Here is a 57671-nt window from a genome sequence, read left to right as displayed (position 1 = left end):
TGCAATTTACCATCCTTTTCCAGAATAACATCTGAAAATCCAGAAGCCAATAATGAATCTTTTTTGAACAAGTGACGAACCGAAGCAACGATATTCAAATTTGGAAATTGTCCTTTAGCCAATTTTACAAAGGCCTGTCCGACACCGCTTGCCCCCGCTCGGACCAAAACCTTATCACTTGCTTCAAGTTTAAGATTTTTCAAAGACCCAAAAGCCGTATAGTAGGTTTCGGGCACACTGGCAAAATCAGCCCATTCCAAGTCTGTATCAACAAGATAGAGAAACTTGTTGGGTACCAAGGCATATTCGGCATAACCACCATCATAGGCACGTCCAAGTTCTCCCATCATAGCGACCACACGTTGGCCTACTGAAAAGCAGTCAGGCTCACTTGTTTCCTCAATCACCCCCACCAATTCAATCCCTAAAATACGTGGGAAAGACACGCTAGGAGATAGCCCCTGACGCGTGAAAATCTCAGAATGGTTAATTCCAAATCCTTTAACCTTTACTAGACTCCAACCATCCTTAAGCTGGGGTTTATCGACATCTTTAATTTCTAAAACATCAACGCCACCTGGACGACTCACCACTACTGCTTTCATAGTCTCTCCTAAATTAGTCAAATATTTTTACCTTTTTAGTATAAACTATCTATTGTTAATAGTCAAATATTTTGACTAATTAAAACCAATAACTCATATTAGTGGTTTTCGAAGGTAAAAAATCCCCAAGTTACCCTTGGGGACTGACTTTAAGCAGCACTTTCTGTAAATTGACTGTTGTACAAATCGGCATAGAAACCTTTTTGTGTCATTAGTTCATCATGGTTACCTTGCTCAATGATATTACCATCTTTCATCACAAGGATTAAATCCGCATTGCGGATAGTTGACAGGCGATGAGCAATGACAAAGCTAGTACGCCCTTCCATCAACTTGTCCATAGCCTTTTGGATAAGTTCTTCGGTACGCGTATCTACAGATGATGTTGCTTCATCCAAGATAAGCAACGGAGCATCTTTCAAGAGAGCACGCGCAATGGTCAACAATTGCTTTTGACCGACCGATAAGGTGACAGAGTCATCCAGGTAGGTATCATAACCTTTCGGTAAGGTCTTAATGAAATGATGGACACCAACAGCTTTGGCTGCTGCCACAACCTGCTCATCTGTGATCTGCTTTTGATTATAAATCAAGTTCTCTTTGATGGTTCCTTCAAAGAGCCAAGTGTCCTGAAGTACCATTGAAAATTGATCATGCACTTCCTCACGTTTCATCAATCGTGTATCCACACCATCAATGGTAATGGTTCCTTTATCAATCTCATAAAACTTCATAAGCAAGTTAACAATGGTTGTTTTCCCAGCACCTGTTGGACCTACAACAGCTACTTTTTGACCTGGTTTGGCCACAGCAGAGAAATCATGGATAATGGTTTTATCTTTAGAATAACCAAAGAAGACATTGTCAAAAGCAACCTCACCCTTGACCTGTGTCAATTGCTGTGGTTTATGTGTTTCGTCTTCCATTTCATCTTCTTCAAGAAATTCAAAGACACGACTCATAGCAGCTGAAGCTGATTGTAGTTGGGTAAAGGCTTGCGCGATCTGAGATAATGGTTGTGAAAAGATACGAACGTAAGTCATAAAGGCAACAACATCACCCATGGTGATATCTCCGTCAATAACCTTGATGGCCCCAACCACACAAACCATAACATAACCAAAGTTCCCAACAAAAATCATCAAAGGCATCATAATTCCTGACAGGAATTGAGATTTCCACATAGATTGATAGAGGTTAGTATTAAGTTTTTTGAAGGCTTGACTGGTTTCTTCAGAGGCATTATAACTAGTAACTACATTGTGTCCAGAGTAAATTTCTTCTACATAGCCGTTAACCGCAGCAAGGTTATTTTGTTGACGTTTGAACAAAGGCTGTGAGGAACCCATGATGACTACAACCAGTACGAATCCCAAAAGAACAGATCCTATTGCGGTCAGAGCCATAGTGACATTTGAGTGAAACATCATGTAGATTGAGCCCAAAAGAAGCATGGTAGAGGTTACCAAAGTCCCCAAACTTTGGTTGAGGGATTGACCTAAGAGGTCAACGTCATTAGTCACTCGAGAAAGTGTGTCACCTTGGGAATGACTATCAAAATAGTTGAGTGGAACCTTGTTGATTTTAGTCTGAATAGCACGACGCAAACGTTGTGAAAAGCGCTGAATAATGGTTGCAACAGTAAAACTTTGTACATAGCCTACAATAGCAGCTATTGCATAAAGAATAGCTAAGTTCATGGCTACTTTTCCAACTTCTGTCAAATCTATTCCAGGAAAAGTGCCGTCAGAGGACATTTTTAAGCCATCAGTTATTAAGTTTGTAATTTCCTTTAGTTTATCTGGTCCAATAACTGTGATAATGGCAGAAATAATTGCCCCGATCACAGCAAGGATAAAAGGAAGTTGAAACCCTTTAATGTAAGGCTTCAATCGATTATAGAAAGATGTTTTTTCTTTATTTTCCATTTTCTAATTCCTCCTTAGAAAGTTGTGAGTAGGCAATTTCTTGGTAGACTGCATTGGAAGCAAGGAGTTCTTGGTGTGTTCCTTGTCCAACAACCTTACCCTCATCAAGAACTAAAATTTGATCAGCATCCATAATGGTTGAAATCCGCTGAGCAACGATCAATTTGGTCATGTCAGCTGTACGTTCTTTCAAGCGGGAACGTAAGATTCGGTCTGTTTTGTAATCAAGTGCTGAGAAGGAATCATCAAAGATGATAATTTCAGGTTTACGTGCTAAAGCACGGGCAATGGCCAAGCGCTGTTTCTGACCACCAGAGAAGTTTGAACCGCCTTGAGCAACTGGCGCTTTCAACTTACCTTCCTTCATCTCAATGAATGTTCTTCCTTGAGCTAAATCAAGAGCATCCCAGATTTTATCATCATCCAGTGGGGAATTGTTACTGATTCCCATGTCCATGTTAGAGGTAACATCGCCACTAAAGAGCACAGCTTTTTGCGGAATATAACCAACAATTTTATGAAGTGTATCGTGATCGTATTGGCGAACGTCCACACCATCAACCTTAATAGTACCTTCCGTCGCATCGTAGAAACGTGGTATGAGGTTAACCAAGGTTGATTTTCCAGAGCCTGTTGATCCGATGAACGCAATCGTTTGACCAGCTTTCGCTTTAAAGGAGACGTGTTCTAGGACTGCTTCTGAATTTTTGCTGTAGCGGAAGGAAACATTATCAAACTCAACAGAACCTTTTTCACTTGGTTGAGCCTGACTTTTATCGGGATAAGGTATTGACCCCTCAGTTTCCAAAACTTCGTTGACACGACCTGATGAAACAATGGCACGTGGCAAAATGAAGAAAACAGCAATCATCATCATAAAGCCCATGACAACTTGCATGGCGTACGATGAGTAAACAACCATATCTGAAAAAAGATTAACTTTATCCTTCATCGCTCCGGCAATCAAGGTTGGATCTTTGGGAATGGCAATATCTTCAATCAGGTGGGCTCCAATCCAATAAATGGCTAGAGTCAAACCACTAGAAATTGCTGTCATAACCGGGGACAACAAAGCCATGGAACGACCGATAAAGAGATTAAGATTAGTCACATCATCATTCGCTTTGGCAAATTTATCATCTTGGTAGGCTTCAGCATTATAAGCACGAACTACCCGGATACCTGATAAAGACTCACGAGTTACACTATTTAATTGGTCAGTCAATTTTTGAATGAGACGTTGCTTAGGCATAACTGCTATTAATAGGAAGAGAATCATTAAGAACATGACCGCAACAGCAACAATCAAGGCTAACAACCAGTCACCATTCTTATTGGCTATCTTAGTAATCGCCCAAATTGCCATAATCGGACCTTTTGTTACAACCTGAATCCCCATAGTAAAGACCAATTGAATTTGTGTAATATCGTTGGTCGTACGAGTCAATAAACTAGGAATTGAAAATTTCTTAATCTCAGCATCTGAGAAATTCAGAACGCTGTGGAAAATATCGTCACGCAGGCGAGTACTAAAACTTGCTGCTGTACGAGCTGCAAAAAAGCCAACAATAACCGAGGAAGCAAAACTGCCCAACGAGAGCAAAATCATGCGCATGCCCGGTGCATCAAAATTCCAAGCAAAGATATCCTTGGCTTTAGTTCCTTGTGTTGACAAAAGTTTGGTAATGTCAGACATATAATCTGGAATTTTTAAATCCAGAAAAACATTTAAGCAAACAAATGCAATGGCCAAGATAATCATGGTAACTTCTTTAGCATTCATTCGTTTTAAGATTTTTAACATGCACTACTCCTTGTAATATGTAAAAATAAGAAAGTCCTTGTCAGTCAATGGATTTTCGGTAAGCTCTCAGATTTGCCCGTAACTGCTCTGTGACTCGTAAAACAGTTTTAAGCTCCTCGACATCAATGTCTTTTAACAAGACAGACTGCATTTCATCATGAAAGACTTGCAGAGGTTTTATTTTTTGGCACCCCAATTCTGTCAAAACAATCTGCTTATAACGCTTATCTGTCCGAGATGGGATTGTCTTGACGAAACCATTTCGTGCCATGCGTTTAACAAGATTACTTGCGACAGACTTTGAAATGTGTAAATAATTTTCAATGTCTTTCACAAAAATTTCGGTATCTTTCTGTTTCGCTAGGAAAAATAAGACGCGACCTTGTGGTCCTGCAAGATGTTCAATACCATTTTTTTTAGCAAAAGTATCCGCTGCTTGTTCAAACTGAGTTAAGAGATTTTTAGCCTCCGCTATTGGATTTTCCACGACCTCACCTCCTGACAAATTGAGACTGTAGAAACCATTATAGTTCTCACGAGAACTATTGTCAAGAAAAAAGTTCTCAGGAGAACTAAAAAAACTGAACAATTCTGTCAGTTTTTTTAGTGAATCACTGGAGGCGTTAGCAAAGTGTCAATGACACTGATTTCTGGCGGTGCTAAGTGCTCCAAATCAGGCAGTTGTTTTTCAAGGTAAGTACGTAATTGATCAGCCTCTTTAGGACAGTGACGCAGACGAAAGCGACAATTCAAAATAGCTTTCTCCTGAATTGAAAAATACTCTGGTGCAAAATATAGCTGCTCTCCTTCACTTCCAAAAGTCGAAGAGTGAGCCGCTTTGATGTAGAATAAATTTTGGGAACTATATATCTATCTACACCAATCACAATATGTAGTGTTTCAGCAATATTAAAAAGGCGACTTCAACGTTTGGGTGTTCTTATTTATCTTTACACTTTTTGCTGAATACGCTGCATTTCTGCATAGCGACCGTTGAGTTGCATCAATTGGTCATGAGTTCCCCGCTCAACAATTTGACCAGCATCCAACACTAGAATTTGATCTGCATTTTGAATAGTCGATAGTCTGTGAGCAATAATAAAGGTTGTTCGCCCTTCTTTAACCACTTCCATGGCCTTTTGGATAATGTCCTCGGTTTCCGTGTCAATGTGAGAGGTCGCCTCATCCAAGATAAGAATTTTAGGATTAGCTATAAGCGTTCTAGCAAAGGCAATAAGCTGGCGCTCACCACTTGAAAAGGCAGCCCCCTTCTCAACAACAATCTCATCAATACCTCGTTCCAATTTAGCAAGCATTTCTCCTGCCCCGACCTTTTCCAGTGCTGCGATGATTTGCTCATCAGAAAATAGGTCACTATCCATTGTGACATTGGAAGCAATAGTTCCTGTAAATAAATAAGGATCTTGTAAAACAATACCCATCTGAGCACGCACACTCTCACGTGAAAACTCACGAATATTTTGTCCATCAATACTGATTGTACCTTCTTGTGGATCATAGAAACGATAGAGTAAGTTCATGATAGAAGACTTCCCAGAACCCGTATGACCGACTAGGGCAACCGTCTCCCCCTTATTAGCATGAATAGAAATATTCTTGAGTACCTGGTTTTGACCATCGTAGGCAAAACTAACATTGTCAAAGTCAACCACACCAGTAGTCACCTCAAGTTCATCCTGACTATCTGCTTCTGTCTCTTCATCAAGTAATTCCATAACACGACGACCTGTCGCCAGTGAGCGTTGAATATTTGGCAACTGACGCACTAACATTCCTAATAGATCAAAAAGGGTCGTCACATAGTTGATATAAATGAAAAGTCGACCTGCGGTAACACTCAAATTACCACCTAGAAACTGATAGCCAATAAAAGTCAAAACACCTGCAATCACCGTGTATTTAAGCAACTCAGTCAACGTCCACGATGCCGCAGAGTCCACCAGAACAATACGATTATCAGCATTTCTCATCTGACTGGCCACTTTGTCAAAATTTTCAAGAACGCTCCCCTCCTGATGGTAGAGCTGAATAATACTTGCACCATTCATGGTTTCATTGACCTGTGTATTGACTTCGCTTCTAGCATCGTAAAAATCCTTCATCGGTTTGTCCGTTGCTTTTTTATAAAGCACCTGCAGACCATAAAAAATAGGTACCAATAAGAGCAAAGCCATTCCCACCTTGATGTCCAAAGTCATTAAAATTCCATAAATAAAGATAACTTGCACCAAAGTAATGAAAATCTGTGACAAAAGTGTATTATAAAATTGATTTCGCAAGGTCTCCGTGTCGTTGACAATTCGTGTTGCAATCTTCCCCGCTGGCTTGTCATCAAAATATGAAATCGGCAAACATTGCATAACATCATAGGCTCGATTACGCAAATTTGTCACGATTTGATTAGCACAAGCAATCAAAATCCGAAAAGATCCGTAGCGCAGTACACCTGCTACCGCAAGCAAAGCAATATACATAGCAAGCTTTATCAAAAAATCAGCTTGATGCAAGACCAAACCATGTGAAACACCTGTCAAGTCATGATCAATAATATGCTGCAAAATCAAGGGAGCTAACTGATTGCCAGCTGTTGCCAACAACAAGGATAAGAGTCCCACAGCAAATAGCCTCCTAACAACTTTTAATTCTTTCACTAATTGTAAAATCGTAGCCATCTTACTCCTCCTCTCCTTGAGCCTGTTGGCGTTGATATTGCTCGTAATACCAGCCATTGGCTGCCAAGAGCTGTTCAGGCGTGCCTTCCTCGACAATTCGTCCCTCATCCAAAACAATCACCCAGTCAGCGTGGTTAACCGCAGACAAGCGGTGACTGACGATGATGTTGGTCTTACCTGCACGTTCTTTTTGGATATTTTGGATAATGCTGCGCTCTGTTCTCGCATCAACCGCTGATAGTGAATCATCTAATATCAACAACTGCGGCTTTCGGATAAAAGCTCGTGCGATTGAAATGCGCTGTTTCTGTCCACCCGAGATGGATACCCCACGTTCACCGATGGTTGTATCTATCCCCTTGTTCATTCGTATCACGTCCTCTGAAAATACCGCTGTCTCAATGGCAGTTAGAATATCATCCTGACTAGCGGCTACCTTCCCCATAGCGATGTTTTCACCTACTGTTCGCGAAAAGAGAATATGCTCTTGCGGCACATAACCAATTAAGGCTTCCAATGACTGACGAGAATAATCTGTCACTGCTCTGCCATTGACCTCAAAAATACCATGACCGACAGGATACTGACGTAAAAACTGACGCACAAAAGTTGTCTTACCCGACCCAGTCTTTCCGACCACACCAAGTGTTTGACCAGCTTTCAAGTTCAGCGAAATCGCTTTGAGACTATCCTGACTGGCCTGCGGGTAAACAAAACTATAATCCTTGAAGCTAATGTCTCTTAACTCTGTCAGTTCAAGATCCCCATCTTTTTCCATATCATCCCCTGTCTCAATCAATTCATTGATTTTATCAAAGGAAGTCTTACCTGTCTGGTAAACCAGGATGAAATCTGACATCATGGAGAATGGCTCTACTAAAGAGACAATGTAGAGTTGTAAGGCAACCACCTGTCCTAATGTCACCTGTCCTTTCTGCATAAAGAAAACACCAGAACCTAAAACTAAAACTGTGCTCAGCCCCAGCATGAAACTGAACATAGGCATATAAAGAGCACGGTAACGAGCAATATCATTCCAACGAGTAGCCAGTCCAGCCGTCTTTTGCGCAAAACGATTAGATTGATTCGCTTTTTTACTGTAGGCCCGAATGACACGAATGCCTTCAACTGTTTCTAAAACTTCATTACTAAGCTCAGAAATAGCTTCACGCGCCTCTTCCACCTTCTCATCCAGTGGTTTTGACACCCTGTAAGTCCCATAGGTCATAATAACAATAGGAATCATACCCAGAAGGGCAATTTGCCAAGAAATCATAAACATGACAGGAATGATAAATGCAATCATGCCACCCGCATAAAGTATAATCATCAGCCCATAACCCACCATCTCCTGTAGCATTTCCACGTCCGTTGAAAAACGAGTCATCATATCACCCGAACGAAATTTTTCATAAAATGGCGTCCGCATGGTAACTAACTTATAAAAAGCACGCTGTTGCATATCAAATTTAAAATGGATAGACTGCTGAAATAATTTTAAATGCCAAATAAAGGCAGTACCATAATTGACCAAGGTTGACAAAATCAAGAAACCTACCGTTAAAAGCAACCCTTTTTCAGTCAAATGATGACTACCAATAGCATCCACCAAACGTTGCACCACCTGAGTTGGAATTACCAAGGTCGCGTCATAAAGAATCAAGGTTACCGCAACTAGCAAGTAAACCCATTTATTCTTCCTAACATACTCTAAAACTAACTTAAACACAAAATTCCTCTTTCTATTCGTTCAAAAGCACACAAAAAGCCCGCAATAAGACTACCTTCCTACCGCGGGCTCATTTATATTGTTTTTTGGACAGCAAAAAACAAGCTAATTCAATCGGTCAGAAAGGAGTTTTTCAAAAAAGACAACTGTTCCATATTCTTTGTTGTTCATTTTTAGTTGCTCCTTTCTCTTAATCTACGCATAATGGTAACAAATTTCACAAAAGATGTAAAGGCTTTTTCAAAAATTTTTTAAGATTTATTACAAAGCCCCGTTAAGTCAAGTATAATAGGGCAAATTATTTCCATTCAAATGATAATACCTTCCAAATGGTCTATTTCATGTTGACAAATCTGTGCTGAAAATCCTGTCAAAGTCAAGCTACGCTTTTGCCAATATTTATCCCAAAAACTGACCTCAATTTGCTGATAGCGCAGCGTTTTTCTCGAACCAGTCAGAGACAAGCAAGACTCCTCAGTTTCAAATGGCAGTGATTTAGCTGTTATAATAGGATTAAACATGACAAGATTGACTAGTCCCATGTTCACAATAATAACACGCTTTTTCACACCAATCATATTAGCAGCCATACCAACACAGGCCTCCTTGTTTGCCTCAAGTGTGTCTTGCAAATCCTCAGCTAGGTACAAATCAGCCTTAGTCGCCTCAACAGATGGCTGGCTAAGAAAGAAGGTATCTTTTACAATTGATTTAATCATTTTTGCTCCAATAGTAATTCCATAATATCAAAATCAATAACTTGGCCATTAATTTCCATAAAATGCTTAAATGTTCCAAGTTTTTGAAAACCAAGGCTTTCATAGAGATGAATCGCTCGGTCATTATCAGATCGCACCTCAAGCGAGAGGACTTTTAAGCCTGATTGCTGCGCCACCGCAATCAATCGCGTTAACAATTGATGCCCAATTCCTTGATTCCAGTAAGCTCTTTTCACCGCAAGACCAACTTCTGCACGATGTGCCAATCGTTTTTTACGAAAAGCAATACAATTACACGTCCCTACTATCTCGCCAGTTTCTTCGGCTACTAAAAAATGTGATGTCTTAGATTTTTGAATCTCATCTAAAAACATTCCCTCATCTGCAACAGAAACACTCAAACCTTCCCCTCCGTAGGACAAATTATCGGTTTCTGAACCAACCTGCTGGCAAAATGCCAAAATAGCCTCGGCATCACTAGCCAAAGCATTCCTCACTATAACCATATCAAGCCCTCGTTTTCGCTAGAAACATTATAACAAAATAAATAAAACCTTGCTACCATGCTCTTTCTTTTATTCACCTTAAGATTTTTTGAAATCAAGAAGCTCCCGAAAATCTCATTTTTTTCCTTAACAAGCAAGAAGCTCCCATCAGATTGACCAGTAATTAGGCAGCTCCTTTCATTAATCTCTACACAACTTCATTTCGCTAAAAAAGATTATTGCTTTTTCCACCAACTTGCTGGAAAAAAGTTATCATCATCGAAGCATTTTTATCAGCTTTTCCTATCGTTACCTACATAAACCTTCGTACATTTTTTAGAATTTATCATCTAAATATCTTAAAATCAGATAATTTCCCAACCAAAACACGGTGCCATAAATGAGACCAACAAATGTAACCACTAAAAACCAGACGTATTTCCCATCTTGAAACCAATTATCAAGCCCACTAACTGATAAAGCAACTAGCATACTAACAACTGTAAAAAGGAGTTCATTGAGAATAAAACTCTGTTTTTTGTGAGCGATCCTTGGAGCCAATAAAACCAGAAAATAAATGAATTCAAGACAATCTAAAATCACGATAAGCAAGAGAATTTTCCAAAAACCTGATGGCAACAGGGTATCTGCTCCAAGTCTAAATATCACTGACCAGATGACAAAGAAAAGAATAAATTCAATGACAGCTACAACACTATATTTTTTTCTCATAGGTAAATTTTTTATGTTAATATCCAATCAAAATACAAGCACAGGAATAAATCTGTAGATAAACAAATACTCTGACAACTCAAAATTAGACTAGCTTCAATAGGCTAAGGAAAAACCATTGAAGGTCAGAAATAAAGCGAACATCGTTCATATCAACGAGTGCAGATAAAGCTATCTTCATTATATAGTCAAGACCATACAAACTTGATTTACAAAGAGTATAAAATATACAACTTCATTGTACCAAAAAAGAAGCCTCTCTAGGCTTCTTTGAATATTTTATTGAGAGGCAAAAGTTTATATTTCGTCTTACACGATACCTTGTGCTGACATTGCTTCAGCGACTTTAAGGAATCCAGCGATGTTGGCACCGACAACAAGATTGCCTTCTTGACCAAATTCTTTAGCAGCGGCAGCTGAATTTTCGTAGATACCTTTCATGATATCGTAAAGTTTAGCATCAACTTCTTCAAATGACCAAGGTGTACGTTGGCTGTTTTGTGCCATTTCAAGAGCTGAAACAGCTACACCACCAGCGTTTGCTGCTTTGGCAGGACCAAATGATACACCAGCATTCAAGAAGACATCAATCGCTTCAAGGGTTGAAGGCATGTTAGCTCCCTCAGAAACTGCGATAACACCATTGGCAACAAGTGTTTTCGCTTGCTCTTCATTGATTTCGTTTTGTGTTGCACATGGGAAAGCAAGCTCTGCTTTCACATCCCAAACTGATCCCTGACCTGCTGCAACAAACTTGGCATTTGGACGTGCTTCAGCATATTTGACGATGCGTTCACGTTTCACTTCCTTAATTTCTTTCAAAAGTTCAACATCAATGCCGTCTGGATCGTAAACATAACCTGATGAATCTGAAACAGTCACAGCTTTGGCACCAAGCGCATGCAATTTTTCAACAGCATAGATGGCAACATTACCTGCACCAGATACAAGCGCAATCTTACCTTCGAAGTTTTCACCACGAGCTTTAAGCATTTGCTCTGCGAAGTAAACCGCACCATAACCAGTTGCTTCGGTACGAGCAAGAGAACCACCCCAAGTCAAGCCTTTACCAGTGAGAACGCCTGTGTACTCGTTACGAAGGCGTTTGTATTGACCGTAAAGATAACCAATTTCACGACCACCAACACCGATATCCCCAGCAGGAACGTCAGTGTCTGCACCGATATGCTTGCTAAGTTCTGTCATAAAGCTTTGGCAGAAACGCATAATTTCATTATCTGATTTTCCTTTAGGATCAAAGTTTGAACCACCTTTACCACCACCAATCGGTTGACCAGTTAGTGAGTTTTTAAAGATTTGCTCAAATCCAAGGAATTTAATGATGGATTGGTTTACTGATGGGTGGAAACGAAGCCCACCTTTGTATGGACCGATAGCGGATGAAAACTGCACACGGAAACCGCGGTTAACTTGAACTTGACCTTTATCATCAACCCAAGGAACACGGAAAGAAACGATACGTTCTGGTTCAACTAGGCGTTCTAGAAGATTTTCTTCAATATATTTTGGATATTTATCGAAAACAGGGACGAGTGAGGCAAAGACTTCTTCAACGGCTTGAAGAAATTCAGCTTCGTGTCCGTTTTGTGCTTTTACTTTTTCAAAAACACTATCAACATACTGTTTACCTGTTGTCATATATATAAGTCCTCCGACAGAAAAATTTGCGTAATGATTATTACAAAGAATATTATAAATTTTCAGAATATTCTTGTCAAGTCTTTTCCTTGTTTTTACAATAATTTTTCATGTTATAAAATATTACATGATTTTACTCTTTTTTTATCCTTTAAACCTTCAATAATCCTGTAATTAAAACTTTAGGTAGTATTTCTGACTCTCCAATCTATAATCACTCTTTTAATCATAGCACCAAAACCATTAAACTGAGCAAGGAATTTTTAGCATACCATTTTATCATTAAACATCCTCCAAAAGTAGTTTTATCAACGAATAAGATACTACTATCACTGGGTCAGTTACAATAAAAATTACAGGATAAAGCGGTGAATATTTCCTACATAAGTACTTTCACCATTAAAATACCATTAAGAACACAAACTTTATAGTCTTATCCTCTATGCAGAAATGTGAACAAAAATTCAGAAAGTTCAAAAAAGTACTTTACATTTTCTGAAACCAATGTTATATTATATGACATAAAACAAAAAGGAGTTTTGCTTATGGATTCAGGTAGTATTGCTTTTATGCTGATTTGTTCAGCTCTCGTCTTTTTCATGACGCCAGGTTTAGCCTTCTTCTATGGAGGACTCGGTAGGCGTAAAAACGTCATTAACAATATGATGATGTGTATCGCTCCCATCGCCATTGCCAGTGTGATGTGGATTGTTTTAGGATATTCTTTATCTTTTGGAGGAGATGGAGACATTATCGGAAACTTTTCTCACCTCTTCTTTAATGGAGTTAGTGAGACAGCTAGTAGCAGAGGTTTAGACATCCCAGATGCATTGTTTGCCGCCTTCCAAATGATGTTTCCAATCATCACAGTAGCTATTTTAACAGGAGCAGCTGCTGGACGGATGCGTTTTACACCGCTATTAATTTTCATCGCAGCTTGGTTGCTGGTTGTTTACTTCCCTTTCGCTCACATGGTCTGGGATGAAGGACTTTTGGCCAAATGGGGAACTATTGACTTTGCTGGAGGCGATGTCGTCCATATTACTTCTGGGGTTTCTGGTTTGGTTTTAGCCATACTTTTGGGTAAACGTCGTGATTACGATCGCCTAGAATATCGCCCACATAATGTGCCTTTTGTTTTACTTGGTGCAGCTATACTTTGGTTTGGTTGGTTCGGTTTTAATGCTGGTTCTAGCTTGGGTGCTAATGGACTTGCTGTCCACGCTTTCTTAACAACCCATATCTCAGCCGCAGCCGCTATGTTTTCTTGGATGATGATTGAAAAATTCCAAACTGGAAAGATGTCTCTAGTTGGTGCTTCAACTGGTTTAGTTGCTGGTCTTGTTGCCATTACCCCTGGGACTGGTTTTGTCTCCCTATGGAGCTCACTCTTAATTGGTTTATTCGTTAGCCCATTTTGTTACTTTGCTATTTCTGTCTTAAAACGCCGTTTTGGTTATGATGATGCCCTTGATGCTTTTGGTTGTCACGGTATCGGAGGGATCTTCGGTGGTATTGTCACTGGGCTCTTCACTACACCAGATTTGGCTCTAGACAAGGGAAATATTGGTCTGATTTATGGTAATCCTCATCTTCTTATCGTAACTATTGTAGCTATCATCTTCACAATTGTCTGGTCTGCTGTAGCAACGTTTGTCATCATCAAAGTTATTAGTCTCTTTACCCCAATTCGCGTTACTGATCGCGCTGAAGCTATCGGACTTGATGACAGCGAGCACGAAGAAACTGCCTACCCTACATTTATGGGTCTAGATTCTTAAGAGAGGAGTTATTATGAAAAAAATTGAAGCCATTATTCGTCCCGATAAATTAGAAGATTTGAAAGATGCCTTGGCAAAATCAGGCTACTCTAAAGGCATGACTGTCAGCCAAGTACTTGGCTATGGTAACCAGCGTGGCTTTGCCGAACACGTTCGTGGACAAAAAATTATCCCTACTCTACTCTCAAAAGTTAAGGTGGAAATGATTGTACATGATTTATCAGCAGATGAAGTCACTGATATCATCATAAAGGCTGTACGTACAGGTGAGGTTGGCGATGGTAAAATTTTCATCTTTCCTGTTGAGGAAGTTATCCGCATCCGAACTGGCGAACGAGATGGAGATGCCATATAATACTCAATCAAAATCAAACTAGTTTCCAAGGTCTGGTGAAAGGCTTTGAAAGATTCGAATGGAGCTAATCTAGTTTACATCATCAATTTGCAACTAATACTCTTCGAAAATCAAAATTATCCGTTGTCAACTTACCTTGATGAACTCAAGTTCTATCATCGGCTTCGTTTCCTAGGCTACTTTTGATTTTCATTGAGTATAAATCTGTCTTCATCAAGCCAATAATGTCTGATTTTTGAAAAATATAAATTATCAAAATTTAATACAAAAAATCGTTTGGAATAACTCAACTTCCAAACGATTTTTTATAACATTTTCATCAGAGGTATAGAATCGCAGCCAAACTCATCATCAGTGGGATACTAATCAAAGATAAAACTGTAGTCAACAAAACCAGACGCGAACCATATTCGTAATCACCGCCATAAACCTGACTCAATAAAGCAGCGTTCATGGCAGTAGGCGAACTAGACGCGATGGTTAATGCCAATTTCATATCGTGCTCTTGTACAGGTAAAAGCCATATTAAACCAATACTGATAGCCGAAGTCAAAATCAAACGCAGAAAAGCAGCGTAGTAAGCAGGTTTGTAGAAAAAAATTTCCTTAAAATCTGCCTTGTAAAAATAAGACCCTAAAACCAAGGTGGACAGTGGGGTATTGAGTTTAGCTATGGTGTCAATAGCATCAGTCACCACAACGGGGAGTTGATAAGGCAATATGAAGAAGAATAAACCAATGACCGTGGCTATCATAGCTGGGTTGGTCAAGACAGAGCGAAAATTTATGGTTGTTTTACCTTCGGAAATTAGAAATATCCCATAAGTCCACTGCATGATTTGATTAGCCACCACAAATCCTGAAATGAAAAAAACCGCATTTGCCCCACCTACAGCTTCAGCCAGAGGTGTTCCCATAAAGCCCACATTAGCAAACAAAGCGGCATATTTATCCATATTACGATCATCCGCCAGCAAGAATTTAACCAAAAATATCCGCGTTAACAAAAGAAAAAAGGCTGATCCAATCATCACCAATAAAAGAATTAGCCGATGAAGGGAGAACTCCTGCTGAATAAAAGAAGAGACAAAAAGGCTGGGAGCAACGTAAGTGGTCAGAAATTTAGATAGTTTAAAAGTCACATCTCTTGTAAAAATTTCCTTGTGCGTCAGATAAACTCCCACACCCATGATTAAAAATAAAACCACTAATTTTTGAAAGACTAATGCTGCGATTGCCATACAAACTCCTTTGTTAACAGATGAAATTAACTGGTGATTTCTCTATTATAGCACTTCTTCCTCAAAACTTATACCCTATAAAATCAGACCAGACAGCAAACAGCACTTGCTGATATCTGATAAGGAGAAATCAAGAAAAGAGTTCCCTCACTTCTACACAATAAACCTTTGCTGGTAGAAAATGGGGAGAACTCTTTTCACGATAGTTGTATAAGTCAAGAGTAGATTTAATAAATCTTCCAAGTAGCGCTACACAAAAACTCTGATAAGCAATGCCTTTTACGCAAGTTCGTCAAGGTATTGTTATCTTAATGGTAATACTTAAAGGTAATTGTAAACACTCATTCTTGGACTTTGCTGAATTGGCTCATGTAGAGATCATGATAAAAACCTTTGTCTGCCAAGAGACTAGTGTGGTTGCCTTGCTCAATAACCTGGCCATCTTTCAGTACCAAAATTTTATCTGCTTCCTGAATAGTCGATAAACGATGGGCAATAACGAAACTGGTTCTGCCCTCCATGAGTTTTTTCATAGCTTTCTGGATGAGCAATTCTAAACGGGTATCCACTGAGGAAGTAGCTTCATCCAAAATCAAAATTTTAGGATCAGCTAGTAGTGCACGCGCAATGGTCAACAACTGCTTTTGGCCTAAGGAAATATTGCTTGATTCTTGGTTCATTTCCATATTGTAGCCACCTGGTAAGGTACGGATGAAATGGTCCACATTAGCAGCTTTGGCCGCCTCAATAATCTCCTCGTCCGTAGCTGACAAATTACCAAAACGCAGATTTTCCTTAATAGTTCCCTCATAAAGCCAAGCATCCTGAAGAACCATACCAAACTGTTTCCGGTATTCTTGACGAGACAGATTTCGGATATCGTGACCATCAACCTTGATGACTCCTTCCGTAACATCGTAGAATCGCATGAGCAAATTAATCAAGGTTGTCTTACCAGCGCCAGTCGGTCCAACAATGGCTACCATCTCACCTGGCTCCACTTCCAAATTAAAGTCTCGAATCAAGGGCTTATCCTCAATGTATTGAAAATCCACATGCTCAAAGCTGACACGCCCAGTCAGATCTTGTTCAAGAACTTCTGTCGCTTGATTGAGTTCATCCGCCTCATCAAAGACTTGGAAAATTCGGTCAAGTGATGATTTAGCACTCTGGAGAATACCAGCCAACTGAGTTAAAGTTTGGATAGGCTGACTGATTTGCCAAACGTATTGAACAAAGGCCTGCATATTACCCACTGTCAGTTTGCCCGCCAAAACCTGCAGTCCACCCACAAGAGCGACAATCAAATATGCAGAGTCAGAAATAGCATGCAGAGTTGGCATCATCATACCCGAAGTAAAACTAGCCCTAAAACCGACTTGGCGCAATTTTTCTGTAATTTGACGAAATTCTTGAGCAGAACTTTCTTCTCGACCATAAAGCTTCAAGACATTGAAACCTGTCAGTTTTTCCTGAACAAATCCGTTCATTTCTCCAAGCGTATCAGCCTGAGCTTTAAAATAAGGCTGAGATTTTTTCAAAATAAACTGGGCTGAGAAATATGTTAAAGGGACACAAGCGACAACAATCAAAGCTAAAGGAACATTAAGATAAAGTACCATGGCAACCGCCAAGATAATGGTTAAGAAAGCATTAATCACTTGTAAAAAACTTTGTTGTAAAGCATTTGAAACGCTCTCTACATCGCTAGTAAAACGTCCCAACATATCACCAAACTGATGCTTGTCAAAATAAGACACAGGAATGTGGTTGATTTTTTGACTCAATTCATGGCGAAGATCGCGGATAGCTTTTTGCACTGCATTAGTCATGAAGTAATTGGAGCCATAAGAACCAATTTGATAGACCAGACCTCTTAAGTAATAAATTACCAAGATTATGACTATATAGGATACGTTAAGATGAGCACCCTCGACTCCCTTAGCTATGTCCACTAAATTTGCAGTCAGTTCAGTGATTGCAAGTCCCAAAATAAAGGGTTCTAAGACATTCATGAAACTGGCTAACACTTTGAGGAAGATAGCTAGAAATAGAGAGGTTTTATATTTTTTCAAATACTTCCACAAGCGCAAAAAGACATTATTTTCTTTCATTCTAACCTCCTATTCTTCTGTCAAGCTGCGGTTATTGAGCTGTGAATTGGCAATTTCACGATAAATCTCATTGTTTTGCATGAGTTCTTCATGAGTACCACGGCCGACAATTTCACCTTCATCAAGGACGATAATCTGATCAGCATCCATAATGGTACCAACTCGCTGCGCCACGATAAGTACCGTGCTTTCTCCCGTAACTTCCTTGAGGCGAGCACGCAGCAAGGCATCTGTTTTGTAGTCCAATGCTGAGAAAGAATCGTCAAAAATATAAATATCTGGTTTTTTGACGACAGCTCGAGCGATAGATAAGCGCTGTTTTTGACCACCAGACAGGTTACTGCCACCTTCAGCTAAGTGGGTATCAAACTGTTCTTGGCGACTTTCGATAAATTCCTTAGCTTGGGCAATATCTGCCGCCTCACGGAGTTCATCCAACGTAGCGTTTTCTTTTCCATACTTGAGATTTTCCTGAATGGTTCCGGTAAATAGCAAAGCTTTTTGCGGAATAAACCCAATCTTTTGACGTAAAGCTTTGAGATTATAGTCTCTAACATCAATCCCATCAACTAAAATTTTCCCAAGGGTCACATCATAAAAACGCGGAATCAAATTAACCAATGAGGATTTTCCTGAACCAGTAGAGCCGATAAAAGCAATGGTTTCACCAGGTTTTGCCTCAAAGGAAATATCATGTAGGACTGGACTTTCTGTTTCACCAGGATAAGCAAAAGTCACATGGTCAAAAGTCAAATAACCTTTACTATCTGATTCCTTAACGCCATTTTCATTAGGATTGATAGAGATAGGCATGTCCATGACTTCTTGAATACGACTTGCCGATACCGCCATACGAGGATACATAGTGAAAAGATTAGCAAATAATAGGAAAGAAAAGAGCGCGTGAAAACTGTATTCAATAAAAGCAACTAAGTCACCAATTTTTATCTGACCTTGTGCCAAAGGTTTCAAAGCAAACCAGACGATTAAAACAATCATGGCAATAATAATTTGAACAAAAAGAGGCTCGGTTAATCCAGTCAGCTTAAAAAGACGGCTTGAGGTTTCTGCATACTCATCATTTTTACTATCAAAACGTTGTTCTTGAAAGTCCTCACGTGCAAAGGCTCTAATGACGCGCAAACCAGTCAAATTTTCACGAACATATTGATTGATTTTATCCAGTGTCTTTTGTTGTTTTTCCGATAATGGCTTAGTCTTTATAGCAACATAAGCGACAACCCAGATAAGAAAAGGCACTGCGACAGCTACTACCCAAGCCAAAGATGGGCTAGTTAACAAGATCATAATGACACTAGAAATCATCATCATGGGTGTCACTAAGCCCATACGCAAAGTTTGCTCTGCAAATTGCATCAATACAAAAGCATCACTGGTCATACGAGTTACCAGAGAAGAAACCCCTATTTTTTCATACTCGTGATGAGAATACTCCTGCAACTTATCATACATATCGTTACGCATGTCACGAATCATAGTCGTTGTTAGACGTCCCGCTGCATAAGCTAGTGTCAGACGCCCCACAATCCCTAAAATAACAATGACAAACATAACGCCCGCCCAAAAATAAATGGCTTGAGGGTTCTTAGCTGTCACCCCTTGGTCAATCATTCGAGCTAGAGCAGTTGGCAGCCCCAAATTAACCACAACAAAGAGCAAGGCTCCAAATACATCCATGGCTAACCATTTGGGTGATTTTTTTAAATAAGACCAAATATAATTCATAAATTTCCTTTCTCATAACTTTTATTCGTTTTCCTAAAACCACTGATAATCTTAATCAAGTCAGGTGACATGACTATCAACAAGTACACCCAATAACACAAACACCCAACTTCAACAATCAAATACAGATGTAGCTTACTGGTTTTAAATGACCTTTGGTTCTGTCCGCAGCGGTGTCACGTGGTCTAATTAATCATTTTAAGGAAAACCGGTGTTGCCTTCCTTGGCTCATTTTTTGACAAGCAAAGCGACAGTGTTTAACGAGAATAAAAATTTTCTTGTTAACGACATGCCGCTGGCTATTTTATTCAGTATAAATAACACCCGCTTAAATGTGAGGTACCTATCCCTCCAACTCACTCAGATATTCATATCTCTCATACTTTTCGAGTAATTCCTCATTAGCTGCATCGAGGTCTTGCTGAAGGCCTGCCAGTTGACCATAATCACTAGCATTTTCTTGCATGCACATCTCAATTTCCTCAATCTTAGCCTCGAGGCTTGCAATCTGTTCCTCAATAACCGCCCACTCCTGCTTTTCAAAATAAGACATGCGTTTACGAACATCTTTTTCCTTTTCAACCTTTGGCATTTCTTTCTTTTGGATCATAGCAGAGCTTTCTTTCTCAAAGGCCAGTTCATCCAGATAGTCAGTATAATTACCAAAAAACTCACGGACAGTCCCTTGTTCAAAAGCCAGAATTTTATTAGCCGCCTTATCTAGGAAATAGCGGTCGTGACTGACTGTAATGACTGGTCCTCCAAAACTCTGCAAGAAGTTTTCAAGGACAGTCAAGGTTGCAATATCTAAATCGTTGGTTGGCTCATCCAAGAGGAGGACGTTTGGTTTTTCAATGAGGATTTTCAGCAAGTAGAGACGCTTCTTCTCACCACCAGACAACTTGGCAATCTGAGTGCCATGGCTTGAGCGAGGAAAAAGAAATTGTTCCAAAAGCTCGGTTACACTGGTAGTCCCAACTGTAGTTTTCACCTCATCAGCAACCTCCTGCAGGTAGTTGATTACTCGCTTACTCTCGTCCATATCCTTTATCTGTTGAGAAAAATAGCCAATGCGCACCGTTTCGCCAACCGTCAACTTACCTGCTGTCGGTTGTAAGTCTCCATTGATAAGATTGAGCAAAGTTGATTTGCCGACACCGTTATCTCCTACAATGCCAATGCGATCCTTATTTTGAACCAATAGGTTAAATTGAGACAGAATGGCTTTATCTGAAAAGGCAAAGTCCACATCTTCAAAATGAATAACCTTTTTACCAATACGACTCGTTTCAAAATTGATTTCAAGCTCACCGGAACTCGTGCTACTAGATAAATCAGATTTAAGATCCTTAAAGCGATTAATTCGAGCCTGCTGTTTGGTAGCTCTGGCCTGAGGTTGGGTTCGCATCCATGCTAACTCTTGTTTGTAGAGTTGCTTTTTCTTATGAAGCGAAGCCGCATCGCGCTCGTCTTGTTCAGCACGAAGACGAACATAATCTTGGTAATTACCTTGATATTCTGTTAGATGGCTATCAGCCAGTTCAAAGATACGCGTAGCAATATTATCCAAGAAGTAGCGGTCATGGGTGATAAAAATAACTGTCTTTTTGGAATTCTTCAAAAAATTGGTTAACCAAGCGATGGTTTCGATATCCAAATGGTTCGTCGGTTCATCTAAGAGAATTAAATCAGCAGCACCTAAAAGCACTTGAGCCAACTGAACGCGGCGCCGTAACCCACCAGACAACTCTCCAACTTTTTGAGTCAGGTCAGAAATTCCCAACTTGGACAGGACAGTCTTAACTTCGCTTTCAATCGTCCAAGCATCTAGAGCATCCATCTCTGCCATCACCGTCTCCAGACGCCCTTGATTAGCTTCTGAATAATCAGACATAAGCCTTTCATATTCTTTAATCAGAGCCATTTCTCGCAAATCAGACGACAAAACAGTATCCAAGATTGTCTTATCATCCTCAAAATCTGGTTCTTGAGTCAGATAAGCTACCTTATAACCGCTCTTAGATGAGAAAGGTGAAACATCTCCATCAAATCCCAATTTCCCCGAAATCACATCCAATAGGGTAGTCTTCCCTGTCCCATTAACCCCGATTATTCCGATACGGTCAAGGTCGTGCACAATGAAAGAAATCTCTTTAAAGACTGTCTTGTCACCAACGGATTTTGTTAAATTTTCAACGATAAAATCAGACATAGTTACTCACTTCTATTAATTAAATAGTCACATATTCTTAGGAACTCAAATACTTGCCAGGCTAACTCGGCTTATCTTTCCCGAGACTGAGCAAAAAGTTCAGCCTCGCTTGTCAAAGTTCGTGTCAATATTCCGTCGCAGTGGTTGATTGGGTTTAACAGTCCAGTGGACTGTTAAAGGTTGGAGATGCGGTTTGCGAAGCAAATCTCAGCAATTCGTGTTTCACACTCCAAATCTGACCTCTACGACTGATGCGAACAGAGTTCGCTTCATTTCCAACCTCCAAAGGTTCCCCGAACCTTTGGAGCTGTGCGGGGGTGGGAGTAAAATAGTCCAGTGGACTATTTTAGCCCGAACCTAGATGTTTTTCCCACTCCCTTCATTGTTTGAGCAAATTTTCCTTTATAAACTCAAAAATAGCTTCGCGTTCATTGGCCAAACTTCCAAGCACGATGGCTTCTTCAACTGCCTTGAGAACTGCTCCCATCTGAGGGCCTGGAGCGAATCCTAATTCCTTAATTAACATACCGCCGTTAACCACTATTTCACGCTTATCATGTATCGTTAAGTCTGCATCAAGCTTATTAATCAATTCAAAATCCACTGATAGCCCTTGCGCCTGACGAAGTTCTTCAGCCTGACATACCAAATTCTTGCCATAATGATACAGTTGTGGTTTATCCATATCAGCAGTTAGCCGAAAGCGAAAAATTGAGACAATCCAATCCACATCCTGCTGAAATTGAGTTGATGTCTTCCATTTTTTTAGAAAAGCTTTTGGCTGTTTGATTTTTAAAGCCAGTAGCAGAGCCGCCCATGCCTGCTCAGAAGTTGAAAACACATAATCGTCACCTATCGTAGCTTTTAAGCTCTGCAATTTTTCCAAAGAATGTGCCAAATCTGGCAGATAGTCGTAAGCTTTGCTATCCATAAATGCAGTTAAACCTTTTTTCCAGTGCGGAGCCGTTAATAATTTATCGAACTCGATGAAAGACCGCTCAACCGAAATTTTTTCAAGTAAAGGGGCGTGCTCTTTCATGGCTAAAAAAGTTTGAGGCTCGATGGTAAAGTCAAGGCTAGCAGCAAAACGGAAACCACGCATGATTCTCAAGGCATCTTCATTGAAACGCTCAGCTGGATTTCCAACTGCTCGTAGAAGTTTCTTCTCCAAGTCTTCCAAACCACCGAATTTATCAATGACCTGTCCTGTTTCATCCAAAGCAAAGGCATTAACTGTAAAATCACGACGTTTAAGGTCTTCATCTAGTGAACGCACAAAAGACACTGTCTTCGGACGGCGATAGTCAACATAGACATCTTCTGTCCTAAATGTTGTCACTTCATACTCGCCGCCGTTTTCCAAAACAAGAACTGTGCCATGTTCAATGCCAATATCCACCGTGCGATGAAAAATTTTCTTAGTCTCTTCTGGGTATGAGCTAGTAGCTATATCAACGTCATGAATAGGACGTTTTAAAAGGACATCACGAACGCTGCCGCCAACAAAGTAAGCTTCGTAACCTGCTGTTTTTATTTTCTCTAAGACTGGCAAAGCCTTCTGAAATTCAGAAGGCAGAGTGTTTAATTTCATAGCAATTTTTCCAAACCATAGACAAGCTGATCACGCTTGACCACTTCTTTTATTCCAAGATTGACACCACTCATAAATGAACTACGGTCGTAAGAATCATGGCGGAGCGTCAAGCCTTCACCCTGAGCACCGAAAATAACTTCTTGATGGGCAACCAAGCCAGGTAGACGCACACTGTGGATACGCATCCCATCAAACTCAGCACCACGTGCACCAGCAAGACTCTCCGTCTCGTCAGCCGCTCCCTGTTTTTTAGACTCGCGAACTTGACTAATCAACTCAGCTGTCTTAATAGCCGTACCTGATGGCGCATCCTTTTTCTTATCATGGTGCAGTTCAATAATTTCTACATCTGGGAAATACTTACTAGCCTTAGCTGCAAATTCCATGAGTAAAATGGCTCCAATAGCAAAGTTTGGCGCAATCAAACCACCTAGTTTTTTGTCAACGGACAAGCCAATCAAGTCATTGATTTGCTCAGGGGTAAAGCCAGTTGTTCCAACCACTGGAGCGAAGCCATTTTCCAAAGCAAAGTGGGTATTTTCATAAGCCACAGCTGGCATCGTAAAATCAACCCAGACATCAGCATCAAAACCAACCAAATCAGTCTTATCCGTGAAGACAGGCACTCCATTAACTTCTTTTTCAGCAGCGAAAGGATCAAGGAGCGCGACTAATTCTAACTCGCTATCTCCTTTTACCATATCCAAGGCTGTTGAACCCATACGGCCTTTAAATCCTGCAACAATAACTTTAATTGTCATAGGTGTTTCCTTTCTTTATTTACTTATCAAACAATTGGTGTGAAACCAAAAGCCACTGCACCTGCACCCAGGTGAGTTGCAATAACACCATCAAACGTTACAATCTCAAGATTTTGAGTATGTCCTGATTTTTCAAGCAATTGATAAAATTGTTGTGCCTTATCTTCTGCACGCGAATGAATAATATAAACTTCATAGTCTCGGTCAGAAGTACATTCTTCCAAAACTTCTACTAAACGTTTGATAGCTTTTTTTTCAGTTCGAACCTTCTCGTAAACCACAATCTTACCCTCATCGTCAAAGTGCAAGATAGGCTTTATACTCAGTAAATTCCCCAATAAAGCAGAACCATTTGATAAACGACCACCCTTAACCAGATGATTGAGATCATCAACCATGATAAAGGCACTAGTTCCCTCAATCTGAATTGCTAATTTTTGTAAAATGTCAGCAAAAGAATTTCCCTGTGCTAACCATTTAAAAATATGCTTAATCATACTTCCAAGTGGAGCTGACGTAATCTTGCTATCTGGAAAGGCAACTGACAAGTTAGGGTATTCATCAATCAGAAATTGGATATTTTGCCAAAAACCTGAAATACCAGATGACAAAAAGAGCCCAATGACATGTGTATAGCCATCTGCTGAAAGTTGTGTCAGCAATTCATCAAGTTCTGCCAAACTAGGTTGACTCGTTTTGGGTAATTCTGATGAGGCTGCCATCTTACGGTAAAAATCATCCAAAGTCAGATTTTCACCTTCAATGTAAGACACACCATCAATGGCAATCGGAATATTTAACACAAACAAGTCCTTGTTCTTTTTTAAATCCTCTGATAGAACTGCTGTGGTATCTGTAATAACTGCTAATTTCATTAACTATTAAACTCCAAATTAATTCCCGGCTGGTCAAGAGCAATCTCAGTCACTTCATAAGTCATGCGCTTAACAATGTCCAAAAGCGGTGCTGCCAAACCTTCAACCTCAGGCTGTGTAAACTCGCTAGGCTCGTTCACGATACGGTTTTTAATCGTAATCATTTGTGAAACGACGCCACTAATCACAAACTCATCCTTAACCACCATAAATTGCAAAACTGCAACGATGACAGTTGCCTTAGCTTCCTGATCTTTTTTGACCAATTGGAAAGTTACTTCAAAATTTGTTTTTGGAGTACCATTTTCTTTCTCCCATTCCAAATTGCGGGCATCATAGTGATATTGATTGACAAATTCTTGTTCACGTACTAATTCCATGAGTTTCTCCTCGTTTTTACAGTTAGCACTATTATAGCATATTGAATGGAGATTTCAAAGGTACTAATAAGACTTCTGGGGGTGCTTATCGACAATCTCTGGGTGCGCTTCCAAGACTTCTTTACCTTTTGGTAAAATGGCGTAGCCTCGCAGTTCAAAAAGTTGCCCCAATTCTTCCTCAGTATAGTTTGCTGCAACTGCCTGGTCTAAGTCTGAACGCTTCATTTTTGATAAACCAGCTACCCCTTTAGCCTTCAAAAAATCTTTAAGAACCCCTGCAGATAGGTGCTTAAGTGAATCAAAAGCTGAATCAACCTTGACATAGCCTTCTTCAATTAACCAATCAAGTTCTTTTTGTGCATCAATCCCATAAGTGGTGTAAAAATACTTATGATGTGTTGACTGCGTGGTATAACTTCCAAAATTAATACGCCAAAGCATAATAATGTGTCCTGGCAAAAGACCTTCAGAAGTTCTAAGCATATTCCGTTTGGGAATTGGTTTTCTTAGAAGTTCTGCCTCATATTTTGGTGCAATATAGGGCATCTCGGCATGTTGACTATAAATTTCTGTTAATGTTTTCATGTTTTTCATTATACCAAAAAAGCTAAGTATTTCCTAGCTTATCCTTTGCTTTCAATTGTCATAAATAGTCAGCCCATACTCTTCAATCAAGTGATTTAGTTTAACATTATAAGACGTGTCTGTGGCGTAGGTTCCTGTCAAAGCCGCTGTCGCTTCTTGGTAAGAGGTTGTATTAGACCTACGAACACCTAGATATAATTCTCCTTGTAAAAGATTGGCGTAATCTTGCAAGGATTCCAATTGACTGCCATAAGCACGAAACTGGGCATCAATCGTGTAAGTCGTCCCAGTTCCATCATCTTCAAGTGTTGGTAAAGTCACGGACTGACCATTGTAGTCACCCTTGATGCCAAAATAATTGTAATAAGGTGCTTGACTAAGAGCGGACTGACCATTACTTGACTCCAAAATAGCTTGCGCAATCATTACTGAAGCGTATAAATCATTAGCCTTAGCCACTTGTCTAGCTGTCTCAGATATGCTTGAAATAAATTCAGGTGTTGTCATTGTTTCGGTATTTTCTGCAGCAGTTAATTGAGTTGTCTCTGCTCCTCCCTGACGAAAGAATCCAAATAAAATCCCCATAGCTGCAATAATAAGCATGGTCACTAGCATCCATTGTGGAACTGATTTGTTTCGATAACGATATGACTTTCTGTGAATGATTTTTCGCCTTTTTGCCACCACTATCACCTTCTTTCGAATTAACATCATCATTTTGACTATCAGTATAGCAAAAATACTCTAAAAATGCTTGAAAGAAATAACAAAACTACTAACTGCAGACGATATTAGAGGACAAAGTTTAAAAAATAATGAAAATAAGACAAACAATCATAATTGCTGTACATTCATAAATAAATAGTACTGAATATAGAAGAAAATTCTATCCCTACCAATACTCTCCAAAAATCAAACTGGGCGAGGCAGATAGAGCTGACATTCATCAAATCAAGCCAACAACATCTGAGTTTGATTTTGGAACGGTATAACATGCTGAAAGTCTTAGAACAGTACACCAAAAGAGATGGAAACTTTTGTTCCCAGCTCTTTTTTTGATTTGCTATATTTCATTTTTTAATATTAGAGACTTACGGCCTTAAGTTGCCCATTTATAGCTGAACGTTTTTCTTTGATATATTCAGCCAATTCAACTGTTAAATCATAGCGTAAAAATGGCGTAATCAGATAAATGCCATTATAATATTGTAAAGCACGATCGATAAGTCGCCTAGTTTCTTCTAAACCAATCTGTTCACAAGCAGCTTTATCATCTTTAACCTCTTCCAAACGTGATAAAAAGTCTTCTGATAACTCAATCCCTGGAACCTCATTATGCAAAAAGATGGCATTGTTATAGCTAGTAATTGGCATAATTCCGATAAAAAATGGCTGTTCATAGTTTTTCGTCAACTGAGCCAAGGTATCTATGGTGTCACCATTAAAAATAGGTTGCGTAATAAAATAATCAGCTCCCGAAGCAATTTTCTTTTCTATCAGACGTCCACATCGAAGCAGATTTTTGACATTGGGATTAAAGGCTGCGGCAACAGTAAAATTAGTAGCCTTTTTTAAGCTTGCTCCACTGTAGCCCATGCCCTTATTTAACTGCTTGATTAAGCCCAATAATTTAAAACTCGTAACATCATAAACGCTAGTTGCGCCCGGAAAATCCCCCATTTTTGAAGGGTCTCCTGTCACTGCTAGGATATGGTCAAATCCCAAAATATCCATTCCTAATAATCTTGACTGAAGTCCGATAAGATTATAATCACGACAAGACAAATGGAGCACAAATGGTGTGGAGATATCATTTTTGAGCAACGAGGCTAGACTAACGTTACAAATCCTAGTTCTTGCCAAAGAATTATCAGCTAGAGTAATAGCCGCTAATCCTACTTGATCTAAAGCTTTGATTCCTTTTGTAAATTTAGAAATATCCAGTGTTTTTGGAGGGTCAAGCTCTGCGATGACAGTAATATCACGCTTAACTTTATCAACTAAGGTATCGCTTTTTTTACTGGTGGCGATGAGCTCTGCTTCTGGAACTAGAGGTGTCACTAATTTTCGTGTCACAGGCTTAAGTCCTCTAATCGCACGTTTGACAGCTCTAATATGATCTGGCGTTGTTCCGCAACACCCTCCGATAATTCTAGCACCTTCCGCTACTAACAGCTCTGCACTTTTACCAAAATAATCGGCATTTGGACTAAATCCAAATCGCTTCGAAGTTTCATCTGGTGCCAAAGTTAAGAGACTAGCATTTGGATAAACAGATAAATAAGATTGAGCAAATAGTGGCACTTGCTTAAGTGACTTAATCATGTGATAGGGACCCAAATGACAATTTAAACCAACAATATCTGCACCGAGCATTACAAGCTGGCTAAAAACTTCAACTAAGGGTTTCCCACTTTCTGTCACCTCAGCTTCGTGTAAAGCAATATTAGTAATGATGGGGAGTTTTGTTAATGGTCTGACAGCTCTAAGGACTGCTACAAGTTCGTCTAAATCATAATAAGTTTCAAAAAGTAAACCGTCTAACTGTCCAGACTCCGTCAAATAAGTCACTTGCTCAACGGTTTGGTCAACGATTTCTTCTAAACTTAAAGGACACTGTTTCAGACCACGAGAAGCCCCTACAGTTCCTAGTACAAAAGTATTTGGGCCCGCCGCTTCCCGAGCAAGTTTAACACCAGCTTGATTAACTCGCTTAACCTCGTCTTCATAGCCATATACTTTTAGACGATGACGTTTAGCTGCATAGGTATTGGTCTGAATGATATCCGCACCTGCCTCAATATAAGCACGATGAATACGGAGAATTTCTTCAGGATGCGTTAGATTATAAGCTTCATAGCAATTATCCAGTCCATTGGCATAAAGTAGGGTTCCCATGGCTCCATCAGCCACCAAAATTTCAGATTTTAAACGGTCTAATAATTTTGACATAACCCCTCCCTCTTTTTACCTATCTTAACACTAGGCTTTTCCATATTTTGCACGAACCTCTTTGGTAGCTGCAACCAAGATTTCCAATGCTGCAAGTGTCTCAGGTTCGCGACGTGTTTTGAGTCCACAGTCTGGATTGACCCAGAATTGTTCCAAAGATAACTGGTGAAGTGGACGCTCAATGTTGGCCTTAACTTCTTCTTTGGTAGGTACACGAGGTGAATGAATATCATAAACACCCAAACCAATTCCCAAAGGATAAACAGCCGTCTCAAAGGATTCAATAATATCACCATGACTACGGCTTGTTTCGATTGAAATGACATCGGCATCCAAGTCACGAATTGAATCAATGATTTCATCAAATTTTGAATAGCACATGTGCGTATGAATTTGAGTTTCGTCTTTGACAGACGACGTTGCAATACGGAAAGCCTGAACAGCATCATCTAAGTAAGCTTTTTGCTTTGCCTTACGTAATGGCAAGCCTTCACGAAGGGCAGCTTCATCTACTTGTATAATAGCAATGCCCTCATCTTCTAGTAATTTAATCTCATCTTTGATAGCCAGACCGATTTGATTGAATAATTGGCTACGCGGAATATCCGTACGTTCGAAAGACCAGTTAGTAATCGTAATAGGCCCAGTTAGCATTCCTTTAACAGGGCGGTCAGTCAAACTTTGTGCATAAACTGTCTCAGCAACTGTTAGTGGTTGAATGTGCTTTACATCACCGTAAATGATTGGTGGTTTAACAGCACGAGAACCATAAGATTGAACCCAACCCAATTTGGTAGTAGTAAAACCAGCCAATTTTTGACCAAAGAACTCTACCATGTCCACACGCTCAAATTCACCATGAACCAAAACGTCAATATCCAAATCTTCCTGAATTTTAATCCAGCGAGCAATTTCTGAATTGATAAATTCTTTATAGGCTTCGTTTGAAATATCCCCGCGTTTCCAAGCCAAACGTGTCCGACGAATTTCAGGTGATTGCGGGAAAGAACCAATTGTTGTTGTTGGTAAAATTGGCAAATGAAGACGTTCTTGCTGAATTTGACGACGAATCTTATAATCGTGTGGACGTTGGGTAGGCACTTGAGCGAGATTTTCTAATTCAACGTTACGGAAATCTGCCGCCTGTAAGGCATCAAAATCAGCGACGTGCTCAGCATAAGCTGGATTTTCAACACCATCAAATTTTTCAGCTAGGAGTTTAATCTCTACTAATTTTTCATCAGCGAAAGATAGCCCCTTTTTAAGAACAGGATCTAAGTCTGTTTCATTTTTCGTTGTTACCGGAACGTGCAACAGTGAACATGATGGCTGAACGACTACTTCTGCAACATTGTCAGCAATCGTTTTAAGGAGACTTGATGTCCTGTTAAAATCAGCAGCCCAAACATTACGACCATCGACAAGACCTGCAAAAATAACTTTTCCAGCAAAGAGCCCATCTTGCACAGCAGCTAGGTTTTCATCCAAACCATGAACAAAGTCTAAACCAAAGGCAGCCACAGGAAGCTTTGCCAGTTTTTCCGAGTCAATAAGAGCCTCAAAATAGGTTTGGAAAATAAGTTTTGCTTCTGGAATCTCTTTAGCAAAATAAGTGTAAACAAATTTTGCAGCTTCAAGTAAATCAGCGCCCTCATCTGTCACGAAGATTGGTTCATCTACTTGAATGTAAGTTGCTCCTGCGTCAACCAATTCTTTAAAGATTTGTTTGTAAAGAGGCAAAAGGCTTTTTACTGCTGCTGTGAAATCTTCGACTTCTGAAGAAAGGGCAACATAGGTAACTGGTCCAGTAATGACTGGTTTTGCCTTGTCACCGACAACCTCACGAGCTTCAAGATACAAATCCAGTAAACGCGTATTAGTCAATTTGGGTTTAATTTTTGACCATTCTGGAACAATGTAGTGATAATTTGTATTGAACCATTTTTTCATTGATGAGGCAACATTGTCCTTGTTCCCACGCGCAATAGAAAAATACAGATCCAAATTTACTTCCTCTTTAGCAAATCGTTTAGGAATAATGCCAAACTGTACTGACAAGTCCAAGATGTGATCATAAAGTGAAAAATCACCAACCGGAATTAAATCCAATCCCGCTTGCAATTGCTTATTTAAAAATGTCAAGCGAAGTACTTTAGCTTGTTTTTCTAAATCTTCTTGAGAAATATTTCCTGCCCAATACGCCTCAATCAGCTTTTTCCATTCGCGTTGTTCACCTAATCTGGGATATCCCAAACTTGAAATCTTAACCATAGTTGCCTCCTATATCGTCATTAGTTTAAAACTATATCTAGTTTGTTTTTGTGTCTAAAATTTTATCTGATTTTTCCTTTATTTTCAATACTTTTACCTATTCTAACTTTTTATGCTGCGGTATAGTTTTTTCTTATACATTTAGACCGAGTTATAGTTTTTACCTATATCCCATTCTTGCTTTCAAATTTTAACTTTCCTCTTCACATCAAATTTTTGAAAAAGTAAATCAATTTCATTTTTTGTTAGTGAAAATGTTAAAATTGTGATAAAATGAGATTGTAAACGTTTGCAAAAGCATTGATAATGTTTTGTAAACCATTTTACATGAAATAAGGAGGATAGCATCATGGTAACAAGATATCACTTTACGCCTGAAGAAATGCGGAAAGGCTCCGTTTATTTCTCACCCTTGAAAACAATCATAGAGACAGCATTTTATGAAAATCAGGTTCGTCCTATAAAAACTTTAGAGGAAGCTTACCAATTAGCATCAACTACTTTTGGGACAGTCGTTTTAGACATGCCCGTTATTCATACTAAAGAATTAGGACTCCCCTCCTATGCGCGAGTGCTTTTAACCAACTCTGGTGCTATCGTTGGACGTACAGCCAAAGCTAGAAGAATCTATGGTCAGGATAGTGTGGAAGACGAAAAGCTGCTATCTCTTGTCAGGAGCGCTGTCTACCAATCCCATCGTCGCCAATTCTACAAAGCTGCAGCTGTTGTCGGCTTGGATGAAGAGTTCATGATAACTGCACACCTTATGGTTCCCGAAGAAGAAGCCAATAATCTCTACTCTTGGCTTTTAAACTTTCAAATTTTAGATGAAGAGTTCAAAAATCGACTTCGTCTCTCAAAGAAGTACGAAGAAAACGATATTTTCGTCTTTTTCGACCCCAAATGGACTCATCCAGACTATCCCGATGGGCTAGCCTATTTCGACACACAGCACAACTGTGTCATTATTTTAGGACTTAATTACTTTGGAGAATTAAAAAAAGCTACACTCACACTGGCTTGGGGAACAGCGGCAAGAAATGGGTATGTCGCTTGCCACGGAGGTTTGAAAATCTTCAAGTCAAAACACGATCAGAATAGTTATGTAGCTTCATTTTTTGGTTTATCGGGTTCCGGCAAATCAACCTTAACTCATGCCAAACATCATGGAAAATATGATATCAAAGTCTTGCATGATGATGCTTTTATCATTTCCCAAGCAGATGGCTCTTCTATTGCTTTGGAACCATCCTACTTTGACAAAACCAATGACTATCCCACAGGTCACCCTGAACAAGATTTTTTTGTGACTGTTCAAAATTGCGGTGTTACCCTTGACAAAGATGGTCGAAAAAAACTCGTCACCGAAGATATTCGAAATGGCAACGGTAGAACTGTAAAATCACGCTTTTCCACCCCAAATCGCCTCGACCGTATTGATGATGCAATCAGTGCTATCTTTTGGATTATGAAAGACGACTCACTACCACCTCTCATCAAGATTGACGATCCTCGCATCGCCTCAACGATGGGTTGCACCTTAATGACTAAACGATCTAGTGCCGAAAATACCAAAGATAGCCGAGAAAGTTTGGTTATTGAACCCTATGCTAACCCTTTTAGAATCTATCCTTTAGTTGAAGACTATCAAAAATTTTACTCCTTATTCAAATCTGGAGTAGATTGCTACATTATCAATACTGGCTATTACATGGGAAAATCTATTCCAAAGGAAGTGTCCTTGGAAATTATCGAACTGATTGTTGATGGAAAAGCCGATTTCCAACCGTTTGGTCCTGTTGATGGACTCAAGTATTTAGCGCTTACTCAATACCCAGTTCATCCATTTGATACTGCTTATAAGCAATTGCTGCGCGAACGCATCCAAATACGTCTGAATTTTCTATTGGAATTTAACCGCAACCATCCACGAGAAGCCCTCCCCGTTGAAGCCATTTCGCGCCTAGAAGCATTACTTAATAGCCTCCTCTAATTCTAATATGTAAAAAGCGTTCAGAAACCACCTCAAATGACTTCTAAACGCTTTTTTAGCTACAGTTTTTTTTGAAAGTTAAAGTTAGAACCTGTATTCACAGTTCAGCATTTCCATCTAATACTGATTAAAAATCAGAAATAGCTACCTGGAAGTGATTGGATATATTCAAAAATGAACAATTACATGATTGATGGAATCTTTTGTCACGGTAAAAGGGGATGATTCATGATGATAGTTATAAGTTTGTTATTTTTGATTTTGGTTGAGTATAAGGCTAGTTTTTGAGCTACTCCTCGTTAGTTTTTTTTTCAAAATACAGTCAGTATTCTCTCAAAAGACTATCTCTTATCTATAAGTACTTCACTTGTGAATACAGGTGTTTAGATTAGATAATGCAGACAGCGAGAAGTAAAGCTCGACAAATCTAGGCAGCAAGGGCTCGCAGAACATGGACACAAATATATCTGATTTCCCTCTGACACTAGTGTTCTGAGACCAACAACCTATTTCTTTTTAAAATGATTACGAACAATTGGTGCAACCTTTTCACCATAAAGTTTAATAGCTTTAAGAACATCCTCATGAGGCATAGACCCGATTGGTAGATGGAGCATAAAACGGTCTAGTTGCAAATCTTCAATAATCTTAATAATCTTAGCGGCTACATGCTCTGGATCACCAACAAAGATAGCACCGTCTGGACCAACTGAGGTAAGGTACTGTTCTTTTGTCATTTCTATCCAGTGAGGACGGTCTTTAGCAATATTATCCACTGTCTGTTTTGTTGGATAAAAATAGTGATCAATAGCCGACTGGTGATCTTCTTCAATCCAACCCCAAGAATGTGCTGCCACCTTGAGTTGTTCAGGTGCATGACCGTGACGACTGCCGATTTCCTTATAAATTCGAACTAACTGACGAAATGCTTTGGGATTTCCACCAATTGTTGCATAAACGATTGGTAGTCCTTGTTCCGCAATTCGCACAGTTGAGTCAAGGTTCCCACCCGTGGCTACCCAGATAGGAAAATCTTCCTGAACTGCGCGTGGGTAAACCGGATGGTTGTGGACAGTTTGAGTATGCTCTCCTTTCCATTTTAGGGTGGTCTCTTCTTTGATGGTTAATAACATATCCAATTTCTCATTAAAAAGTTCATCGTAGTCTGTTAAGTTGTAACCAAAAAGCGGAAATGATTCAGTGAAGGAACCACGTCCTGCCATAATCTCGGCTCTACCATTTGAAATAGCATCAATTGTCGCATACTGTTGATAGACACGAATTGGATCAATTGAAGAAATGATGGTAACAGCAGATGACAAGCGGATACTTTTGGTGCGAGCCGCTCCAGCTGCTAAAACAATTTCCGGTGCCGACACAGCAAAGTCTTCTCGATGATGTTCACCGATGGCATAAATATCTAAGCCAACTTGATCAGCTAATTCAATTTCTTCCACCAATTCACGAATTCGCTGATCGTGTGGAATGACTTGCCCAGTCTTTTCTAGCTTTGTCGTTTCTCCAAACGTTGTGATACCAAGTTCAATTGCCATAATTATTCTCCTCTGATTTTCTGTTTTGATTTTATCACTAATTAGTGACAGTTACAACTCCTATGCTCATTGTCTCAGCCTATCATACAAAAGCCTGTGGAGAGACTTTGGAAGGTCAAAAATAAGGTAAGCGTTCTTTGTATCAACGAAATGTAGATAGAACTCTATTACTTTCTAGTTTTCTAACCAATAGTCTTTGGAGCCGAGCGCTCATCAAATCAAGGCAACAGCGATTGAGTTTGATAATTCAAAGCCTTTCAGCCCCGCTATTTGCAAAATTCCCGACTTCATTTCCCTTTTTTTAGGAATTGATAGTATAATAGAAAGAGATTATTTATAGAAAGAAGGTATCTTTATGGCTATCACTCACAAACGTCAGGATGACTTGGAAAGCATGTTTGCAAATTTTGCAAAAGTTCCAGAACCCAAAATAGCAACTGACCCAGAAGACGACAAAAAGAAAAATCCTAAAAAGAAAGAGATTAAGTAGCTTATGGGTATGCTCAGTAATTTGCCAGACAGTGTACTGCAGTGGATGGCTATTTTTATTTCAATCATCATTGAAGCTTTACCCTTTGTCCTGTTAGGAGCGATTTTATCAGGATTTATTGAAATTTATGTTACGCCAGATCTTGTTCAAAAGTTTCTCCCTAAAAACAAATTTCTGCGTATCCTTTTTGGAACCCTTATTGGTTTTATATTTCCATCCTGTGAATGTGGCATTGTTCCCATCATCAATCGCTTTTTGGAGAAAAAGGTACCCAGCTATACCGCAATACCTTTCTTAGCGACCGCACCCATTATCAACCCTATTGTGCTATTTGCGACCTACTCAGCTTTTGGAAATTCACTTCGTTTTCTTATGTTGCGTTTGTTGGGAGCGATTTTAGTTGCCATTACGTTAGGAATTATGCTCGCTTTCGTTGTTGACGATAATATTCTCAAGGAAAATGCTCAGCCAACACATTTTCATGACTATTCCAAAGAAAAATGGACTAAAAAGCTATTCCTTGCATTTGCTCATGCCATCGATGAAGTTTTTGATACTGGACGTTATCTCGTTTTTGGAACTTTATTAGCATCTGCCATGCAAATCTACCTACCTACTCGTATTTTGACTACAATTGGGCACAATCCTATCACAGCTATCTTAATCATGATGCTACTCGCCTTTATTTTATCTCTTTGTAGTGAGGCTGATGCCTTCATCGGTGCTTCACTCCTATCAAGTTTTGGAATAGCACCTGTTTTGGCTTTTTTGCTGATTGGTCCCATGGTTGATATTAAAAATCTCATGATGATGGTGAAATCTTTCAAAGCACGCTTTATCGTCCAATTTATTTCCGTTTCCTCGATTATAATTGTCCTATATTGTCTGTTTGTGGGGGTGATGTAGATGATACGTTTTCTTATTTTAGCAGGTTACTTTGAGCTCTCTATGTATTTACAGCTTTCCGGAAAGCTAGATCGTTACATCAACGTGCATTATTCCTACTTATCCTATATTTCCATGGTCTTATCCTTTATTTTGGCAATTGTCCAACTTATCGTTTGGATGAAGAATATGAAGCTTCACACCCATTTAACAGGAAAAATTGCAAAGCTAACTAGCCCCATCATTTTATTATTCCCTGTTTTAGTAGGGCTTCTTGTTCCAACTGTCAGCCTAGATTCAACAACCGTATCTGCCAAAGGTTACAATTTTCCACTTGCTGCAGGTTCTTCAGGTACCGTTAGTGAAGACGGTACGCGGGTACAATATTTGAAACCTGATACCAGCCTTTATTTCACTTCTTCTGCTTACGAGCGTGAAATGAAAAAAGAACTGCAAAAGTATAAGGGAAGTGATAAACTGATGATTACCACTGAAAACTACATGGAAGTCATGGAACTGATTTACCTTTATCCCGATGAATTTATGGATCGTGATATTCAATACACAGGCTTTGTTTACAACGAACCTGGTAATTCTAGTTATCAATTTTTATTTCGATTTGGCATCATTCACTGTATTGCCGACTCAGGCGTTTATGGTTTGTTAACCACTGGAAGCGATCAACACTTTTCTGACAATACATGGCTGACTGTTACAGGAACTCTCAAACTTGAATACAACCAAAGTTTACAACAAACCCTCCCCGTACTACAAATCAAACAAATTAACAACACTCAGAAACCAGACAATCCTTACGTTTATCGTGTTTTCTGAGTCAAAATAAAAACGAGTGCTTGATTTAGAAGAATACACTTCAAATCAAACATTCGTTTTTTTTTTTAGGATAATCTGTCAGACAAGAGGCTTAAAATTTTAATCATTTAAATCTCTCAAAGGTGAAAAAACAATCTTTTCAATGTCTGCTAGGTAAACTGACAAAGCTTGTTGCGCATCAACATAGGCTTTCAAAATTGGATTAGATTCCACTTTAACACCCATACCCTGGATGGCTAACTGGTCTTCCTCACTAGGCATCTGACCAGATTGCATTTTAGCGTATAAACTTTCTTGGAAAGCTGAAAATTCTTCAAAAAGTGCCTTTGCCTCTGGATCCGCATCAATTTTCGCTTTGTTATCCACAACCGTCTGATACTCCGGAAGTGCACGAATACCGCGTTCTAATTCATTTGCTAAATCATAAATATTGGCCATTGATTAACTCCTTATTTAATAGTAACTTTATAATCTGTGTGTTGGCTGATTAGTCTTTCAGCCCTTTGCAAATCCTTAGCATTCTTGAACGAAATTTGTAAAATACCAAAGATGTCTTCACGATTTTCTTCATTGATATGAATATTTACCAATGAGGTGCCACGTAGTAGTTCCAAAATACGCAAGATAACATCTTCCTCATCTGGAACATCTACAAAAAGGTCATAACTACTATCAACACCACCACGTTTGTGGATTTCCATTTCTTTACGGGTCTGACGCGCCTTGTCAAAATAGTGCCAAATGCCCTCTTCATCGTTTTCCAAAATTAGCTGAGCAACAGTGTCTAACCGTTCTTTAAAATCAGAAATCCGATTTAAGACGGCTTCTCTGTTACTTAACAGAATACTAGTCCACATGCCAGGCTCACTTTCAGCAATCCGAGTCATATCTCTAAAACCACCTGCTGCAAACCGTTTTGTCATCTCGTGTTGGTTGCCATAATCACCTGCCTGTTCCATGAGACTGGCTGATAAGATATGGGGAAAATGCGAAATCTGACTGGTCACACGGTCATGCTCTGCTGCATCAATCTGGATAAAACGGGCATGGAGACCTGACAAAAGAGCTTCAAGTTCAGAAATAGTAGCATCATCTGTCAAAGTAGATGGAGTAAAGATATAATAGGCATTTTCAAACAAATTAACATCTGCCGCAATAGCTCCCGTCTTGTGCGAACCAGCCATTGGATGAGAGCCAACAAACTGAATTTTTTTAGATGATAAATACTTCTCCGCAGCTTCTACAATTTTCATTTTGGTAGAACCTGCATCAGTAATGATAACATCGTCCTTCAGGTCCAGGTCAGCCAAGATTTTCATGAAATCAATTGTCTGTTTGATTGGAACTGCTAAAATGATGACATCTGCTAATGGGGCAAATTCCTTAAAATTATTTGTCGCCTGATCAACAATCCCACGTTCCAAAGCAATTTCACGTGACTTATCAGAACGATTATAACCTAGAATTTTATAATTTGGGTGATCTCGCTTAATGCCAAGAGCAATTGAACCACCAATCAAGCCCAGACCAGCAATATAGATAGTTTTTTCTTCCATCTTCACTCCAATCCTCTCTGTGCAGACATCTCAAAACAGCTGATAATTTTAAAAATTCTTGACATAATCACGATGACGAGCAAGAGCTTCCTTAAGTTCTTCCATATTATCTGATGAAAATTTCTCAAGAATTTCATTGGCAACCACGGTAGCAACAACAGCTTCCATAACCACTCCTGCTGCAGGCAAAGCGGTTGGATCTGAACGTTCAACGGTTGCCTTATAAGGCTCGTGTGTCTCGATATCTACCGACATGAGTGGTTTGTATAGAGTTGGAATAGGCTTCATCACTCCACGAACTACGATAGGCTGACCATTAGTCATCCCGCCTTCAAAACCACCCAAATTGTTTGTTCGACGGGTGTAACCTTCTTCTTCATTCCAAAGGATTTCATCCATAACTTGTGAACCGCGCAAATAGCCATCTTTAAAACCAAGTCCAAATTCAACTCCCTTGAAGGCATTGATGGAGACGACCGCACCAGCAATCTTAGCATCCAGTTTTTTATCCCACTGAACGTACGAGCCTAGACCAACAGGAACACCACCTACCACAGTTTCGACGATACCTCCAATGGTATCACCTTCCTTCTTGATTTGATCAATATAGTCCTTAATTTCTTGCTCACGTTCCCGATTAACAATGGAAACTTCAGATTGGCGGGATAACTCTTTAATCTGAGAAACTGTCAAACCATCTGGAACATCAATCTCTTTGCCACCAAAAACCACCACATGATTAGCGATTTCAATATCTAATTCTGACAAAATACGTTTGGCAACAGCACCAACAGCTACGCGCATAGTTGTTTCGCGAGCTGAAGATCTCTCTAATGAATTACGCAAATCATCAAAACGATACTTCATCCCACCAACCAAATCTGCATGTCCTGGACGCGGATGCGTAATCTTTCGTTTAGTTTTTAATCGATCATCAATATCTTCAGCCGACATAATGTCTAACCATTTTTGATGGTCTTTATTGATGACATCCATAGTAATTGGTGCACCCGTTGTTTTTCCATGACGGACACCTGAGGTGAACACTACCTTGTCCGACTCAATTTTCATACGACCACCGCGACCATAGCCGCCTTGACGACGTTTCAAATCTTCATTTATATCTTCGGCAGTTAGAGGTAAACCTGCTGGCACACCTTCAATAATTGCAGTTAGACGTGGCCCATGTGACTCACCTGCGGTTAAATATCTCATTTACTTCTCCAAATAGTCTTTCATTTCTTCGAGAGGGATTTGGTTAATGGCTGCGCTTCCCAGTTCAGGGACGATTACCGTCTTTATTGTATTTCCACGCGCCTTTTTATCATGTGTCAAAGCTGTGTATAATTCCTCAACCTTCCACGGTTCGTAGAAAGTTGGTAAACCAAACTTTGCACACATGTTCTCAATCTGCTCAGTAATTCCTTTAGGCATCAATCCTTTTTTCTCAGCGACTCGGGATATTTGAATCATTCCAATGGCGACTGCTTCCCCATGCATGACTTTACCATAACCCGCTGTTGCTTCAATAGCATGCCCTATGGTATGCCCAAAATTCAAATACAAGCGGACACCATTGTCCAATTCATCCTCAACTACTACTTTACGTTTGACATTGCAAGAACGGAAAATGATGTCCTCTGCATTATCTAAAATACTATCAATATTTCCAGACATTTCTGATAATTCTTGCCACAGGTCAAGATCATCAATAGCACCATACTTAACCACTTCACCCATACCTTCAATTAATTCACGTTTTCCAAGCGTAGCAAGGGTGTCGGGATCAATAAGTACTCCATCAGGTTGAGTAAAAGTCCCAACCATATTTTTGGCAAAAGGAGTATTGACACCTGTTTTTCCACCAATGGAAGAATCCACTTGCGCAGTCAAACTAGTCGGAATTTGAACAAAATGAATACCTCTCATATAGGTTGATGCTACAAATCCTGCTAAATCACCAACAACACCTCCGCCCAGTGCAACAATGCCGTCACTGCGGGTCATTCCATTTTTTACGAGGAATTCATAGGCTTTATTGACAGTCGTCAAATTTTTACTAGCTTCTCCCTCAAGAAAATCAAAAACGAGCACATCAAAACCTGCTCCTTGAAGACTAAGTTTCACCTTTTCAGCATATAAACCACCAACATGATTATCTGTGATGATGACAACTTTCTGAGGTTGCCAAAGTGACTTCAGCCAGTCTCCAGCATTTGCAAGAGAGGCTCTTTCAATAATGATGTCATAAGGATGGTCTGGAAGATTTACATTAAGTTTCATAATAGCCCTCTACTCTTTTACATCGTATTTTTTCACCAATTCTGTCCAAATTTTTTCGGTTGGCATTGGCTTGCCCGTCCAAACTTCAAAGGCTTCTGCTGCTTGAAACAGTAGCATACCAAGCCCATTAATGGCAGGTAGTCCTTTAGAACGAACCAACTTCAAAAATGGTGTTTCAAAAGGTTGGTAAATCACGTCGGCTACTTGTAATCCTTCTGGGAAAGACATAGCTGGTGAAACAATCATTGATTGGCCATCCATCCCTACACTTGTAGCATTAACAAAAAGTTGAGATTCCATAACTTTATCCTGAATGATAGATAAATCCTCAACTGGATAAACAGCAATTGGCACACCTGTTCTGTCCGACAACTCCTTAGCTTTTGCCTTAGTAGTCTCCAAAAAAACAGTCTGGTTGAAAATATTGATTTTTTTGGCACCATTAAGTGCTGCTTGGGCAATTAGTGCCGTTGCTGCTCCGCCACCTCCCAAAATCGTCATGACCTTATCTTTGACATCAAAGTTCTCAAACGTTTTTAAACTTCTGAAAAAGCCAATACCATCCGTATTATGACCTATCAATTTGCCATCACGATTGATGACTGTATTGACAGCACCAATTAACTGCGCAGAATCTGTCAGCTCATCCATATAAGGAATTACCGCTTGTTTGTAAGGCATTGAAATGTTGATTCCCCACATATCATAGCGACGGACATTTTTGACTGTCTCCTCTAAATCCTCTTCTGGAATATCCCAGGCAACATAAACCCCATTAATTCCCAGCAAGTCAAAGGCTGCATTATGAATGAAAGGAGAAATGGAATGTTTTATTGGCCTTGCAACTACCGCTGCAAGTCTTGTGTGACCATCAATCTGCATTGAGTACCTCCCGAATTTTCTTCATATCAGCCAGTGCAATCTGTCCTGGAGCACTTACGTGTTCAAGACTGGCAAAAGACCAACTTGAACCAAAAACATCACCTGACAAACGTGAAATCCGACCTAATTTCCCCATTGACATGGTTGCATATTCCTGTTCTGGATTTAATGTCTTGAACCCTCGGGTGTAATTCATCAAATCAAGGACATCTTGTTCACTTTCTGGCATAACGGCAATCTTGACCACACGTGGTGCTAATGCCGTCAATTCAGAAAAAGCCTCCATCAGATTTTCAGGTGTTTCATCAAAATTATGGTAAGAAAGCACTAGATTTGAAAAATTAAGCATTTGCTGGAAAGCATCCATGTGAGAAAAATATTCAAAATCAATATAATCAGGATTAAAAATTGCATTGATATCCTTGAGCAATTGAACATATTCGTCATCTGTTAACTGAATATTGCCACCTTCTTTGTCTGTGCGAATGGTAACAAGAACCTCCCGCCCGGCAAATTTTTCAAAAATAGCAGGTGCAACTGCCATGATAGCTTCTTTTGATAAAAAATCCGCACGCCATTCAATAATATCAACATCATCAAACTTTGAAAGTTCGATGGCCTGAGCCTCCTCTAAACTACGAGGCATAATAGGTACTACTATCTTCATTTTTTTACCTTTATTGTATATACTTTCAAATAATTACTGTTTTCATCTGCTGTGTTAACCGCAAAATCACTAGGTAATTGTTTTAGATCAAGATAACTGTGCTTTGTATTTCCAAAACCTTTTTCCAGCTGTGCTTTAAACTGTCCAATTGACACATTGGAAGCGTTGGTTGAAGCAATAATGATACCTTTGAAACTGAGAATATCTACAGCTTGAGAAATGAGTTTATGGTAGTCCTTGATTACTGAAAAAGTCTGCTTTTTATTTCGAGCAAAACTTGGAGGGTCAATAATGATTACATCAAAATAAAGTCCTTTTCGTTTCGCATACTTAAAGTACTCAAAGACATCCATGACAATAAAATGGTGATTGTCTGTTGGTAACGCATTCGCATCAAAATGTGCTTGCGATAATTCACGAGATCTTTTCGCTAAATCTACCGAAGTCGTTTCTGCGGCTCCGCCCATAGCTGCTGCAACCGAAAAGGCTGCTGTATATGAAAACATATTCAAAACAGTTTTACCAAGCGCTAGCCCATTGATCAAAGAATCACGAACCTCGTGCTGATCTAGGAAAATACCTGTCATCAATCCATCATTCATAAAGACCGAGTACTTTACGCCATTTTCTAGAACCGTAAAGGTAGTTGGCGCTTCATGACCAAAGAGATGCGAACTTTCATAACCCACACCCTTGAAACGAATTTTTTCGTAACCACCTTTTACATTTGGAAAAACTTCCTGAAAAGCTTCTACAATAAGCAATCGTAAGTCATAAACAAACGAATTATACCAAGAAATGAGGGCAAAATCATTATATAAATCAATGGTTAAGCCTCCAAAATTATCTCCATCTTGATTAAAAAGACGATAAGCAGTCGTCAAATCAGAGGATTCATAAGTCGAACGTTTTTTCCTAGCTTCTTCAAATAAGCTAACAAAATAAGATTTCGTCAGTTGTATCTTATCTTTTGATAAGAGCCAACCAATTCCTTTATTTTGAACAGAAAGGTACGCTGTTCCTAGAAAATTTCCTGATTGCCCATAGAGAGCAATCAGCTGGTTTATTTCCCCTAGATTTTGAAAATCTTTACTGTCCAAAAGTTGAACACCCCGTCGAATTTTCTTTTCAGCTAAGGTAGAAACATATAGTTTATTCATAGTCTCTATTATAGCAAAAATATTTAGAATTTGCCAAATTTCCTTGAAAGTGCTTTTATATCTCTTACAAATTCAATTTTATGATATAATTTAGATTGAGATTTTGTCTTTTAGGAAATATACAGTAAGGAAATTCTATAGTGAAAAAATTAAAAGAATACGCTTTGCATGCGTTTAATACGCGTTTAGGTTTCATTATAACACTCCTACTAATCTATTGGCTAAAAACTATGTGGGCTTATCATGCAGACTTTAGCCTTGATTTAGGAAATCCGTACCAAGTTTTTCTATCCATTATTAATCCTATCCCAGTTGGATTGCTTTTATTAGGACTTGGTTTATACATCAAGAAAACACGACCGTTTTATATTGTTACTTGGCTTATTTATACGCTTATCAACCTGCTACTCATTTCTAATGCCATTTACTATCGTGAATTTTCTGATTTCATCACCGTTAGTGCCATGCTAGCCAGTACTAAGGTATCAGCTGGACTTGGCGATTCTGCCTTAAACCTACTACGTGCCTGGGATATTTTATTTATTCTTGATTACCTTATTTTATTTATATATCTCATAAGTAAGAAGATCAAAAAATCACGAAAACCAAGACTTATCAAAATGGATAAAAAACCATTTAATAAGCGAGCAAGTTTTGCTATAACTGCTCTGTCTGTTTTACTATTTTCTATTAATTTATTTTTGGCAGAAGTTGATCGCCCTGAACTCTTGACACGTGGCTTTTCAAATACCTACGTGGTTAGAGCATTAGGACTTCCAGCATTTACAGTTTATAGCGGTAACCAAACCTATCAAGCTCAAAAAGAACGAAATCAAGCAACAGCTGATGAACTAACAGACGTTAAATCTTACGTGACTGACCACTACGCCGCTCCAAACACTAACTATTACGGCATTGCCAAAGGTAAGAACGTTATTGTTATTCATTTGGAAAGTTTCCAGCAATTTCTGATTGATTATCAGTTGGAGGTCGATGGTAAAAAATATGAAGTAACGCCGTTCATCAATTCGCTTTACCATTCAAATTCTACTCTCGCTTTTTCGAATTTCTTCCATCAGGTCAAGGCTGGTAAAACCTCTGATGCCGAAACCCTTATGGAAAATTCACTTTTTGGTCTTAATAGCGGTTCATTCATGGTTAACTATGGTGGTGAGAATACACAATTTGCGACACCTACCATTTTAGGACAAACTGCTGGTTATACCAGCGCTGTTTTTCACGGAAATGTGGGCTCTTTCTGGAATCGAAATAATACCTACAAACAATGGGGCTATAATTACTTCTTTGATTCAAGCTATTTTTCAGAACAAACAAGTAGCAACTCCTTCCAATACGGTCTAAATGATAAACATATGTTTGCTGATTCTATCAAATATTTAGAACATATGCAGCAGCCTTTTTACACTAAGTTTATTACGGTTAGTAATCACTACCCTTATACAAGTTTAAAAGGTGAGACAGATGAAGAAGGTTTCCCATTAGCAAAGACTGATGATGAGACCATTAATGGTTACTTTGCGACTGCCAATTACCTTGATGCTTCATTGAAATCATTCTTTGACTACTTGAAAGCATCTGGACTCTATGATAACTCTATCATTGTGCTTTATGGAGATCATTACGGCATTTCAAATTCACGAAATACCAGCTTAGCCAAATTACTCGGTAAAGACTCCGAAACTTGGACTGAATATGACAATGCCATGTTACAACGCGTTCCTTATATGATTCATATCCCTGGCTATACCGGAGGTGGCATACACGATACGTTTGGTGGAGAAGTTGATGCGCTACCAACCCTACTCCATATCTTAGGCGTTGACACCAGCAAATATGTTCAATTGGGCCAAGATTTGCTCTCACCTGAGAACACTCAGACAGTGGCTTTTAGAACTTCCGGAACCTATGTTACTCCAGAATATACTAGCTATGGAGGACATCTCTACTATACCCAAACTGGTCAGGAAATCACCAATCCAGATGAAACCACAACAGCTGCAACTAAGGAAATTCGTACAGCTGTTGCTAAACAACTATCTGTTAGCGATCAAATCCAGACTGGAGATCTTCTCCGTTTTGATACCGATAATGGACTGCATGTTGTTGATACATCAACCATTTCCTATAGCAACTCTTTGAAGACTCTAAAGGCGATTGAGAAGGAAAAAGGTCAGAATTCAACGAGCCTATACAGTCTCAATGGTAATAAAACAACAAGCGACCTATTTGAAGCTCCGAGCTATGCCAAGCTTCATGAAACAACAGAAAATTCAACAACATCCAGCTCTTCGGAAAGCGGTAATAACAACTAATCATTAAAAGCAACTAGAGTGTCTAATCTCTAGCTGCTTTTAATTTTGTTTATCTACTTATATTCTTCGCCAAATATCATACGCTTATTACTTTTTCTTAATATGAACTCTATCAACTTCTCTTATTCCATTTCCAAGAGAAGAACTCAGACCATTTCTTTGACATAATTGAACAAGAAATAGCTACTGTTGACCCTATCTTCAAAACAGTATTTGAAACATTTCTAAAGGATAAGGACAAGGTTTTCAACGCCTTAGAATTGCCTTATTCTAACGCCAAATTAGAAGCTACCAACAATCTCATCAAAGTCATTAAGCGAAATACCTTTGGTTTCAGGAACTTTGAAAACTTTAAAAACGAATTTTGATTACTTTGATACTCTTCGAAAATCAAAATTATCCGTTGTCAACTTGCCTTGATGAACTCAAGTTCTATCGTCGGCTTCGTTTCCTAGGCTACTTTTGATTTTCATTGAGTATGAACTTAAAGAAAGCGAGAACGATTTTCGTCCTCTCTAGGTGTTAGTTTTTCATCTATCCACTACAGTTGACAAAAAAGACAAACCTACGAAGGTAAGTTTGTCTTCAGTCTGAGACTAAGATATCTTTTGTTATAGTCTCTTTTTTAATTATTTACCAAGTTTAGCTTTAGCTGCATCTGCAAGAGCTGTGAAAGCCGCCGCATCATTAACCGCTAAGTCAGCAAGCATTTTACGGTTAACTTCGATTTCAGCTAATTTCAAACCATGCATCAATTGTGAGTAAGAAAGTCCGTTGATACGAGCTGCCGCATTAATACGAGTAATCCAAAGTTTGCGGAAGTCACGTTTTTTCTGACGACGGTCACGGTATGCATAGTAGTAAGAATTCATTACTTGTTCTTTTGCTGTACGGAACAAGATATGTTTAGCACCATAGTAACCTTTAGCTAATTTAAGTACACGTTTACGACGTTTGCGTGAAACAACGCCACCTTTAACACGAGCCATTTATATTTCCTCCAAATATTCTCTAAATTCTTAGTCTGTTTTACACTAGGCAATTAACGCATTTGTGTAAGCATTGCTTTAATACGTTTGAAATCTCCTGAATGCACCATAGCGGCTTTACGAAGATGACGACGTTGTTTTTTAGTTTTCCCGTGGAAACGGTGTGATGTAAAAGCACGGAAGCGTTTCAATCCACCTGAACCTGTACGTTTGAAACGTTTAGCTGATGCGCGGTGTGTTTTTTGTTTTGGCATTTTAGAATTCTCCTCTTAAAATATAATTAACGCGACAATTATTTTTTGTCAGGAATTGGTGCAAGTTGCATAAACATTTGGCGACCATCCATCTTAGCTCTTTGCTCAATAATCGCAATATCTTGCGTTGCTTCTGCAAACTCAGCAAGAACCTTTGCTCCAATTTCTTTGTGAGTAATCATACGTCCCTTGAAACGAATAGAAACCTTGACTTTATTTCCTTTTTCAAGGAATTTGCGGCCGTTTCGAAGCTTTGTCTCAAAGTCACCTTTATCAATAACTGGACTCAGACGAACTTCTTTGACAGTAACAACGCTTTGCTTTTTACGTTGCTCCTTTTGTTTCTTTTGATACTCAAATTTGAACTTTCCGTAGTCCATAATTTTTGCAACAGGCGGTGTAGCTTGCGGTTGAATTAAAACCAAGTCGACATTTGCCTTATCTGCAAGAGCTTGAGCCTCTGAAAGTGGCTTAATGCCTAATTGTTCACCTTCAAGACCAATTAAACGAACTTCGCGAACACGAATCTCGTCGTTAATGAATAGATCTTTTTTAGCTATGATCTTCACCTCTTCATTTTTTTAGAGAAAAACGAAAGCGGACCTGATAAATCAAGCCCGCACACATACATAATATCCCCGAGGAATTTTGACATGTTGGGCCAGACAACCTTAGTCGCAAGGCGAGAAGTTCTCACTTCTGCTTTTCTCATTGTTTCTAGTATAACATGGCTAGTTCCCCATGTCAATGATTTTTTCTGCTTTTTCTTGAATAAATTTGACAACACCATCAATATCAACCCCTGTAGTGTCAAAGATAATGGCATCAGCAGCAGCCTTCAGAGGAGAAACTTTACGATGACTATCCTTATAATCGCGTGCTGCAATTTCTTCTTTCAAGATTTCAAGGTCAGTCTCAATACCTTTTTCTTGGTTTTCCTTAAAGCGGCGCTCTGCCCTTTCCTCAACTGAGGCAATCAAGAAAATTTTAAGCTCAGCATCTGGTAACACAACGGTTCCAATATCACGGCCATCCATGATAATAGCTCCACCTTCTGCAATTCTTCGCTGTTGATTTACTAACTCTTGACGAATTTCAGGAAGTGCTGACACCCATGACACATTGTTGGTCACATCATTCTGTCGAATGGCCAAGGTCACATCCTGATTCCCCACAAAGACAGTTTGTGTTCCATCTTCTGAACGACCGAATGAAATAGGATTTTGAGCTAGTTCTTTTAAAATATCCTGAACGTCAGCTTCCGTTAAATGTTTTTGTAAAGCGAGATAAGTTGCTGAGCGGTACATGGCCCCAGTGTCCAAATAAGTATAGCCAAGATTTTTAGCGATAATCTTGGCTACCGTACTTTTTCCACTAGAGGCTGGCCCATCAATTGCAATTCTAATTGATTTCATAATTCCTCTGATTTCTATTTAATTTTAACGACATCGCCAGGATTTGCATACCAGTACCCCAAGGTCATGTGGTCTGGATTGAGTGATTGAAGTTGTTCAACAGTAATCCCCGCGCGCGCTGCAATAGAGGCTGCTCCTTCTCCTGATAAGACTGTAATGGTTGCTCCATCATCAGTTGAATCTGTTGATGCTTCAGTTGACTGTGTTGTTTCACTGGATGATGATGTGTTCTCAGCAGCAGATGACTCTACCGAAGAACTAGATACACTCGTGCTTTGGGCACCATAAAATCCAGAGGTCTCCTCTGTTTTATTACTACCTCCATTCGACGTGTAAAAAACAATAAAGAGAACTACTAGAACGACAAGAAAGAAAGCAGCTAGTAACGCTGTCAATAGCGGCGTACTCAAGATTGTTCTCTTGGAATTTCGCTCTAATCTCTGATTATTTGTCTCAACAATTTTTGCTTCCCATGGTTTTTTTGCCATGATACCCCCTTGTTAAATAAACCTATTCATATTACAATATTACTATGAAAATCTCACTATTTCCAGAAAAATGCATTGCTTGTGGTCTTTGCCAAACCTACTCTGATCTATTTGACTATCACGATGATGGTATTGTCAAATTTACAACTGATGATAGCTTGACCAAAGACATTCCTGAATGCGATGCTAAGATTATCTCAGCTGTCAAAAATTGCCCAACAAAAGCTCTTACAATTTTATAGGAGCTTTTTTGTCATCCTTATAAAATTCAAAATAGTCTAAGCCTGTTAAGTTATCAACTAGTTCGACAGAACCTCTAAATTGAGGATGAACAGCCAGAGCATCCAGAAAATACTTTTTCGGCCATTTACGCATGTAAAAAATACGTTTAGGTTGATTTTTGATAATTAAAGTGATGTTATATTTAGTTACTTCTACCTTTTGAATCTGAGCAATTGCTAATTTTGACTTTCTAAAAAAGTTTAAAGAAACAATATGAAGTTTACCATCTTCATCAATAACAAAGTAGCGATGAAAGCCTGAACCAAATAAAACAATAAACACACCAAACAAAATGAAAACTTGACTCGGTATTTTAGTTCGTTCAAATAAAAGTGATAAAGCAACGAAAATTGGTGCAAATGTAATCGACCAATAAATAATTGACCATGATAATTCTGGTTGCCAGTGATATCTCATTTTCCCAAATAATTTTATCATGTAAGATACCCCCTGTTAGCTCTATTTTAGCATATTTTTTAAGATTTTACGATACCAATAATGACATCAACAGCCTTTTCCATGGTCTGAAGACTAACAAATTCGAAACGGCCATGCATATTTTCACCGCCCGCAAAAAGGTTAGGTGTCGGAATTCCCATGAACGAAATTTTTGAACCATCTGTACCACCACGGATAGGCTCGATAACAGGCTTGATATCCAGATCTTCCATAACTTGTTTAGCTAATGTGATTGGTGTCATGTCTTTTTCAATAACCTTTTTCATGTTGTAATATTGGTCTTTGAGGCTGATAACAACACGCTGACTGCCCAAGTCTTCATTCATTCTGTCAGCAATTTTTTTGACAAAAGCTTTGCGATTTTCAAATGAACTATCTTCAAAATCACGGATAATATAAGAACTTGAAGCTTTTTCAACACTACCACTCATACCATGTAGATGATAAAAGCCTTGATAACCATCGGTCTTCTCAGGACGGTCAACTTCAGGCAGTTGATTGTGAAAATCTACAGCTAATTGCAGTGCATTAACCATTTGATTTTTAGCAGTACCGGGGTGAACATTACGTCCAATAAAATCAACATCTAAGGCCGCAGCACTAAACGTTTCATATTGAAGTTCTCCAAGCGGACCACCGTCAACAGTAAAGGCAAAATCAACATCAAAATCAGCAACATCAAATTTATCTGCACCAATACCAATTTCTTCATCAGGTCCAAAACCGACACGAATCTCTCCGTGCTTGATTTCTGGATGGGATGCCAAGTACTCCATAGCTGTCATAATCTCTGCAATACCCGACTTGTCATCTGATCCTAGCAAGGTAGTCCCATCTGTAGTAATTAGCGTTTGTCCATGATAGTGGTTAAGATTTGGAAATTCTTCTGGCAAAAGAGAAAAGCCTGACTGACCGAGTTTAATTTCCCCACCAGCATAGTTTTCGATAATTTGCGGATTAATACCTTCAGCATTAAAATCTGCGGTATCCATATGCGAAATGAAACCTATTTTTCGTGTGTGACTAGTGTCATTTGCTGGCAAAGTTCCAATAAGATAGCCATTATCGACCAGATAATGCACATCTTGAAGACCTATTTTTTCCATTTCTGGTTTTAATATATTGAGTGCAAAATCAACTTGACTTTGAGTAGTTGGCGTTGTGTTACTCTCTGGATTACTACGCGTATTGATTTTGACATAAGTCAGAAAGCGCTCTAATAAACTATCATATGTCATAAATACTTAATAACCTTGGGCTTTTGAAAATTCAGCAGAAAAGCCCTCTTCCTTCCATCTCTTTAATCAGTAATATTATAGCATAAAAACTAACTTCTAAGTGTAATGGCATCACCTTAAGTTTAAATTTTTAAAAGTTCTCAGTCACGACTTGTTGTTTTAGTTCTTTCAAGGAAATTTCTATCTTCATGACAACAGAAAATAGATAAAAATTACAACAATATTCAGAAATCACTGATACTATTTTGCACTTTGAAAATTAGGATGAGATATTGCTGTCTTAATTTAATGAATTTCACTAAAAAACGAGAGAACCAATAGGATTCTCTCGTTCTTCGTACACCCCTCACTGCACTTTACGAAGTGCACAGCAACAACATGCTAATACTCTTCGAAAATCAAAATTATCCGTTGTCAACTTGCCTTGATGAACTCAAGTTCTATCGTCGGCTTCGTTTCCTAGGCTACTTTTGATTTTCATTGAGTATAAACAGTTCATTCAATTCGAAATAGAATCTTTTAGGTTATGAGTTGCAAGCTATACTTAAGTGCAGCAAAATGAGCTAACGATTAAAAACAAACCATAAGATATGTCACAAATACATTGGATTTATCAGTGTGGAAAGCAGAACCTGTGGGGTAATAACATGCCATTACAAGCCTCCACCCTTCTTATTATGGAGTCATCTATAGGGTAAATCTTCCACTGTAATCAATATTTTCATCTAGACTATGCGACAATTTAGGAGATACACTGGTGTATTGCCAAGCAGCCGAGTGTTCGTAGTAAGACGCAGTTCTTGCTTCTTCTTGTGTCATATAGGTATAACCTTTAGGATAATGAGCAATCCAGAAATTATCTAGTCCAAATTTACTAGTATCAACCTTACCACCTCTGAAATCAAGCCAATTTGCCATTGTATAATGAACCAGATTACTATAACCTAGACGCTTCATCTCATTTTCCCATGCTTGAACTGTAGTGTTAACGTTTCCTAGCATCTTGCTTTCTTCCATATCATTGACCATAAGCGTAGTTGTTGGAAGATTGAGAGTTTTTGCCATATTAACAAAATATTGCGCTTCTGTACGTGCTTCTTCATCCGATACAAAGTGTGAATAATGATAAACTGAAACCTTTATACCCGCTGCCTGAGCATTAATAACTTGTTGTCTTGCATAAGGGTTTTGATAAGAATTCCCTTCTGTTAGCTTAACGACAACACCTTGGATCCCTTGACGTTTTAGTGATAAGAAGTCATCAACTGAAATATTACCATTATGACTACTGATGTCAACAAAATAAGATGGTGCTTCAGCTTTCAAATTATATTTCCCCAAGTTGAATCCTTCGACAGTGTTGTCCTCATAATCAACATAAGCATGAATAGTATAATCACCACTCTTGTATTGATGATGACGTGGGCTAACTTCGACAGTAGCTCTTCCGTTAACAACATTATCCCTCACATACCAATATAGATTCGCTTGGTTATCTTCTGACCAAGCTGCTACACGGATAGATCTGATTTCAGGAGTTTTTGTTCCTTGAGTGACAACAATATCAACATATCCATCCTCACTATCGTAGTTCTCGACAGCAACCTTTGTTTTTTCTACAATTTCTTCTTTGAAAGCAACTGACTTTGTGGTGCCTGAGTTCATTTCAGAAGGCTTCGCAGATTTAGCAGCTTCTGGTTTATTAAGTGTAAATCCTGGTGTAGCCGTAAGTCCAACTAGCCCTCTATCAAGTTTGCTATTACCATAGACATGAACATCATATTTTCCGAATTCCGACTTATGGTCTTTATTATCAATAAGAGCTACATAACTACCATCAGTTTGCTTTTTAGCTTCAGTCCACTTCAAATCGTCTTGACCATTCTTTTCTGACCAAACTGGCAGAATAATCGAGGTAATGTACTGAGGAATTTCAGAAATAGTAACACTAAAACTACTGCTATTTACTTGCTTAAAGGTTGTTTTAACCGATGGTTTTTCAATGGTAATTGCTGTGGCATTCAAGCCTCTCGTTTGGTTATTTTCAAAAGAATAGGTGTGAATATTGTAAATACCGTAGTCATTATGATTTTCATACGCTGCAAGTGCTGTACCATCATTATTAGCACTGTACCATCTGAGGTCGTCTTGACCATTAACCGATGACCAGACCGCAAATTTAACTTTACTATAATCAGAAACCGTATTAGAAGTTAGTTTTAGAGCAATCCCATCTTTAGTCAACTCTGCCTTAACATCATTTTTCTCAACTGGTTTTGTGATTTTATAAGTTCCTAAAACTGTACCAACTCGTGTCTCATCTGAGTAAGTCGTATAGACATGAACAATATAATTATCTGACGTATTAGATAGGTCGGCAATATTGACTGTTGCCGTTGCCTTGTTGTTGCTAACGGATGGGCTATACCATTTAAGGTCATCTTGACCGTTCTTTTCTGACCAGACCGCAATATTGACTGCTGAGATAGTCTTAGTTTGAGAAGTACCAGTTACTTGGACTTTAAAGCTTGTCTTAGTTTCAGCATAATCAACCATTGAGACGGTTGCATTAGGTCGAGTGTCAACATTGTCAAAGCCAGATGTAGCTGTAAGACCTATCATGCTTCCAGTCACTGTGCTGTAACCATAAATATGTGCTGCGTAATGGCCACGATCATTGTGGTGGTCTTTAACTGCAACACTAACTTTGAACGTTCCCTTAGCTGTTTGGGTAGCCCCATACCATCTAAGATCATCCTGTCCATTTTTATCTGACCAGACTGGCACAGAAATACTAGTAATGGTTGCAGGCACATTTTTCACTAGAATGTCAAAATGTCCTTCGCTAGTTTTTGAAATACTTGTCGTTACTTGAGGCTCTGGTACAGTGATTGTCATTGCATTGATTCCCTTAGCCGCTGGGGTAAAAGCATAGGTATGGATATAATATGCTCCATAACTTTTATGTTTTGACAATTCCACATACGCTGCTCCAGCAGCATCAGCATTATACCAGACTAAATCATCTTGTCCATTATTGGCTGACCAAACTGCAAACTTGATTGATTCATTCTTTTCAATCTTGGCATTATATTGAATTTTAATTCCTTTATCATCAAGCGTTGCAGTAACAGGTTCTTTGGGTGTTGTTTGCTTTGTTACTGCCGCTTTGGCTAGAAGCCTCGCTCCTTCGTCAGAAGACATTACAGTTGTTTTACTATTTTCTTCTCCGACTGGTGAACCAGATGATACTTGCTGCGAAGCTGTTTTGGTAGTCTCAACATCTACTTTGGTATCAATCAAAGTCGAAACATCTGCCGTTGTTGACTCTTCAGTATTTTCATCCTCTTTAGTAGTTGACGCTTGACTAACTTCTCCGCTTGTTGCTTGTTCCTGCAAAGACGATTGGCTCGTTTCTGGATTCGTTGTTATTTCTGAAGCATTCTCTGATAATGAGGATGTACTTGTTTCTTCAATCGTTGTCGTCGTTAATGTTGATGATGAGTCTACGTTTGAAAGCGTGTCATCATCTGCAAAAACCATACCTGAACTCAAAAAAGCAGTCACAACTAAAGGAGCTAGTAAGTATGATTTTCTCAGTTTCTTTTCCAAAATATTCTCCTAAAATTAAAATTTTACCAATATTATAACACTTAGATGTTCATAATTCAATATCGTTATATTCTTCAAAAAGTGCATATAATCCTTTTTTAGCTACATGTATTTTCAACTATTTTCATAGATTTTTACATCTGAATGGGAAACTCTCGTTCCCACATCATATCGTACATTTTCCTCATAAAATTCACATGAACCACCAACCTTTTAACCACGATTCACAAGTAAGACATCTAAAATTTACAATGCTATCAAGTGTGGATGTTTAGAAAACCAAGATAGAATTGACCTTTAGCAAGAAAAGTTGCTGAAAATAACTTACCACTTTGACTTTCTACACAGATATGGAAAAAACCATATTCAAGGACAAATAGAATCTATGAAAATAGACAATCTTTCTTTCACATAAAGGAATTTATAATTTTTTTAAATCCTTAATAAAGGCTTTACGATGACGCGATACCTCTTTGTTGAGCGATCGACCATTCTTAGCGAAATACCCTTTTTTATTAAAATAACTCAAGGCCCAATCAGCATCTTTCCTTCTAGCAAGTTTGGGCGCCTGAAAAGCATTACCATCGTTGGCTAAAATTTTCTTTCGAAATATAGGATCATGCACCGAAATAGGTAAAATATCTAATTCACGGTGACGTTTATCATTAGCATTGGCGTAGTTAAAACTTGCACCGTTGATGATGCCATTATGGCCGACTCCTTGGGGGTCAATTTCATTAGCAAAGCGACCAAAACTATCTAGAATAAACTCTGTATGAAAACCCATGACAATTTTCATATTGACTGGCAATTGGTAACCTTCTATTGCTACTTTAGGTAATTTATTATGCAGTCGGGACGATTCAGTCATATCAAAATCAAACTGTCTACGCCAAAACCGTCTCATCTTTTTTCCTTTCAAATAGCAAAGCAAGGACTGCCTGTCTGTTTTTTCAGAAAAATGCTGGCGTACCCATTGTGACTGAAAGGCTGAAATGACATAGCGAAACTGGTGAATACGTTTAGCAAAAGTGGTTTCAGCACTAAGTTCGTCCCTTGGAAAAACCTCTTGAACCAGCAGTGAAAAATCATGCCAGAAAGCGTGGTCTGGCGCCAAGTCATTTGAAAAACGACCAACTAATTTTGGATTTTCCTGCAAATCACCAGATAATTCTTCCGGCATAGCAGCCATATCTAAGACAATTATCAGCAGCTCTTGAGCTTTTTTCCTGCCGTAAGCATGCTGCCATAATGACTGAAAAACCTGAGAGCCTATGCAAAAATCAGATAGCTGCAAATTTCTTTTAGCTAGTTGCTTTACATCTTCCCTAGTCCACCCTGCACTTTCCCATAAAAGCAGCTGCTTAGCCTGCTGATAGCGCTTATTCAGCCCTGCTTGGGAAAAGGTATAATTTTCTAAAATTGACCACATAGGCTCCCTCATTTCAACACCATATTATATCAAAAAAGGCCATAAGACAGAAGCAGATTCTTTGATACCAACAGCCTCTTTGATGGCTTTCTATCAAAAGAAGCCTGGCAGGACTTCTTCTTTTCTTATTCAGCTTTAACAAGGCATCATTACTACTACATAGTCGAACAGACTTAAATAGCTTAATGGCCCTGACTGAAATGGCTCATTTCTTCTTTACAAGATTATCCCTCTTTCTTAAAAAGATGATTCAGCCACTCAAAAACGACATAGTTCATAAGACGAAAATGATTAACTTGGCAATGAGCATCTGCACCGCTGGCAGATTCAAATCTTCTGACCGTAACAGCCACACCACGCCTACGGAAATCCTCAGTTATCACATCTGTCTGTCGCAAAAGTTCTGGACTGTCTCCTGCACCTGCTAGAAAGAGACTGGGAATGCTTATCTTGTGATAGTCTACTGTTTGAGCTTGTTTCAAAACTTCGCTGACAGAGCTTGTAAAATCAGCTTGACCAAATTGCCAAGCATATTTGTTTAAGTTGACTTCGGCAACCTTATTCACACTTGTTAGCAGCTTGCTCCCCCATTTAAGAACCGTTTTGGGAGTTTTTAGTACAGCTGAAAATGAAACCCGAAAGACTTGGGCGATATCATAAATTGGTGTGGAAGCAATCCAAGCTTTAATGCGCTTATCTTGTTCTGCTACCTGCGCTGTAAAATAACCGCCGCCACTAAAACCAGCAAGGGCAATATTGTCAGTTGGGGCTTGATACCAGTCTAAGATGGCTGAGATAGCTGATCCCACATCTACAGTAAAAGTCATAGCTTGTGCTGGATTTTTTCCTTGTCCTGGCAAATCAACCATTAAGACATTGTAGCCATTTTTCCAGCCAGAATAGCCCAGCATATAAAAAAGATCTTCACGGCTAGTGTCTCCGCCACCTATTACAATCACAGTATCTCGTGCTTTATCATCTGAAAGAATGGCATATCCTGGTAAATATTTTCCTTCAAAAGGTACCTCAATGCTCTTAAGCGGAATCTTGCTGTTGTCCACAGCTAGCATAAACAGTTTTTCCATTTTTCGGAAATTTTCCATAAATTCCGGCACATTAGGATCTGTAAACTGAAGAGCTGCACGAATGGAATAACAGGCCGAAAAATACAAATGAGATACCAAGTTTCGGTAACCGTTCTTTTTAACTTCTTCTGCTTCATTTTCCAAATAATCAGCATGCTCCTTGAAGCGTTTCCGCCAATCGGCAGGATTACCATCCCGAATACCGCTGGCGATATAAAACAGTTCACCTGCACTCATTCCGATAATTTGACCAATTCCTAGCATCCAATTGAAACAGAAATCCATATCTTTATAGTAAAATGAAACAAAAACAGTACATTTTGTGATATAATGTATTTATGGCATATTCATTAGATTTTCGTAAAAAAGTTCTCGCATACTGTGAGAAAACCGGCAGTATTACTGAAGCATCTGTTGTTTTCGATATTTCACGCAACACCATCTATCAATGGCTAAAATTAATGGAGACTACTGGCGACCTTCATCACCAAGTTAAGGGAACCAAACCAAGAAAAATTGATAGAGAAAAATTAAAGAACTATCTTGAAGCTCATCCAGATG

50 protein-coding genes, 1 pseudogene and 1 other annotated feature (1 of these 52 running past the window's edge) are annotated in these 57671 nt (G+C 39.0%); of the genes and pseudogenes, 10 read left to right on the top strand and 41 right to left on the bottom strand.

All coding sequences use genetic code 11. The annotated features are described in order from the left end of the window. The 11 genes from A3I7_RS0101985 to gdhA form a co-directional block, all read right to left on the bottom strand. Positions 1-605 carry the 5' portion of a zinc-binding dehydrogenase gene (locus A3I7_RS0101985; RefSeq protein WP_018375112.1) on the bottom strand. It extends 358 nt beyond the left edge of the window, so 605 of the gene's 963 nt are visible here — the first part of the coding sequence; the start codon lies at positions 603-605; the stop codon falls past the left edge of the window. Positions 606-754: 149 nt separating this feature from the next. Then, on the bottom strand, positions 755-2533 hold the full coding sequence (locus tag A3I7_RS0101980; protein ID WP_018375111.1) for an ABC transporter ATP-binding protein: 1779 nt from the start codon (positions 2531-2533) through the stop codon (positions 755-757). Further along, complete coding sequence (locus A3I7_RS0101975; protein WP_018375110.1) at positions 2523-4337, bottom strand: ABC transporter ATP-binding protein; 1815 nt, start codon at positions 4335-4337, stop codon at positions 2523-2525. Before A3I7_RS0101975 ends, A3I7_RS0101980 begins: the two co-directional genes overlap by 11 nt. A 40-nt stretch (positions 4338-4377) precedes the next feature. Continuing rightward, positions 4378-4824, bottom strand: coding sequence for a MarR family winged helix-turn-helix transcriptional regulator (locus A3I7_RS0101970; protein WP_018375109.1), 447 nt, complete (start codon positions 4822-4824; stop codon positions 4378-4380). A gap of 116 nt (positions 4825-4940) precedes the next feature. Further along, positions 4941-5090: a hypothetical protein gene (locus tag A3I7_RS13940; RefSeq protein WP_018375108.1), complete on the bottom strand. Its 150-nt coding sequence runs from the start codon at positions 5088-5090 to the stop codon at positions 4941-4943. A 197-nt stretch (positions 5091-5287) separates the two neighbouring features. Beyond that, on the bottom strand, positions 5288-7030 hold the full coding sequence (locus A3I7_RS0101960; RefSeq protein WP_018375107.1) for an ABC transporter ATP-binding protein: 1743 nt from the start codon (positions 7028-7030) through the stop codon (positions 5288-5290). A 1-nt stretch (position 7031) separates the two neighbouring features. Next, positions 7032-8759, bottom strand: coding sequence for an ABC transporter ATP-binding protein (locus tag A3I7_RS0101955; protein WP_018375106.1), 1728 nt, complete (start codon positions 8757-8759; stop codon positions 7032-7034). Positions 8760-9067: 308 nt separating this feature from the next. Further along, complete coding sequence (locus A3I7_RS0101950) at positions 9068-9478, bottom strand: peptide deformylase (protein ID WP_018375105.1); 411 nt, start codon at positions 9476-9478, stop codon at positions 9068-9070. Beyond that, positions 9475-9984 carry a GNAT family N-acetyltransferase gene (locus tag A3I7_RS0101945; protein ID WP_018375104.1) on the bottom strand — a complete coding sequence of 170 codons (510 nt, stop codon included), beginning with the start codon at positions 9982-9984 and terminating at the stop codon, positions 9475-9477. The genes A3I7_RS0101950 and A3I7_RS0101945 overlap by 4 nt, the downstream gene beginning before the upstream one ends. A gap of 315 nt (positions 9985-10299) precedes the next feature. Continuing rightward, a complete protein-coding gene (locus tag A3I7_RS0101940) occupies positions 10300-10695 on the bottom strand; it encodes a hypothetical protein (protein WP_018375103.1) in 396 nt (131 codons plus the stop codon). A 309-nt stretch (positions 10696-11004) separates the two neighbouring features. Beyond that, positions 11005-12354, bottom strand: a complete 1350-nt coding sequence (gene gdhA / locus A3I7_RS0101935; RefSeq protein ID WP_018375102.1) for an NADP-specific glutamate dehydrogenase — start codon at positions 12352-12354, stop codon at positions 11005-11007. A 545-nt stretch (positions 12355-12899) separates the two neighbouring features. Here gdhA and A3I7_RS0101930 point away from each other — a divergent pair. After that, the gene (locus tag A3I7_RS0101930) at positions 12900-14135 is read left to right on the top strand and encodes an ammonium transporter (protein WP_018375101.1); all 1236 of its coding nucleotides are present in this window, start codon (positions 12900-12902) and stop codon (positions 14133-14135) included. 13 nt (positions 14136-14148) lie between these two features. After that, positions 14149-14490: a P-II family nitrogen regulator gene (locus A3I7_RS0101925; protein WP_018375100.1), complete on the top strand. Its 342-nt coding sequence runs from the start codon at positions 14149-14151 to the stop codon at positions 14488-14490. 319 nt (positions 14491-14809) lie between these two features. Here A3I7_RS0101925 and A3I7_RS0101920 read toward each other — a convergent pair whose 3' ends face one another. The 12 genes from A3I7_RS0101920 to metE form a co-directional block, all read right to left on the bottom strand. Further along, positions 14810-15730 (bottom strand): AEC family transporter, encoded by a 921-nt coding sequence (locus tag A3I7_RS0101920; protein ID WP_018375099.1) that lies wholly within the window; start codon positions 15728-15730, stop codon positions 14810-14812. A gap of 341 nt (positions 15731-16071) precedes the next feature. Further along, the gene (locus A3I7_RS0101915) at positions 16072-17844 is read right to left on the bottom strand and encodes an ABC transporter ATP-binding protein (protein ID WP_018375098.1); all 1773 of its coding nucleotides are present in this window, start codon (positions 17842-17844) and stop codon (positions 16072-16074) included. A gap of 9 nt (positions 17845-17853) precedes the next feature. Then, positions 17854-19590 (bottom strand): ABC transporter ATP-binding protein, encoded by a 1737-nt coding sequence (locus A3I7_RS0101910; RefSeq protein WP_018375097.1) that lies wholly within the window; start codon positions 19588-19590, stop codon positions 17854-17856. 343 nt (positions 19591-19933) lie between these two features. Beyond that, complete coding sequence (locus tag A3I7_RS0101905; protein WP_018375096.1) at positions 19934-21802, bottom strand: ABC-F family ATP-binding cassette domain-containing protein; 1869 nt, start codon at positions 21800-21802, stop codon at positions 19934-19936. Positions 21803-22181: 379 nt separating this feature from the next. Continuing rightward, the gene (locus A3I7_RS0101900) at positions 22182-23393 is read right to left on the bottom strand and encodes a CCA tRNA nucleotidyltransferase (RefSeq protein ID WP_018375095.1); all 1212 of its coding nucleotides are present in this window, start codon (positions 23391-23393) and stop codon (positions 22182-22184) included. Further along, positions 23390-24157 (bottom strand): 4-hydroxy-tetrahydrodipicolinate reductase, encoded by a 768-nt coding sequence (gene dapB, locus A3I7_RS0101895; protein WP_018375094.1) that lies wholly within the window; start codon positions 24155-24157, stop codon positions 23390-23392. The genes A3I7_RS0101900 and dapB overlap by 4 nt, the downstream gene beginning before the upstream one ends. Before the next feature lie 26 nt (positions 24158-24183). Then, positions 24184-25032, bottom strand: a complete 849-nt coding sequence (locus A3I7_RS0101890; protein WP_018375093.1) for a DegV family protein — start codon at positions 25030-25032, stop codon at positions 24184-24186. Next, a complete protein-coding gene (locus A3I7_RS0101885; RefSeq protein ID WP_018375092.1) occupies positions 25032-25412 on the bottom strand; it encodes a DUF1149 family protein in 381 nt (126 codons plus the stop codon). The genes A3I7_RS0101890 and A3I7_RS0101885 overlap by 1 nt, the downstream gene beginning before the upstream one ends. Before the next feature lie 63 nt (positions 25413-25475). Continuing rightward, entirely contained in the window at positions 25476-25997 is a 522-nt protein-coding gene (locus A3I7_RS0101880; protein ID WP_026217084.1) for a hypothetical protein, read from the bottom strand. Positions 25998-26048: 51 nt separating this feature from the next. Beyond that, positions 26049-26684, bottom strand: coding sequence for a glucosaminidase domain-containing protein (locus A3I7_RS0101875; protein ID WP_018375090.1), 636 nt, complete (start codon positions 26682-26684; stop codon positions 26049-26051). Between the two features lie 396 nt (positions 26685-27080). Next, a complete protein-coding gene (locus tag A3I7_RS0101870) occupies positions 27081-28949 on the bottom strand; it encodes a bifunctional homocysteine S-methyltransferase/methylenetetrahydrofolate reductase (protein ID WP_018375089.1) in 1869 nt (622 codons plus the stop codon). Positions 28950-28979: 30 nt separating this feature from the next. Continuing rightward, a complete protein-coding gene (gene metE / locus A3I7_RS0101865; RefSeq protein WP_018375088.1) occupies positions 28980-31220 on the bottom strand; it encodes a 5-methyltetrahydropteroyltriglutamate--homocysteine S-methyltransferase in 2241 nt (746 codons plus the stop codon). 349 nt (positions 31221-31569) lie between these two features. Between metE and A3I7_RS0101860 the strand changes: the two genes are divergently transcribed. Continuing rightward, positions 31570-33213 (top strand): phosphoenolpyruvate carboxykinase (ATP), encoded by a 1644-nt coding sequence (locus tag A3I7_RS0101860; protein WP_018375087.1) that lies wholly within the window; start codon positions 31570-31572, stop codon positions 33211-33213. A gap of 506 nt (positions 33214-33719) precedes the next feature. Here A3I7_RS0101860 and A3I7_RS0101855 read toward each other — a convergent pair. Further along, on the bottom strand, positions 33720-34766 hold the full coding sequence (locus A3I7_RS0101855) for an LLM class flavin-dependent oxidoreductase (RefSeq protein WP_018375086.1): 1047 nt from the start codon (positions 34764-34766) through the stop codon (positions 33720-33722). Between the two features lie 355 nt (positions 34767-35121). On the opposite strand from A3I7_RS0101855, the gene A3I7_RS0101850 reads away from it, so the two are divergent. From A3I7_RS0101850 to A3I7_RS0101840, 3 genes are read left to right on the top strand one after another with little or no spacing between them, the layout of a single operon-like run. Further along, positions 35122-35256 carry an SPJ_0845 family protein gene (locus tag A3I7_RS0101850; protein ID WP_018375085.1) on the top strand — a complete coding sequence of 45 codons (135 nt, stop codon included), beginning with the start codon at positions 35122-35124 and terminating at the stop codon, positions 35254-35256. A gap of 3 nt (positions 35257-35259) precedes the next feature. Next, positions 35260-36162: a permease gene (locus A3I7_RS0101845; protein ID WP_018375084.1), complete on the top strand. Its 903-nt coding sequence runs from the start codon at positions 35260-35262 to the stop codon at positions 36160-36162. Further along, positions 36163-36975, top strand: a complete 813-nt coding sequence (locus A3I7_RS0101840; protein WP_018375083.1) for a TIGR03943 family putative permease subunit — start codon at positions 36163-36165, stop codon at positions 36973-36975. Between the two features lie 99 nt (positions 36976-37074). On the opposite strand, the gene A3I7_RS0101835 is transcribed toward A3I7_RS0101840, so the two are convergent. From A3I7_RS0101835 to A3I7_RS0101805, 7 genes are read right to left on the bottom strand one after another with little or no spacing between them, the layout of a single operon-like run. Beyond that, positions 37075-37413, bottom strand: coding sequence for a YlbF/YmcA family competence regulator (locus A3I7_RS0101835; RefSeq protein ID WP_018375082.1), 339 nt, complete (start codon positions 37411-37413; stop codon positions 37075-37077). An 11-nt stretch (positions 37414-37424) separates the two neighbouring features. Further along, on the bottom strand, positions 37425-38531 hold the full coding sequence (locus tag A3I7_RS0101830) for a prephenate dehydrogenase (RefSeq protein ID WP_018375081.1): 1107 nt from the start codon (positions 38529-38531) through the stop codon (positions 37425-37427). 48 nt (positions 38532-38579) lie between these two features. Then, the gene (aroC, locus tag A3I7_RS0101825; protein ID WP_018375080.1) at positions 38580-39746 is read right to left on the bottom strand and encodes a chorismate synthase; all 1167 of its coding nucleotides are present in this window, start codon (positions 39744-39746) and stop codon (positions 38580-38582) included. Beyond that, a complete protein-coding gene (gene aroB / locus A3I7_RS0101820; protein ID WP_018375079.1) occupies positions 39747-40814 on the bottom strand; it encodes a 3-dehydroquinate synthase in 1068 nt (355 codons plus the stop codon). 9 nt (positions 40815-40823) lie between these two features. Further along, positions 40824-41696, bottom strand: coding sequence for a shikimate dehydrogenase (locus tag A3I7_RS0101815; protein WP_018375078.1), 873 nt, complete (start codon positions 41694-41696; stop codon positions 40824-40826). After that, entirely contained in the window at positions 41686-42363 is a 678-nt protein-coding gene (gene aroD / locus A3I7_RS0101810) for a type I 3-dehydroquinate dehydratase (RefSeq protein WP_018375077.1), read from the bottom strand. The genes A3I7_RS0101815 and aroD overlap by 11 nt, the downstream gene beginning before the upstream one ends. Further along, a complete protein-coding gene (locus A3I7_RS0101805) occupies positions 42360-43523 on the bottom strand; it encodes a class I SAM-dependent rRNA methyltransferase (protein ID WP_018375076.1) in 1164 nt (387 codons plus the stop codon). Before A3I7_RS0101805 ends, aroD begins: the two co-directional genes overlap by 4 nt. Positions 43524-43663: 140 nt before the next feature. On the opposite strand from A3I7_RS0101805, the gene A3I7_RS0101800 reads away from it, so the two are divergent. Together A3I7_RS0101800 and A3I7_RS13495 are read left to right on the top strand one after the other, a co-directional pair. Further along, on the top strand, positions 43664-45856 hold the full coding sequence (locus A3I7_RS0101800; protein WP_018375075.1) for an LTA synthase family protein: 2193 nt from the start codon (positions 43664-43666) through the stop codon (positions 45854-45856). Positions 45857-45957: 101 nt separating this feature from the next. After that, positions 45958-46322, top strand: a pseudogene (locus tag A3I7_RS13495) (transposase); the annotation flags it as partial. A 163-nt stretch (positions 46323-46485) separates the two neighbouring features. On the opposite strand, the gene rplT reads toward A3I7_RS13495, so the two are convergent. The 5 genes from rplT to A3I7_RS0101775 form a co-directional block, all read right to left on the bottom strand. After that, on the bottom strand, positions 46486-46845 hold the full coding sequence (gene rplT, locus A3I7_RS0101795) for a 50S ribosomal protein L20 (RefSeq protein ID WP_018375074.1): 360 nt from the start codon (positions 46843-46845) through the stop codon (positions 46486-46488). Between the two features lie 53 nt (positions 46846-46898). Then, entirely contained in the window at positions 46899-47099 is a 201-nt protein-coding gene (gene rpmI / locus A3I7_RS0101790) for a 50S ribosomal protein L35 (RefSeq protein ID WP_018375073.1), read from the bottom strand. A 38-nt stretch (positions 47100-47137) separates the two neighbouring features. After that, positions 47138-47668: a translation initiation factor IF-3 gene (infC, locus tag A3I7_RS0101785; RefSeq protein WP_018375072.1), complete on the bottom strand. Its 531-nt coding sequence runs from the start codon at positions 47666-47668 to the stop codon at positions 47138-47140. Positions 47669-47682: 14 nt separating this feature from the next. After that, positions 47683-47810 (bottom strand) — a sequence feature (ribosomal protein L20 leader region). Positions 47811-47830: 20 nt separating this feature from the next. After that, positions 47831-48514: a (d)CMP kinase gene (cmk, locus tag A3I7_RS0101780; RefSeq protein ID WP_018375071.1), complete on the bottom strand. Its 684-nt coding sequence runs from the start codon at positions 48512-48514 to the stop codon at positions 47831-47833. Positions 48515-48528: 14 nt separating this feature from the next. Next, the gene (locus tag A3I7_RS0101775) at positions 48529-49002 is read right to left on the bottom strand and encodes an SAG1386/EF1546 family surface-associated protein (RefSeq protein WP_018375070.1); all 474 of its coding nucleotides are present in this window, start codon (positions 49000-49002) and stop codon (positions 48529-48531) included. 44 nt (positions 49003-49046) lie between these two features. On the opposite strand from A3I7_RS0101775, the gene A3I7_RS0101770 reads away from it, so the two are divergent. Next, the gene (locus tag A3I7_RS0101770) at positions 49047-49244 is read left to right on the top strand and encodes a ferredoxin (protein WP_018375069.1); all 198 of its coding nucleotides are present in this window, start codon (positions 49047-49049) and stop codon (positions 49242-49244) included. Here the strand turns inward: A3I7_RS0101770 and A3I7_RS0101765 are convergent. From A3I7_RS0101765 to A3I7_RS0101745, 5 genes are all read right to left on the bottom strand, one after another. Continuing rightward, on the bottom strand, positions 49231-49722 hold the full coding sequence (locus tag A3I7_RS0101765) for an EbsA family protein (protein ID WP_018375068.1): 492 nt from the start codon (positions 49720-49722) through the stop codon (positions 49231-49233). The two genes, A3I7_RS0101770 and A3I7_RS0101765, sit on opposite strands and share 14 nt — an antisense overlap. Positions 49723-49760: 38 nt before the next feature. Then, positions 49761-50981, bottom strand: a complete 1221-nt coding sequence (gene pepT / locus A3I7_RS0101760) for a peptidase T (protein ID WP_018375067.1) — start codon at positions 50979-50981, stop codon at positions 49761-49763. Between the two features lie 687 nt (positions 50982-51668). After that, on the bottom strand, positions 51669-54593 hold the full coding sequence (locus tag A3I7_RS0101755; RefSeq protein WP_018375066.1) for a GBS Bsp-like repeat-containing protein: 2925 nt from the start codon (positions 54591-54593) through the stop codon (positions 51669-51671). Positions 54594-55014: 421 nt separating this feature from the next. After that, complete coding sequence (locus A3I7_RS0101750) at positions 55015-56025, bottom strand: DUF3114 domain-containing protein (RefSeq protein ID WP_018375065.1); 1011 nt, start codon at positions 56023-56025, stop codon at positions 55015-55017. 224 nt (positions 56026-56249) lie between these two features. Next, positions 56250-57374 carry an alpha/beta hydrolase family protein gene (locus tag A3I7_RS0101745; protein WP_018375064.1) on the bottom strand — a complete coding sequence of 375 codons (1125 nt, stop codon included), beginning with the start codon at positions 57372-57374 and terminating at the stop codon, positions 56250-56252. 74 nt (positions 57375-57448) lie between these two features. Between A3I7_RS0101745 and A3I7_RS0101740 the strand changes: the two genes are divergently transcribed. Beyond that, positions 57449-57671 (top strand): IS630 transposase-related protein (locus A3I7_RS0101740; RefSeq protein ID WP_018375063.1); only part of this gene is annotated, 223 nt, incomplete at its 3' end.

The sequence above is a fragment of the Streptococcus orisratti DSM 15617 genome (assembly GCF_000380105.1).
Classification (GTDB): Bacteria; Bacillota; Bacilli; order Lactobacillales; family Streptococcaceae; genus Streptococcus; species Streptococcus orisratti.
This window is presented reverse-complemented; position numbering and strand designations above follow the sequence as displayed.

Bases quoted from the DNA above. Each gene is read 5' to 3' on its own strand.
- A3I7_RS0101905 (WP_018375096.1), bottom strand. From the start codon at position 21,802: ATGTCTGATTTTATCGTTGAAAATTTAACAAAATCCGTTGGTGACAAG.
- A3I7_RS0101960 (WP_018375107.1), bottom strand. From the start codon at position 7,030: ATGGCTACGATTTTACAATTAGTGAAAGAATTAAAAGTTGTTAGGAGG.
- rplT (WP_018375074.1), bottom strand. From the start codon at position 46,845: ATGGCTCGTGTTAAAGGTGGCGTTGTTTCACGCAAACGTCGTAAACGT.
- A3I7_RS0101845 (WP_018375084.1), top strand. From the start codon at position 35,260: ATGGGTATGCTCAGTAATTTGCCAGACAGTGTACTGCAGTGGATGGCT.
- A3I7_RS0101770 (WP_018375069.1), top strand. From the start codon at position 49,047: ATGAAAATCTCACTATTTCCAGAAAAATGCATTGCTTGTGGTCTTTGC.
- A3I7_RS0101940 (WP_018375103.1), bottom strand. From the start codon at position 10,695: ATGAGAAAAAAATATAGTGTTGTAGCTGTCATTGAATTTATTCTTTTC.
- A3I7_RS0101850 (WP_018375085.1), top strand. From the start codon at position 35,122: ATGGCTATCACTCACAAACGTCAGGATGACTTGGAAAGCATGTTTGCA.
- A3I7_RS0101745 (WP_018375064.1), bottom strand. From the start codon at position 57,374: ATGCTAGGAATTGGTCAAATTATCGGAATGAGTGCAGGTGAACTGTTT.
- A3I7_RS0101835 (WP_018375082.1), bottom strand. From the start codon at position 37,413: ATGGCCAATATTTATGATTTAGCAAATGAATTAGAACGCGGTATTCGT.
- gdhA (WP_018375102.1), bottom strand. From the start codon at position 12,354: ATGACAACAGGTAAACAGTATGTTGATAGTGTTTTTGAAAAAGTAAAA.
- aroB (WP_018375079.1), bottom strand. From the start codon at position 40,814: ATGAAACTTAATGTAAATCTTCCAGACCATCCTTATGACATCATTATT.
- A3I7_RS0101975 (WP_018375110.1), bottom strand. From the start codon at position 4,337: ATGTTAAAAATCTTAAAACGAATGAATGCTAAAGAAGTTACCATGATT.
- A3I7_RS0101840 (WP_018375083.1), top strand. From the start codon at position 36,163: ATGATACGTTTTCTTATTTTAGCAGGTTACTTTGAGCTCTCTATGTAT.
- metE (WP_018375088.1), bottom strand. From the start codon at position 31,220: ATGGTTAAGATTTCAAGTTTGGGATATCCCAGATTAGGTGAACAACGC.
- A3I7_RS0101805 (WP_018375076.1), bottom strand. From the start codon at position 43,523: ATGAATAAACTATATGTTTCTACCTTAGCTGAAAAGAAAATTCGACGG.
- A3I7_RS0101885 (WP_018375092.1), bottom strand. From the start codon at position 25,412: ATGGAATTAGTACGTGAACAAGAATTTGTCAATCAATATCACTATGAT.
- cmk (WP_018375071.1), bottom strand. From the start codon at position 48,514: ATGAAATCAATTAGAATTGCAATTGATGGGCCAGCCTCTAGTGGAAAA.
- pepT (WP_018375067.1), bottom strand. From the start codon at position 50,981: ATGACATATGATAGTTTATTAGAGCGCTTTCTGACTTATGTCAAAATC.
- A3I7_RS0101950 (WP_018375105.1), bottom strand. From the start codon at position 9,478: ATGATTAAATCAATTGTAAAAGATACCTTCTTTCTTAGCCAGCCATCT.
- dapB (WP_018375094.1), bottom strand. From the start codon at position 24,157: ATGACAATTAAAGTTATTGTTGCAGGATTTAAAGGCCGTATGGGTTCA.
- A3I7_RS0101980 (WP_018375111.1), bottom strand. From the start codon at position 2,533: ATGGAAAATAAAGAAAAAACATCTTTCTATAATCGATTGAAGCCTTAC.
- A3I7_RS0101855 (WP_018375086.1), bottom strand. From the start codon at position 34,766: ATGGCAATTGAACTTGGTATCACAACGTTTGGAGAAACGACAAAGCTA.
- rpmI (WP_018375073.1), bottom strand. From the start codon at position 47,099: ATGCCAAAACAAAAAACACACCGCGCATCAGCTAAACGTTTCAAACGT.
- A3I7_RS0101890 (WP_018375093.1), bottom strand. From the start codon at position 25,032: ATGAAATTAGCAGTTATTACAGATACCACAGCAGTTCTATCAGAGGAT.
- A3I7_RS0101915 (WP_018375098.1), bottom strand. From the start codon at position 17,844: ATGAAAGAAAATAATGTCTTTTTGCGCTTGTGGAAGTATTTGAAAAAA.
- A3I7_RS0101900 (WP_018375095.1), bottom strand. From the start codon at position 23,393: ATGAAATTAAACACTCTGCCTTCTGAATTTCAGAAGGCTTTGCCAGTC.
- A3I7_RS0101775 (WP_018375070.1), bottom strand. From the start codon at position 49,002: ATGGCAAAAAAACCATGGGAAGCAAAAATTGTTGAGACAAATAATCAG.
- A3I7_RS0101945 (WP_018375104.1), bottom strand. From the start codon at position 9,984: ATGGTTATAGTGAGGAATGCTTTGGCTAGTGATGCCGAGGCTATTTTG.
- aroD (WP_018375077.1), bottom strand. From the start codon at position 42,363: ATGAAGATAGTAGTACCTATTATGCCTCGTAGTTTAGAGGAGGCTCAG.
- A3I7_RS0101860 (WP_018375087.1), top strand. From the start codon at position 31,570: ATGGTAACAAGATATCACTTTACGCCTGAAGAAATGCGGAAAGGCTCC.
- A3I7_RS0101750 (WP_018375065.1), bottom strand. From the start codon at position 56,025: ATGTGGTCAATTTTAGAAAATTATACCTTTTCCCAAGCAGGGCTGAAT.
- A3I7_RS0101815 (WP_018375078.1), bottom strand. From the start codon at position 41,696: ATGCAGATTGATGGTCACACAAGACTTGCAGCGGTAGTTGCAAGGCCA.
- A3I7_RS0101925 (WP_018375100.1), top strand. From the start codon at position 14,149: ATGAAAAAAATTGAAGCCATTATTCGTCCCGATAAATTAGAAGATTTG.
- A3I7_RS0101930 (WP_018375101.1), top strand. From the start codon at position 12,900: ATGGATTCAGGTAGTATTGCTTTTATGCTGATTTGTTCAGCTCTCGTC.
- A3I7_RS0101830 (WP_018375081.1), bottom strand. From the start codon at position 38,531: ATGGAAGAAAAAACTATCTATATTGCTGGTCTGGGCTTGATTGGTGGT.
- A3I7_RS0101765 (WP_018375068.1), bottom strand. From the start codon at position 49,722: ATGATAAAATTATTTGGGAAAATGAGATATCACTGGCAACCAGAATTA.
- A3I7_RS0101880 (WP_026217084.1), bottom strand. From the start codon at position 25,997: ATGAAAACATTAACAGAAATTTATAGTCAACATGCCGAGATGCCCTAT.
- A3I7_RS0101870 (WP_018375089.1), bottom strand. From the start codon at position 28,949: ATGTCAAAATTATTAGACCGTTTAAAATCTGAAATTTTGGTGGCTGAT.
- A3I7_RS0101910 (WP_018375097.1), bottom strand. From the start codon at position 19,590: ATGAATTATATTTGGTCTTATTTAAAAAAATCACCCAAATGGTTAGCC.
- A3I7_RS0101920 (WP_018375099.1), bottom strand. From the start codon at position 15,730: ATGGCAATCGCAGCATTAGTCTTTCAAAAATTAGTGGTTTTATTTTTA.
- aroC (WP_018375080.1), bottom strand. From the start codon at position 39,746: ATGAGATATTTAACCGCAGGTGAGTCACATGGGCCACGTCTAACTGCA.